The organism is Desulfonatronovibrio magnus (assembly GCF_000934755.1).
In the GTDB taxonomy this organism is placed as follows: domain Bacteria; phylum Desulfobacterota; class Desulfovibrionia; order Desulfovibrionales; family Desulfonatronovibrionaceae; genus Desulfonatronovibrio; species Desulfonatronovibrio magnus.
This window is the reverse complement of the sequence record NZ_KN882187.1, coordinates 12525-53956: the sequence shown is the minus strand read 5'-3', so window position 1 is coordinate 53956 and position 41432 is coordinate 12525. Positions and strand designations below refer to the sequence as shown.

Genomic DNA, 41432 nt, shown 5'->3' with positions numbered 1-41432 from the left:
TCGAAATGCAAAATACTTGACCCCGGATCAAAGCCTGTCCCGGACCTTGATTCGGGATCCGGGTTGACGTTAAAAGCAGATGCATACTCTTTACCGTCATTCCGGCGAAAGCCGGAATCCAGAAAAAACAGGCAGGAGCATTACGCGTTTGTGACAACTAAAAAAATTGATGTGTTTGTCACATCTTTTTTGGGGTTAAAAGCGGTTTATCATGGCTTGGCACGGGGTCTGTCCGGAGGATTACAGCCCGGTTCAAAAGTCTTTAGACTTTACCGGCCAGCTTGAAGCGTATAAGCACTGTTTGAAAGAGGTTAGTCCTTTGCCGGCTGTCAGCTACCTGCACTATCCTGTGAGTGGATTTGTTGTGGGGGTTGAGGGCAATAAAAGTAAATTCTGAATCAGTATATATTGACAGGGAGGAACAACCATGATTGCCAATGAAATACTTATAAAAATCGAAAATGCCCCAATTTCAGAACGAATTCATATCATAGAATATATTTTGCAGTCATTAAAGCACGACATGCAGCCCACAACGATGCCAAAAGTACGTCAACGCAAGCCGTTTCAAGTTCGTAGTTTCAATTTAGGACAAGACGTTCATTGTGACCGGGACGAAATCTATGCGGAACGAGGATAACCATCATGTTTGCGATTGACACCAATCTGTTAATTTACGCATAACAAAGACGCTGAATTTCACAAACGGGCGAAACATTTTATTGAACATGTCTTCAATAATGACAATGCCGAAGGGAAATTGTCGATCTGCCTGTCAACGCAAGTACTCACTGAGTTTATGAGTGTAATGACAAGACATACATTGCAAAACCCTCTTTCCATAGGAGATGCGAGCCGTATCGTCCAAGATTACCTTGATACCGGCGTTCGGGTACTCGCCCATAAAGAGACACAAATCCAGACTTTTTTTACGCTTTTACAAACCGTGACAACCCGAAAAAAGATGTTTGATGTGGCATTGGCAGCAACGTTAAAAGATCATGGAATAAATGGCTTATATACTGTGAATACGGCTGATTTTGAAGGCTTTGACTGGTTAATTGTCATTAATCCATTAACGGATAAATCAATGATTTATCGTGAGGAATATCAGTGACCGCCGAAAAAAAAATATAAGCGGAGTAAAGATGATGAGACAGGATAATTTTTTACATGATTATTCCACCTTACCTCCCGAAGCCAAGCATCAAGTTGCAGATTTCATAGCTTTCTTAAAAACACGCTATGGGGCACGCAACGGCAGTAAAAAAAACCTGAACTTGCTGATGAGCCGTTCGTAGGGATCTGGCGTAACCGTGAGGATATGAGTGACAGCAGCAAATGGGTCAGCAATATTCGTAAAAATGAATGGGCGGTAAAAAGGCTGACCCGGTAATAGGCGGATTGCAACTTTTACCCTATCCGAGTCCATTTGAATGATAACAAAGGAAAACACCATGCCTATCTCCGAAAAAAGTATGCAGTTTTTAGAAGAACACATTCCTGAATTGGCTCAATCTGCTGGAACACAAGCCTACTGGCAGACTTTGGCTTCGGGCCACAGCGTGCTCCAGAGTGAAAACGGCATCGTTTATGAGGTGTTCCCCGACGGTACACGCACTATAGTCAAAAAGATCGCCCCGCCCACCCCCGTAAGAGTGGGGGAAAAACGGGTGCTGAAATGAGTCATATCCCTCGTCTGCGCATGTTTGCCGGCCCCAACGGCTCCGGCAAGAGCACGCTCAAATCTGTGATTCGCCCTGAATTGCTTGGCGTCTATATCAACCCTGATGAGATCGAGCTGGCAATCAGGAGTCATGATTTTCTGGATCTGAAAATGTTTGGCGTAGCGACCACCGAATCGGAAATCTTAGCCTTTTTCAATGATTCCGTTCTCCTTGATAAGGCAAACTTGCTGGATGAGGCGGCCTATTTGCGGTTTAGCGATGACAAGCTGAGCTTTTTTGATGTGGTGGTCAACTCCTATTTTGCCTCGGTGGCGGCTGACTTTCTTCGGCGCAAACTGTTGGAACGCGGAACTTCTTTTACTTTCGAGACCGTCATGTCCTCCGCTGACAAGGTCGATTTTTTGAAAAAAGCCCAGCAGCGAGGCTTTCGCACCTATTTGTATTACATAGCGACCGATGACCCTATTATCAACATTTCCCGTATACGAAACCGAGTTCGTCTTGGGGGGCATTCAGTACCTGATGACAAAGTGACATCCCGCTATTACCGATCACTGGATTTATTACCGGAAGCTATTCGTTATACAAATCGAGCCTACATTTTTGACAACTCCGGGCCGACGCAAATCTGGCTTGCAGAAGTCACCGATGCCAGCCTCTTAACCATGAAAACAGACCGCATTCCGGCATGGTTTAAGTCGGGCGTGTGGAACAAATTTGCCGAATTGCAGGATTAAACCAATGGCACAGAAAAGGACTCCCCCCCGAGCAGAAGTCTTTAGACTTTACCGGCCAGCTTGAAGCGTATAAGAACTGTTTGCAAGAGGTTAGTCCTTTGCCGGTGGTCAGCTAGCTGCACTATCCTGGGGGTGGATTTGTTGTGGGGGTTGATTTGTGACTACATCGCGTAATAAATTTGATTGGGCACAACTGCAGTGTAATGAATAATTTCAGATTGTTAAACATTTCTAAATGGAAACTAATTATGGGGGTTATAAATGAGTAGCAACCTTAGGATTTTGAAGAAATACGGTATTCTCATCGAGGATGATGAAGGCTGGGTAGAAGAACTTGAACGAATTCCTAATCGTAAAAAAGCTGAAACTTTTAAACAATGGAAGACTAGAACTTTCGGTGAAAACGTCAAATCTTTAAAGGTTTATGCCCCTTATGAGCCCGCGTCTAATACTCAGATGAGTACTTTAGCTAAAGCTGGTGGTTCTGATTACTTGATTTGGGCTTTCAGAAATTACCGTAAAATGGCTGAAGAAGATGCTGCTGTTGTCATAGAAGAAGCCAAGGAAGAAATCGTAAATCGGCTCACAACAACTCCTAGAACTCTGCTGCGAGAAATAATCGATGATCATGAACAAGAGTTAGAGCAACCAGCAAAGGATTTTCTGAAGCGATATATTAATGAAAAACAATGTAATCTTAGCACAAGGGATCTTCTTACAGACCTGATAAAAACATACAGCAAAGTTGTTAAACGGATTCGTGATCTAGAAAGGCAAATGAAAAAAATATAGCGATGCCATTTAAAATGTTATCTAAATCTCGGTAACATTGTTAGGCGAAGAAGGAATATTCGATGAATTATAAAAATGAGCAAACACATGATTGGTTGTTAGTATGGCTTGTTGAAGACCTGGATGGTATAGGGAAACTCGATGTGGTAGAAAGTGCTTTCGGCACTCCGCCTCTTGGTAACCTTGAACATGCGCAGCGCCGTAAACCATTCGACATTGAGCTTACTTTCGAGAATCTTTCAGTTGTAGTAGAAACTAAGGTAGATTCAGATGAAAGTGGAAGATGGAATCAGGATTGGCAAACAAACCGAATAGTTACCACTTCGGAATCTCTGCATTATTTGAAAGAGCAAAAAGAGTTTCTATTTATTACTTACGGCACATCGGAATTTTATACAAAGCCATACAAAGCAGGAGCAGGATCTGGGCGATTTAGGCATATCGGCCTAAATGTAATGATAGATTTGGTTGAGAATTCGTTAAAATACAATTTGCCAAGGAAAAAAGAATATCAAGAGTGGATTCATTTTATGCGCATCGAGCGTGATAAGCGAATAAATGCATTTTCGCTATTGCGGCAATTTTCAGTTTTTCGAGAAAAATATCTTGCATTTCATGGTGAAAACGACTTTCCAAATAATCGATTTGTATTCTGTGCTCCAGAACTAGCGTTCCCTGTATTTTCGTCTTTAGCATCGGAATGGAACGAGTCTGAAAGAACAAAGAAATTTGGAAAGGTTTCATTATACCCTGTTCCTCGTATGTCTCCACCTGTGCATGATTCCGTTCTCAATTTTCTGGAAATGTGGGATTCAAGCAAACCTCATCTTGGGAAAAGCATATTTAATATCAACAGCAACTCTTTTTACTTGGAAATTAATGAGGATTTTAATTTAAATTTAAAATTGGATGATGATCAACTCGATCAGGCAGTACGCGATGCAGTTTGGCGATGCCTCAATAAAGTGGTATGGCCTTCGTTCGTCAACGTGTTTCCTCGTCATTACAAACAGAGCACTTATGTTCTATTTGAATTTGATTTTGGCTTTTTAAAAGAAGTAAGCGATATCAAGAAGGTCGCTGACCAACTCGAAAGTACAATAGGGTGCATTGTACAGGCCATAGCCTAATCAAGAAGGATAAAGTCGACCATCAGCCATGATTGTTGGCGCTTTGCCCGAATGGACATGGTCGATCTCTATCCTTAAACATGCGCCCTTAGCGGACTGGCCAAAGGCGCACTCCGCTAAGGCTTGGCGTTAGTGAGAAAGAAGGAGATAATATATGGTCGTTAAAGATATTGATGAATGTTTAAAGACATACAATAATTTATTTGGTTCAAAAATAAAATTAAAAGCTACATATAGCGATCCTTGGAATCCTCTTCGAGGAGAAGATATTTTTTATGAGTTAAATTACCAATGCGGAATATATATCTATTCCGAGTGTAAAGAAACAGACTGGAACATTCCACTAACAGAAAACATGAATGAAATTTGGTATATAGGTAAAACTATAGGATCAATACGAGGAAGGATTTGGAAAAATATTGCAAATGATAGTAAAGAATTGAAAAAAGGGGATCCAAAATTCAAGAACCATCGATGGACAAATGATCCTAATGTCATAGGAACTCCTATTGATACTGTCATATCTATGGGCGATTTTAATGTTTACGCAATACCAATAAAATCAGAAAACGAACATTTCCCACCTGAGATAATAGAGACATACCTTCTTTGTTGCTACTATAAGTCACAAGGTAGACTCCCTATATTAAATAGTATAATAAGTCAGTACAAACCAAAACGCTAACCCCAGTTTCCGCATGTTTAAGCGAAATTCTCTGTTATTTCAAAATGCTATCTTATTTCTGGCTTGTTTTGTCGGCACTACTCTTGTTAGGTCATTGTTTTCCTCGACTTTATTGGAATGCTGCTTATCCCAAGGGCAGAATAAACTTTTGGCTGTTCAAAGGTCGGGCCAGTAAAGTTTCTGACTGAGATAACACCCCCTTCTCCTTTAGGAAGATAAGTGGTTTGAATCCGATGAGTCTCAAGCCAGGAGCATATACTCACCCAACGGTGAGAAAGGCCTGCTTGAGTCAATTATGTACTTATGATGTACTTATGGGCACTCTTTACATCCATGCCACACTTTGCCGACGACTGCTCCAATGTCTTCCCCTGTTCTAAAAACTTCATAAGTTTCCTCACTTGATTGTCTGTGATCATCCTTTGCCTCCTGTATGGAGTTCAAGGATAATCATTCGTTACTCAACAGGGAAAAATAATTGTCGTCAGGGGGGAATTATAATAATAATTTGCTCATCACCAGATATTGTAATAACGCTCAACATAGTACAGCCAGTTTTGGTTTTCAAAAAATGCGTAATACTATTTTCTTTTATATTTACATAAACATCAGAAGAAAAGCAAAACAACTGGAGGTCATGCCATGGAACTCGAACATAGGCCTGGTTTCTCTTATCCGATCAAGGAAGAAGAAATCGACCTGACGCAACTCCCGGTCCCTGGCTCGGTCACGCTGAAGCTTAGCAGTATAGATTATTCGCCTGTCCAATGATCAGGTCTGGATAGGTTCGTTTTTCTAAGTGCAGCCATACCCCAATTTAGAGATAGTGAGGGGTTCGTTTGGGAGGTGGAATTCTTGTTTGAATCCAAGAATACGATTCATCTCAAGGCTATCACAGAAATTCTTTTCCAAAAGAAGCATACTCCTTGCAAGATTTTCACAATCTTCTGCATGTAAAGCTTGAATATGAACACCATGCACATCTGCCCAAAGAAAATTTAATGTTGAAAGCAAAGTGAAGCCGGAACATCATTTCGCGGGCGTTTGGACTTAGAAAATGAAATGTTCGCTGTCGCTGGCGAATAATTTCATTTTATAATTTCTTAATTTATTTGTTTGGGCATCTCATGAATGAAAATAACCTTCTTGATTTCATAAGAAAAATGCAGGACAGCACTGACTATCTTGGGATTGATGAGCTGGAAGACCAATACGTCTACAAGATATACGCAAGAAATGCTTATGCGGGTGTCTGGCTGAAAGGTAAAAATGGCTTTCTCATTTCCAGGTATAAAATCGGACCACGCCCCTATCTGTTCATCGAATATCACTGGGACACAGGTGAGCCATTAGGAACGGTTAAACCCCTTGGGCTTATAGAGAAATGCCCCTTTGCAATCAAAGAAAGTTACAATGATATCGAAAAACAAAAAATACTGGAATACTTGGATAAGTTAGAAGAAAACAATCCTGTCGTAAATGGGGTCAATTCACTCCAGAACAGAAAAATGGCTGCCATAGCTTTTGAGCAAAGACTGGCAGCACAGAGCAGGAAGCCACGGCGAAGGCGGATTTATCAGCAAGAGTTTTAAATAAGTATTTAATCAATATTAGCGACCTTCCTACCTTTTTTAAGCCACATATATTATCATGGCTGGCCGCGCATCGGTCTCCGGGACAATCGGACCCGGTAATCCATTTTTATCTGAAGATCCAAAGACATGGATTACCCAGTCAAGCTGGGGAATGACCAAATTTGGAAGCTGCATGATCGTGGTAACCAAAAATTTTTTTCAATATTCTTTGTAAAAAACTACCATAATTTTGGTTAACCTCAGCCTCACCTGATAAAGAATTATTTGCCACAGACAGTAAGTCAGACTGAAAAGGCAGACACAGGATATCTTTCTGCGGGCGACCTGCCCGCCGAAAAGCTGTCAGCACCTGCGGTGCAACTCTCTGCTTCGCCGCTATGCAATGGCATCCTTACCTTCTGGCAAGTCGCCAGGAGGAAATTATTCAGTCTACCTTTCCGTCAGCCCTGCCTGGTAAAGAATTATTAGCCACAGACAGTAAGCCAGACTGAAAAGACAGACACATGATATCTTTCTGCGTCAGTCTGTCTTACAGTCTGCCTTTACGTCGAGCGCAGCGGGTGGCTGAAAAATTCTTTTATAAACCCTATCTGTTCAACGACAATTATTTTTCCCTGTCAACGACAATTATAATTCCCATCAGCCACTCCCAAATAATCCCCTTTCAATCACCCTCCATGTCCAAAGATTAGTTGTCTATTTGGACGAGCTCAGAGGGAGGCCCAGAGGAGGCCCCCCGGGGGGCCTCCTCTGGGCGCAAAAAATCATCATTTTGCCCCACTGATCGACAACAATGATTATTCCCGACACCTACTACCCAATTTGTTCATCCCCTTCGTACCAACCCGTTCTTTTGTGGGTTAATCCATGTCTGGCCAAAATTCGGGATATTGTCCTTTCGGACGGAATCTTAACTTCACCATATTTTTCCATTTTCTTTCTGATGGAGGCTGGGCCACATGGCAAATCCTTGTTGTACAACTCAAGCCGTACGAAAACAACCACCTCCTCGATCTCTTTCCTGGTCCGGGTTATTTGCTCCATATCTTCACCCTTTTTCCCGTTTCTCTCGGGACTTTTCCAAACGGTAGCTTGGCAAATTAAGTTCCAGGATAATGCAGTGATGAACCAGCCGGTCAATGGCTGCGGCCGTAGTCATAGGGTCCTTGAAAATCTGTTCCCATCTCGAAAAAGGCAGATTGCTCGTGAGCATGACCGTACCACGCTCGTAGCGATCAGCAAGCAGGGTAAACAGAACCTCCATTTCCTCCCGGTCTTGTTGAACATATCCTATGTCATCAATGATCAATGCATGATACCTGGAAAGCTTCTTCAGTTGTTTGGCCAGGCTAAGTTCCCGCTTGGCAACCAGCAGGTCCTGAACCAGAAGGCTGCAGGGTGCATACAATACTCGGCGTCCTTGCTGGATCAGCTCATGCCCGATAGCGCAAAGCAGATGGGTCTTGCCACTTCCCGGGTTGCCAAAAGCCAGGACATTTTCAAAGCGGCCAACAAAAGACCCTTCCAATAAATTTTGCACCAGACTGTTTACCTTGACAGGCAAACGTTCCCGGTCGAACATTTCCCAAGTCTTCTCATTTGGCAACTTGGACTCCCGAAGATATCTCTGGGTTCGCTTGAGTGCCCGTCCTTCAGACTCTTTTCTGGCTAGCTCAAGCAGATATTCCTCATGATCCAGAGATTCCTGACGGGCCAAATCTGCTTCTCCACGATAATTCTGGCGGAAAGACGGCAGATACAGATCTTTTAGATAGCCGGAAAGGGTGCTGTGTTTTTGCTCTATCATTGTGTCACCTCCTGGGCATCCAGAAGAAGATCGTAAGAACCTAAAATAATTTCTGAAATTTCAACATCAGTTATCGGTTGAGGCTTTTGGCCGGAAGATACAATGCTCTTGACAGTATCTGCGGACACTGGTTGACCTTGCTCGTATAGATAACGAAGAGCATCGTCCACCGCCAATTCGTTTTCTTTAGCCGCAAGTTTTAAAATCTGTAAGTATTCCTTGGCAGCCTTGGAAAGAGCATGGACTTTCTTCAGGTCATCATAGGCCATCCTAAAACGGCTCGTTGGGAACAGATCGCTATGGTAGCGGTAGTTTGCAAAAGCTCCAGGTTTGCGGACCAGCCAGTCAATTATGTGTCTGTATTGAATGCGGGACTTGCTTGCGCCACGCAGTCGAGGAATCTGCTCAATAAACCTCTGTCCATACCAGACCTCAAGGTATTCTGCGTAAAGACGGACTACCACTTGCTCACCGATAAGACGACTATGAACTGAATACACGTTCTTCTTAATCCTTATGGTGCTGCTCGGACCGACAACAACTGTAAATTTGCTGCACGATGGTAATGCTTTGCCCGGCAGAGGACGTAAAAGTCTTTGCTCCTCCTGGAATCTTTGCTGCCGATTGCGGTTTAACTGCATAAACAAATTTTCTAGAAAAATATCGTATTCTTTACGCGAAGAAAAATCCCGGTTGCCACGCAGCATCAGGGCCTGATCCACAGCCCTTTTAAAGCGATGATGCCTTTGCTCTATATCTCCATTTTCATTGGGGCTTGCTGCCTGAATTTTACGACCTGTAAGGCCATAGTGCGATAAAAGCCCCTGGTAACGACTTGTGAATTCTTCCATGTTCCCTGGTTTGTTCACTGCCGTAGACAATCTGTCTGTCTGGTGAGCTTCCGGGACTCCACCAAGTTTTTGTAAAGCCTGCTGTAACCCTTCACTTAAGCTCTCAAAGCTTTCAGAAAAGCAGACCATGCCTGCTTCCCAATTGGAATAAGTCAAAACAAAATGGTATATCAAATGGTCAAAGGGCAGGCCAGCAATGGTCACTTCAAGCTCGCCCATATGAGTGAAGTCAGACTGGCTCAGTTGACCTGGCTTGTGAACCTGAGGAAAATACACCTCCTTGGCTGGACCTTCTGTTGCCCGCCATCCCTTGATCTTTCTCTGAAAGGTCCGAAGCTGGCCATCTGAAAAACGACCAGGATACTGCCTTTGTAAGTGCTCAAACAAAGTCTTTGCTTCAAGACCAGGATTGATCTCTAAAAACGCTGTGACTATTGGCCACTCCTTGATAAATGGATCACTGCGGGTACGCCAGTCCCGTTTCCTTTCAGCCTGCAATTCACTTGGCTGTTTGTCCAGATCCCTATACTTACGGGCACTCTTTACATCCATGCCACACTTTGCCGATGCCTGCTCCATTGTCTTCCCCTGTCCTAAAAGCTTCATAAGTTTCCTCACTTGATTGTCTGTGATCATCCTTTGCCTCCTGTATGGAGTTCGAGGATAAACACTTGTTCATCAACAGGGAAAAATAATTGTCGTCAGGGGGGAATTATAATTGTCGCTCATCACCTATCCCCAGGCAGGTTGCCTGTTTATGGTAAATAATTTTTTTTAATATGACCACTTTCGTCATACCTGCCTGATATTATCACCCTCAAGCCAGACAAAACTGGCCTTTTCCATGAAATTGGCACTGATCAAGGTGCATAACTCAGAACATAAAATCCGTTAGTTATTCACACTCTCGGCGTAATAAGGCAATCACCGCAAATTTTCGCTGTACATAACTTCATAGACCAGCACTGAACAGGATTTTTACTCAACAATGCTCCTGACCATCACCACCACCCACGTTCCTGCCACTGACCTGGGCTATCTGCTGGGAAAGCATCCGGATCGGTTTCAAACCTTTCCGCTGCCTTTTGGGCAGGCTCACGTTTTTTTTCCGGAAGCACGCGAAGATTCGTGTACTGCTGCATTACTCTTAGATATTGACCAGATGGGGCTGGTGCGTGGTCGTCCGGATCGTATTGCTAAGGGTGGTCCTGCCAGTAGCAAAGGGGGACTGTTTGGGCAATATGTAACGGACCGGGCCTATGCAGCGTCTTCGTTGATGAGCGTGGCCCTGGCCAGGGTTTTCAGTTCTGCGCTCAAGGGCACATGTCGAGACCGGCCTGAGCTGGCCGAATCTGCACTGCCGCTCTCGGCTGAAGTTGCCGTGTTGCCGTGCAGGGATGGTGAGGGACTGTTGCAAAGGTTGTTCGAGCCGTTGGGCTACAATGTCACCCTGCGTCCCTTGCCTTTGGACGAGCGGTTTCCCGAGTGGGGCGAGGGGCGGCATTATCAGGTTTCTCTGTCCGGGACGCTTCGGCTGTGCGAACTGCTCAGTCATTTATACGTTCTGATCCCGGTCATAGACGACGAAAAACATTACTGGGTCGGTCAGGACGAACTGGGGAAGTTGATTGAACATGCCCGGGGCTGGCTGGAGAAACATCCGGAACAGGAGCTGATTACCCTTCGGTATCTCAAACACCAGCGCCTGTTGTCCCGCCAGGCCCTGGCCAGTCTGACGCCCGAAAAGGAAAGCGAGATCCATTTTGGGGATGATCCGGAGCGGAATATGGACCGCCCAATCTCCGGTAAGGCTGAAGATGCATTGGAGCAGCGCATCAGCCTGAACGAGCATCGTATTGACGCGGTTGTCGGCGTGCTCAAGAAGCTGGGAGCGCGGCGGATCGTGGATCTGGGCTGCGGGGAGGGGCGGTTGTTGCGGGCTTTGCTCATGGAAAGAGAATTTGAGCGCATCACAGGCATGGATGTTTCCCTGTCAGCCCTGGATAGAGCCCGAAGACGACTGCGCTTAGATGAAGGCTCGGCCGGGCAAAGCGAGCGCATCAATCTTTTTCAAGGATCGCTGATCTACCGGGACAAGCGCCTTGAGGGCTTCGATGCAGCCTGTATTCTGGAGGTGATTGAGCACCTGGACCCTGACCGGCTGGCAGCGTTTGAGCGTTCAATATTCGGCCTGGCCAGACCCAAAGCGGTGATCGTAACAACGCCTAACGCGGACCACAACGCCCTCTTTCCCTCTCTGTCTCCTGGACAGTTTCGCCATCATGATCATCGCTTCGAGTGGTCCCGTGCCGAATTTGCGAACTGGACGCAAGAGGTGGCCCGGCGCTACGGCTATACAGTGGGCCTGGCCGGTATCGGACATGAGGATGTCCATCTTGGCCCTCCGACCCAGATGGGGGTGTTCACATTATGCGCCTGAAACACCCGAATTTGACTATTCCGGAACAGTCCCTGGTTGTCCTGGCGGGAGCGTCCGGCAGCGGCAAGTCCACCTTTGCACGCACCCATTTTCAACCATCAGAGATTATTTCGTCCGACTTTTGTCGTGCCTTGGTGGCCAACGATGAAACCGACCAGTCTGCCACAAAGGATGCCTTTGACATCCTGCATGCCATTGTTCGCAAACGTCTGTCCAGGCGTCTGCTGACCGTGGTGGACGCAACCAATGTCCGTCCGGAAGACCGAAAAGCACTGGTCACCCTGGCCAGAGAATTCCATTCCTTTGCCGTGGCCATTGTTTTCGACCTGGATCCGGGCATCTGCTTGGAGCGCAACGCCCGGCGTCCGGACAGGACCATGAACCCCAGGGTGGTGCGCAGGCAAAGCGACCGTCTGCGGCGCTCCCTGCGCGGTCTGAAGCGCGAGGGATTCCGGTATTTTTCGATACTTTCCACGCCGGAAGAAGTCCAAACAGCGAAGATTCAGCGACAAAGATTGTGGACTGACCTCCGCCAAGATCACGGCCCCTTCGACGTCATCGGTGATGTGCACGGCTGTTTTGAAGAGCTGACTCAACTGCTGAGCGCCCTGGGCTACAATGTTCAGGCCGATGCCCAAAACCCCACGGCCCGCCATCCTGAAGGACGCAAGGCTGTATTTCTGGGCGATCTGGTGGACCGGGGTCCGGACTCTCCTTCAGTACTGCGTTTGGTCATGGCCATGGTCAATGCCGGAGCCGCGCTGTGCCTGCCCGGGAATCACGAAATGAAGCTGCTGCGCAAACTGCGCGGCAAAACCGTCCAGATCACCCACGGACTGGACAAGACTCTGGAGCAGCTGGAGCGTGAGCCGCCGGAATTTCTGAAGCGTATCAGAGAATTTCTGGATGGGCTGATCAGCCATTATCTGTTGGATGGGGGCAGGCTTGTGGTAGCCCATGCCGGTCTGCGCGAAGATTTGCAGGGCCGGGCTTCCTCCAGGGTGCGCGATGTTGCCGTGTATGGGGAAACGCCCGACGTGCCCATGACAGCAACAGACACCTTCGGGCTGCCGGTACGTGTTGACTGGGCCGCTGCATACCGCGGTCAGGCCAGGGTTGTTTACGGACATACACCGGTTGTGCACGCCAAATGGGTCAACAACACCATCTGTATAGATACGGGCTGCGTTTTCGGCGGCAAGCTGACTGCACTGCGCTATCCCGAACTGGAAATTGTTCAGGTTCCGACCCACCGTATTCACTGTGAACAAATCCGCCCAATGCATGATGACACATCCCTGGTAAACAAAAAAGACCGCCCCTGGGAAGACTTGTTGGACATTACAGACGTGCTGGGCAAAAGGGTCATCACCTCCCGGATCATGAACAGAGTGACCATCCTGGAGGCAAGTGCCGCTGCTGCACTGGAAACAATCAGCCGGTTCGCCGTACACCCTCGCTGGCTGATTTATTTGCCACCCACCATGTCGCCGCCGGAAACCGCTCCCGAAGGCGACTGTCTGGAACATCCCAGTCAGTGTTTCAATTACTTTCGCAAACAAAGTGTCGCCACAGTCATTTGCCAGGAAAAGCACATGGGCTCCCGTGCCGTAATAATTCTATGCAGGAACCATGAGGCCTGCCAGCGACATTTTGGCCTGCCCGAACCGCAAACCGGAGCTGAAGCCCATTTTGGACTGGGTATGGCATACACCCGCACGGGAAGACCTTTTTTTTCCCAGCCAGCACAACAGGCAGCAGTCCTGGACCGGCTGCGCCAGGCCATGGATCAATCAAAGCTCTGGCAGCGCCTGGAAACGGACTGGATCTGCCTGGATGCGGAAATTATGCCCTGGTCAGCCAAAGCCCTTGAGCTTTTACTCACCCAGTACGCTCCCACCGGCGCAGCGGGCATGGCCGGACTGAATGCGGCCATGCACTCCGTCCTGGCCATGCAGAGCAGAACCTCCACCTCCAGCCTGGAATGTGACGTATTGCTGGACAGACTGCGACAGCGACGGGCGTGCGTTGCCAGTTACGTGGAATCATACGGCAACTATTGCTGGCCCGTGGTGGAGCTCTGTGACCTGAAAATCGCACCGTTTCACCTACTGGCCACCGAGGGACGTGTTTACGACGATAAGGACCACCTTTGGCACATGAATATCCTGGCCGATTTGTGCAAAGCAGACGAAGAACTGTTGCAAGTCACACCTCACCAAACCGTGGAGCTTGGGGATCCGAAACAGGAACAGGGCGCTACAGAATGGTGGGTGGAACTTACCTCCAAAAGCGCTGAAGGGATGGTAGTCAAACCGCTGGACTGGGTTGTCCGGGGCAAACGCGGCCTGGTTCAACCAGCACTGAAATGCAGGGGTCGGGAATACCTGCGGATCATCTACGGCCCGGAATACACCATGCCCGACCAATTGGAACGTCTGCGGCCTCGCGCACTGGCCATGAAACGATCCCTGGCCCTGCGTGAATACGCCCTGAGCCTGGAAGCCCTGCACCGCTTTGTCAGCGGCGAACCCTCCCATCGCATTCACGAATGCGTTTTCGGCATCCTGGCCTTAGAAAGTACACCAGTGGACTCCAGGCTCTAAGCAACCCTTGAGTTCATACTGGTCAGCATGTCTCTCGGGCCAGGCAAGGTATGGTTAAATTCATTGACTTTATTTATGACAAGCAACTTCAAAAAAACTGGACCCCGGATCAAGTCCGGGGTGACGGTTAAAGCAAACTATTACTTTTTGCCATCATTCCGGCGAAGGACGGAATCCAGTTTTTTTCTTGTTCCCACGCTCCAGCCTGGGGACACCACTTTTTTGTGGCTCCAGCCACATTTTGAAGAAGCGGCTGGAGCCGCAAGAAAAAAACGTCCCCAGGCTGGAGCCTGGGAACGAGTGGTGTAAGTTACTCACAGGTTCAGTCCCGGGCCGCCCGGGTGAGGAGCTTAAAGCCAGGAACAAAGAGCCAGGAAATTTGAAATCTCAAGTTTAATAAGGAGAAGATAACCAATGCTATACAAACTACGATCAACCCACGGCAAGTTCGACAGAATAGACCCGGTAGCATTCAAGGATTTTTCAAGCTTTGGTAGTTTAGAAAAAGACCTGGAAGAGCTCATTGCCGAGAGCATTCTGGATGTTCTTTTTGAAGATGGCGGCTTAATGCCGATTTTCCAGGAACGACAATATCAAGCTGCTATTTACGCATTAAACAAAAAAGGTGAGCTCATTATTTTTGAATTAAAGACGGGTACGGCAGGCGAAGGAGCAGTTAATCAATCTTTGCGATATGCGCAAGATGCAGGACAATGGACGCTTTCTACACTTCAGCAAAAATTCAACCAGTACTCCAACAGTAGCAGCGACTTGCCCCTGGCGCATAAGGAGGCATTCAAGCTTGAGCAGCCCTTAGATGCAAAGGAACTGAACAAAAAACAACATCTGATCATAATTGGCAGTGCCGCTGACGATAACCTGATCAATGCTGTTGATTACTGGAAACATCAAGGCATTTCAATCAAGTTTCTTCCGTATAGAATTTATGAAATAAATGATGAGAAATATTTCGAGTTTTTCACCTTACCTTATGATCGCCATATTAATCCTGGTCATGTAAAGGGAGTATTGTTCGATACCAACAGGAGCTGGGACGAGGATGCAATTTGGTACATGATGGAAAATAATCGGGTGGCTGCCTTTGGGGGTGCGAAACGGTTTGTTGAATACGTTTACCCCGGTGATATCGTTTTCTTTTCACACAGATGGACAGGTCTTGTCGCTGCCGGCCGAGTTAAGAATGGAAGCATAAAGTCACCGGACGACGCAACTTCGTATCGGGATGTTGAATTCATCACATCAGTTCCAAGGAAAGGACAAACTATAAAGGCTATGCCGTTTGGGAAGGTCTCTGAAATTACAGGAAAGAGTTTTTTCTGGGCTCGGACAATTAAGGTTCCATATCTCACAAAAGATGAGGCTGAATATTTAGCAAAAGAGTTGAATATATACCTTGAAATAAGGTGATAGTTTAGCCCTTTTCTAAGGAAAGCAGGGGACAGGCACCCCAGCCCTTGTTTTGTTGTTGATGTAAAACACAGACTTAATAAATCAAGGGCTGGGAGAGCCAGTCCCCGTTCAAAATTGGCAGTTTTGGACTTCTGTCAGAACATGCACGTAGTCTTCAATGAACTTAAATCATGTATATCATGTCGGCTGGAATGATATATAGAAACTTTGTAACAACTGGTTCGGCGAAAATGAAAAGGAGAAACAAATGAAGAGACTCATGATTCTTTTTGAAGATGATTTTCAGAAGCAAACAACTGGTGAAATGTTTACCCTCGGGAATCTAGAGCCAAAAATTAGGTCAGAAGAGGTCAACTTTGACATTGTTGCTTTATACCAACCGGGACAACTGACTTTCTTCAAGAATAGATTTGGTTCAATTGGTGTGACAAATATCAGTCCGGAGCTCGATGAGGTTTTGCGCCAAAGTTGAGGATTGAAATGGAATTCTATAATTTGAACAGAGAAGAAAGGCACTTCGGATTTCTTTTTCAGACGCTAATTTTGGGAGATTTGAATTTCCGCTCAAAGACCTTTTCTAGGATCAAAGATGTTACGGGCATAAGCTTGGACCCTCAGGATTTCAATCTATATGCTGAAGTCGCGCTATTTCGCGACTATTGGTTCTCTTTTTGGTGACCAAGCAGTTTATTCAGATGAAACCCATAACAGCCGAATTTCGTTCTTGAGAGAACTTTTTTCCTGCATGAATCTGAATCCCGATCTTATTGACCAGTATGGAATGTTTTGGACAGGAACAATCAAGAAATCCAAATTGTGGTTCCCCGGCAAATGGGCCAAGAATGGAATCCAGGAAATTGAAACTACAGAGAACATTCTTGAAAAAAAACTATTTCGATGCCGGTGGCTTTGCAATGCGAAACCCGATGTAATGATAACATCAGGCAAGCAAGCGATTTTCATAGAAATAAAGCTAGAAAGCGGATTTGGATCTAGTGAGGATGGATATGAACAAGCAAAAACTCAGACAGACATTGTGAAGTTGGCTGGAATCATTCTCCCGTTCTTGAAGGATAATAGAATCGCTCAAACCGATTTGTCAACAACTCCTAAAGATCGAGGGCTATCGTGGAATGCTGTTGTTGATGACAGCAAAGAAGTAGAATCTTCAAAAAACGCAGGAATTGAAATGATCAAAAGGCATCTTCAAAGCCTTCCGAAATCAGAAAATCGCCGAACAAGCAGATCGAGCGGAAATTGAGGGCCGTTCACGGGTCTTGCTTGCGCAAGCCCCGCGCCCGTCCCTCAATTCCGCTCATCTGCGGCGTTATGGGAATGTAACCCGAAGCACGCAGCTAAAAAGAACCTGAGATATGACGAAAAAAATGGACAAAGATCCCTCGAGTACTCCATGCGCTACCGGATGTGCAGTGGGATGCGTCGTCTTGATACTATTAGTCAATTCAATTGGCATGGGTAGTTCCAGCGAGTTAACACTCGTTTTCATAATCTTTGTCTCCATAGCAACAGGCTTAATAGCGTTTCATATTACAGAGAAGGTAAAAAGAGAAGAAAGCGATAGAGAGAATCAAGAAGTCGCACAACTGGTAAAATCAGCGGCGGTAGGCTTTAAAGAAAGCCTTAAATCGGTAGACCAGTCGATAGAGCTGATGTGCAGAGCAACATATTACGGCGGTCACAAGAAATATGAAGATATCGTGGATGTAAGTTTTGTTGTTACCAAAGACAGAATCCTCATTAAGGAATTACCTGGGCATGCTGTGTAGATTGAGGGCCACTCCGTCCAGGTAGCCATCATCAGCGGTTTCTTCAGCCTTTTTCATTAAAAGGGAAACCCTCTGCACCACTCGGCCCACATCCTGTATCCTCATTTCCAATCGTCCCGGCAGGGCTTGGTAAGGGCCGATCTCTAACTTCATATCTCCACTCCCGCTTCTATCTGACTGCTGATGGCAACATTGCTCTGAAGTCCTGGCTCCATCTTGATCAGGTCCAGACTGATTTCTTTGTCCAGGGCGGTTACTGCGGCCACCGCCCGGAGGTACTCTTCAACTGTCACTCCCCAGACCGCCGTATCCACGTCAACGTTCATCAAACACCTCCGGACGTAACAGGGAACCGAACACTACAACACGAGAAGCTGCAAAGTGCTCTTTTAGCAGGGATGCAGCCCTGCGAGCCACATCCCAGGCGTGTTCATGCCGGATGCGCCTGCTTTCCCGGACAGCCTGCAGCCTTTTTCTGGCGGATTGCCGGTAAATCTCCATGTCGGAGGAACTGATAATATCCATCAAAACCCCAGTCTAAAAAGTTTTGTAACTGTTCAGCAAGATCAATAAGAAGACCTGGACCCCGGATCAAGTCCGGGGTGACGGTTAGAGCAAATAGTTGCCCTTTTTCGTCATTCCGGCGAAAGCCGGAATCCAGGGTATTTTAATAGTTTTATAGCAAATGTGGTGAATAGATACAAAGTTTTGAGCAATAATTCTCCAAAAAAAATTATTAATATGACCACTTTTGTCATACCTGCCTGTTATACTCAGCCCCAAGCAAGGTAGCAGTGGATTTTTTCTCAGTGAATAAATGCTGGCTGGGAGTAACAATACCCAAGCTATCTAAAACGTCGCTGCAGGTCCTATTCTTGCTTTCCTCCGGAAAATTGTCAGGGGATGGTCTTTTGGCTGAGGATCAAATCAGATAGCCAAAATTTCTCTTGGTTTTGAAAAAAGCATATTTTCGGAAGTAAAGAATGGTCTTGAACATGAAATTGAAAATTTATACAAATCTATATATACCGTTTTGGATAAATTGTGAACGTTACCATGATGAAAACCTGCTTCGCCTGTGACGCTACCTCGATTCGCTGGTAAAACTCCAGATAATCACTAATGAGGGATACTCCCGTAACCCAAGTGTGAAGATGTACTTTTCCTAAAACCGGGACAGTCCCATTGCCCAGCGCTCAGTCTGGATCTTGGCAGGGAGGCTTTCTCTTCTTTTTTGTATAAAGAGTGGGAAAGCCTCACAGCATTCAATGAATACAAATAGTGTGTTATTTTATTTTTAGATATTGGTCTCTGATAATCTCACCCATCTGCTGGATAAGATAGTTGCTGTTTAATCCGTATTGACCTGAGAAAAATGGAATTACATACAGTGTGCTTCCATTATCCATGTGTGCCCAATAGTACCTGCGTTGGTATTGATTAGATGGCTTGGAGCTGTCAGATGGTATTTTAGCTGTGTGTATATGAGTTTTAATGCCATTTTTTCCAGCAAAACAACTAAAGAAATCCGTAAGGTAAGATACCCCTGTGCCAATAATAATTTTGGGTTTTTTTTGCTCAGCAACAATCTTTGCAATGGCAGGAAATCTGTTCAGAAAGCACCATGTTCTGAATAACTCCTTCTCCTCAAATCCTGTAATTTTATCAAGACGATAGTGCTTCCACAAAGATTCATCAGTATTACGAAATGCTATAGGATATTAATTCAGCCTGAATAACTCATTACCTTTGGCGTTATTGGCATATTCCTGGTATTCTTCAACATTTTTGCCTTTGATAACAGAAACAAGTTTGGCGACATTTCGTCCATAAGTATATGTCAGGCTGTCCTTCCAGTCATACCTTCCTGCTGGTATATGCTCTCCCTCATTTATATGGTCGGGAAGTTCTGAATAATATTTTTCATCGCCTCCTCCCCATTCAATGCCTGACACCCATATGTCTGCCTCTGGATTCCCACCATCACAACCGGATAATGAACAGGCCCAATCAACAAATTCCTTTTTAAGAGACATGTACTCCCTCTTTTTACTTGGATAAGATTTATTAATCATTCAATTCCCATTGCTTTGCCGTATGCAGGAAAGTTGCCCGGTCTGGTTGATTGTCTTTCCTGATGATTCCTGCCAGAAAGACATTTTCAATTGTGCCAGAATTTTCAATAGCTTCTGCCCATTCAGAAATAACATCTATGGGCTCCTTGTCGGCAGTTCTATTTTCATCAAAAGAAAAAATAGCAATCAAAGAGGTTCTTCCTTCTTTAATAACTTTTTCCTTCTTTTCTCCATTTTGATATTCTGACAATTGGAATGTATTGCAGGCAGCATGTTCTGACTTCATAACTGCCATAAAATCTGCCAAATCAAAACCAATTATTCCCTGAAAAATAATAGCCATGATTATGTCTTCCAAAGCAGGGCACAGATTTTTCTTATCCTCAATATCTACGGAAAAACCCCCTATTTCAGGTAGGGTGACGTCAATATGGCATGAGCCACTTGCTTTAATCTTGGCAATACATTTCATTCCCCAGAAATTATCATTGGGATTTGTTTTTTCCATTTCCTCCTGAGTGCCAAAAAGTCTTAGATCAGGAGTCTTTAGCTTCACTTCGTTTATAGGATAGTTACTGTTAACTGCCTGGTAATGATCAAGTACTCTTGAAAACATTTTGTTAGTGTCTTTAAGGGGTGCTACAGATTTATGATCTTCAGGGGCTATCCAAAACATGAAGTTTTCACCTTCGATAAGCATTGGTCCTCCTTATTTATAAATTGATATTAAAAGCAGTTTAACTGGTTGTTGAAAATCTCCCAATTGCTGCGTCGCTGCAAAAAGTTCAAACTCTTACGTATCATAAATACGCCCCAGTGAAACAAAAGAAGGTTTCACGGGGTAAACTTTGACCTTGAACTTTTTTTGTTCCTTACACTTGGAATTTTTGAACAGCCAGTAGAATAAGGACTTTTTCAACAAGCTGTTAGCCCGTAAGCTCGTGCTGACGTTCTTTAGACCCAGGGATAAACAACAGCTGACTCCAGAAACGCTGCTTTGTGCCGCCGACCATGGCCAAGAATTTGCCAGGTAATGCGTCAAAACATCTTATTGCTAAATACTGGTTTGGGTTACGTTGCAAGTTAATGATTCTGGAGTTTAGCTTGGCTTCTTTTTGCCACTTGTTCTCAGGATCATCAACATAAGCCAAAGCTGAACCAGATTTTACACTTCCACCATAGAATTCATATTTAATTATCCATCCATCCCCCAACCTGGACCTGCTCAGTTTTTCAAATGGAGAGAGGACGCCGTGATTAACTCGTGCCAGTTGTTCCCATTTGAGCCTTTTGGGGTCGGTAAGATCTTCAGGATGTTCATTGGATAAGGTATTTGCCGTCATAATCGTTTCCTCCTTGTTGCTTCAATTAGAAAAACTTGTTTTTAATCGTATACTTGATCATAATGGCATATATATGACACTTATGGTCATATATGTGATTTCTTTTTATGGAGGGGCTGGATGAGAGGAAGAAATATTGTTCAGATGTTGAAGGCTGTAGATATGTTAAGCCAACCCGGAGGGACTACGATAAACCGCATGTCTGAATCATTGGGTATAGACCGCAGAAATGTGTACAGACTTTTAGATATTATCCAGGACTTGGGGTTCCCGCTGTATGATGACAAGCAAGGTTCAAATAAGGAAAAACTCTGGAAGCTTGATGCTGAATATTTATTAAAACTGCCCAATATCACAGTTCCGGACATTCGGCTTAATTTTTCGGAGATTATTGCTTTGTATCTGTTAAGGGCTGAATCCAGTCTGTACTCAGGAACGGAGATAGAGAGCAGGATCAATTTTACTTTTTCCAAACTTTCTCAATTTGTCCCAAAAGACTTTCAAGTGGGGATCAACAAGCTCAAGTCGCTATTTGTACCATCTGGCAAATGGGTCAAGGATTATTCGGGCAAAGAAGAAATTATCGATTTACTGACTACAGCCATGCTAAACAACAAAACCTGCCTGGTGAGCTATTTCTCATTTGTGGATGACAAAGTTAAGAAGTTTAGAATTGATCCTTTATATTTCTTTGAAAGTAATGGCGGGTTATACATATTCATCAGGGCTACCAGATTTAATAATATTCGTATCTTGGCTGTTGAGAGAATTGAGGCCCTGGAAAAGCTGGATGAAACATTCGAGTATCCAGAAGATTTTGACCCGGCAGAGAAACTGTCCATGGCTTTTGATTTTGTCTATGACGATCCTGTCGAGCTTGAGGTGATCTTTTGTCCTGCCCAGGCTAAGTATATCAAAGAGAGAAAATTTTCCCCAGACCAGAAAATAATTGATAGCACTGACGGCAGCGTGACATTGAAGATGACCACCTCAGGGTGGTACGATATCAAGAAATGGCTTCTGAGTTTTGGACCTGAGGTTCTGGTGGTCAAGCCGGAAAAGTTGAAAGAAGAGATGCTAAATGATTTACAGATTGCCATTGATAACTATAAAAATGTCAGTGACTGAGTTTAAAATACATCCATGGGATTTAATATTTACCGTTGATTTCTTGGAATTTTTCCGTGACGAGTTAAACGTCTTGCTTATTTTAACTCATCCTTCATACCATCTATAATTTTTTGATGATTCTTTTCAAAAATATTTTTTATGTGACCAGAAACGTCATACTCACCTGATAATCTCTCCCAGAAACTAAAAACATACCTTTTCAAATTTGGAATCAATTACCAATATCTTCCTGTGTGCGATAAAAGGCTCCCGGTTGTAAAGCAAATCCAAGGAGGAGCATATGCCCATCAGAAGAGATTACAGGCGGCAGAGAAGCCCATCTCTATTGCTGCTGAAACAGGACCCACAAATTTAAAAATATTTTTTACCATTTGGGGGTGCGTCTCATAAGTGCCAGTCATTCAAAACTGATGTTGAGTAAATAATGATCAAATTTGTCACTTTTTTAAGGAGGCTTTCCTGGAGGTGCAGTCATGCAATCAGGTGATACATGGTCAATTGAAGAAATAATTACCCTGCCGAGACAGTCAAAAAGTGAAATCAAAAAAGAAACTGAAATGTTTAAGGAGAACTTCTCCTTAATCCTTGATAATTCTCGTTTGATAATGAACACCCCTCGGTATTACTACTCATACCTGGAATCCTTTATTGTCGGTCTTGTTTATCTTGGTGGACACAAGGCTTCCATAGGATCTCTACTGCAATTGTGGGAAAAAGGTATTTTCATGGACGAATGTAGGCATTGTGGAGGAAGCCTGTATTTATTCAGTGGAAAAGGCTCACCATTGTCTGGATCGAACAGCTGTGCAGGCATTTGCAATGAATGCAGGGAGATTAGCCACAAAAACCTTCCAGATGTTAAACAGATAATGAATGCTTATAAGCATGTAAAAGATAGTATCAATGCCCGCCTGATTTTGCGGACAAAAGGGCAAACCTTCAGTTTTAAATCAGGACTTGTGGGCAGTCCTGTGCCGGACCGAATTATCAGGCAGGGTATTTCCCCTGCAACCATGACCGAGTTGATCAACGAGATAAGAATGCTTGAACGGTGATTCTCAGTAAATTTCAAAAATAATTTTGTCTGGTTGGCCTTATGAGTACCGGCACTGAACAGCAGTATTTTTCAGCCAAGCTGAGCCTCATGCTTATATAAGTGAGTTTTTTAATTTCGGTTAAATTATCCGGGCTCTTTTTATATATATAGAGAACTGGACAGCCAAAAGTTCTCTTAAATACTTGTATTTACTTACCATGATTCTATCTGTTCGTCATTCCGGCGAAAGCCGGAATCCAGTGTCTTTTCAATAGGATAAAAGACTGGATGTCGGATCAAGTCCGGCATGACGGGGGAGAACTTTCAACTCTCATAATAGGGAAGGCAAAAATTTATTCGACATAGTAAAGGGGGAAAACAAAGCTATGCTTACTGACAACCAGGTCAAGGAAATGAATCATCTTTTTGAGGAAGATTTGCAGGATGACAGGACTGAATATCCTGAAGAACAAAAAAATCGTGAATGCAGGAATAAGGGTATTAAGGAACCCTCCCATCAAAATTTAAAACAAATTGCTGAAATGGGGCTAGGGATGATGAGCTATGCCCAAAATATGCATTCAAACCCGTATTTTTATAAGTATGGCTGGTGGGTATTTTCCAGGTTCAGCACTGAGGAAGGCAGGCAGTTTTTATCTGAGAAAAATCTGCTCTGTACCCATGATGCCATGAACCTCATAAAAGAACTGCAGGAACTGTGCGAGCCGTTTATATTATACAATAAAAAGTTTCACCGACGAGGAGACAAAACTCCTTTTGATGAATCTCGGGATTTTGAGTGGGCTGTTGACTATGACGATGATCCGGATCCTGCCTGGAAAGGGCACAAGTAGACCAATGCGGGCCTGGCCCGCAACCCAAAATCATATTCTCACGCAAAGGCGCAAAGGTCGCAAAGGAAGACAGGCAGCATTGTCTTTTAAACTCCATGTCCTTCGCGTCTTCGTGGTTCAAAATTTCTTGTTTTTTTCTTACAAGCTTTCAGCAGTAAGTAACTGGGCTTTTTCCGCGACCTTGCGCGGAAAATTAGGCCCCTTCCGGGCAACGGACTGCTATGCCACTTACAATTGCCGTAACGACCAACATGTTTGTTTGAAATTTGTGCTAAACGCCTAAAGGCATTTTGTTAACTGTATCAGTTACAATATTCTTGATTTTTTGTCATTATTTAAATATCCAGGAGTTTATATGAATATTTGCATTCACAGGGGCAGCAACCAGATAGGTGGAAGCTGCGTTGAAATTGAACAGGATGGTCAGCGCATTATTCTGGACATTGGCCTTCCCCTTGACTCAGAATCCAATGACAAGTCCCTGCTTCCAGTGGTGAAAGGGCTTGACGGCAGCGCCCCAGACCTTTTGGGCGTCTTTCTGTCCCATACCCACCTTGACCATACTGGTTTGCTCAAACACATATCCCCTGAAATTAAGGTTGGACTGGGTCCTGCTGCACGGAGAATAATGGAAGCAGCCTTGCCTTTCCTCCCTGACAAATTTCCGCCAATTCCCCAAGGCTGGGAGTATGATTCTTGGAAATCATTCTATGCAGGTCCATTCAAGATTACACCTTATCTGGTGGATCATTCTGCTTATGATGCTTATGCCCTGCTTATTGAGGCAGGTGGCAGAAAGATTTTTTATAGTGGAGATTTCCGGGGACACGGCCGTAAGGCCAAGCTTTTTAATAACATTGTAGCAAAGCCTCCAAGAAATATAGACACCTTACTTATGGAAGGATCAACCCTTGGCAGGATTGATCAGGGACTCAGCTTTCCATCAGAGACTGATATTGAAAGTGAACTGGTTGAAGCGTTTTCAAACACCAAGGGACTGGCCATGGTCCATGCATCAGGGCAGAATGTCGACCGGGTTGTCTCCATTATGCGGGCATCCAAAAGAAGTAATCGTATTTTGCTCATTGATCTTTATACTGCCGTAATCCTTGAAGCCACTCAAAATCAAAACATTCCACAGTCACATTGGCCGGAAATGTCCCTGCTTGTTCCCCATGCCCAGCGCGTGCAAATCCTTAAAAATTCCTGGTTTGACAAACTCAAGCGCCATTCTTCAAATCGGGTTTTCATGGAAAAAGTAAAACAAAGCCCGGACAAATACACTTTGCTCTTCAGGCCCCTGTTTATAAAGGATCTGAACAGGGGAGAATGCCTGGAGGGTGCTTCATATATCTATTCTCAATGGGAAGGCTACTGGGAGCGGGGTGATTATGACTATGTAAAGGACTGGCTGAATACCCATGGCATCAGTAAACAGAGCATCCATACCTCCGGTCACGCTGCTCCTTCAGACCTTAAAGCGTTTGTCCAGGCCCTTAATCCGGGCAGAGTTGTGCCAATTCACAGCTTTATGCCTGAAAAGTATCATGATCTATTTGGGAATGTGGAAATGCATGGTGATGGTGAATGGTGGGAGGTGTGAGGATATTTTTCTTGATGAATAACTGTCTAATAAAATATGGCACAGAGGGCATGTCAATTAAAAATTACTTAAGTGATATGTGAGCATTTTTTTGAAATTATCGAAATATCATGGAGGATAAAAACATGAAGAGACGATTAGGAGCGCTTATTAAAAACAATTTGGCAGGAAGCAGTTTATGGTTGAACAAAATTAAACAGGATTGTGTAAATGGTGAGGTTTTTCTTGCTATACGAGACAATCGCATTGATATGTATCACAAAGGTGGAAAGCTTTTCGGCTACGACAGAAAGGGCTTTAAAACTCACTTGAAATATGCTTCGGTCATTTCCCATAATGGGAGCGATTATTTGACTGAAAAAGAATTATCAGACTACAAACTGGCATCAGATTTCGAAGAGAATTATCAGAGAATTAAAGAGAATTGTTCAAATTATTCAGGTTACGAATCTGAAGGTGTTTCAAGATTATATCATAAACATTCTTATTTATCCAATAGTAAGGTCGTAGTTTTGGATATTGAAATTTCTTTCTCATCAACAGAAGATGATAATACACATGATAGGATAGATCTGCTATTGTTTAATATTGATACCAAATCACTTCAGTTTGTTGAGGCAAAACATTTTTCTAATAAAGAAATATGGTCAAAATCTACTCCTAAGGTGGTAAGACAGATTAATAGATATGAATCACAGTTAGCTAAAAGTAAAATATCAATACTTTCAGAATATGCTAATTATGTTGATGAAATCAATAATATCTTTAATTTATCTCTGCCTAAGCCCGAAACTATTGATGATAAGGTAACTTTATTAATTTTTGGGTTTGATAGGGACCAAAAAAATGGGAGATTAAAAAAACTGGTAATAGATAATTCTGCATACTCAGGAATTAAAATGTATTCTATAGGAAATATAAAGGAAGTTGTGCCAGAAAATATTTGGAAATGCGCACAAGTTCTGTAATTTGTAGATGTTTCCTTTTTCAAGATTTGGGGGACCCAATTATGAGCTTAATCAATTCAGTCAAAAATCAAAACCTAAACCACAAAAGACCATGTTACACTCAGGATAAGTTCTGGGATATTTTTTGTCATACAACCTCATATGAGAGGTCATATTTTAAAAAAGTCCATGGAGGTTGGCTGTTAAGGCATTTGTTTGTGAAAGGGAGGCAATTTACAAGATCTTCCATCATTTTTTTTCCTGATGCTCACAATGTCTGGCATGATTTAGAGTTTGATGTTTGTTGGGAAAATGTAAATACCACAAGTAATCCTAATTACAAGTTGATTCTACAAAGACTGAAGGTTCCTGAGGGTTGGATCGTGAAGGAGTTCCTGACTACAAAGCCTTCATATTCTCCACTTGAAGGGGGTACTGGGCTTGATCTGACCTATATTCCTGATCCCAGCCATGAATGGGAAATCTGAAATCAAAACCCGAATTATCCAAACTGATGCTGTAGTGCAATTCTACCTTCTACAATACTTAAGTAAAGGATCGCTGTAATTATGACCATTGAAAAAGACATGACAAAAATTCTTCACAAAGAAATTGATCAAATCGCAATAAGAGATGACGTTGATTATGATGGCCCTTACTCAGATGCTGTCCACCACAGAATGATCGATACTATTCTTGGCCATGGCAACTTGGAAAAGTTACTGGAGGACTTTCTTGATCAGCCGGTAGATATAGTTTCTGAATATCCCATAGAGCATCGAATTCTACTCGGATCATATACGCCAATGCATAGCCCGGGCATCGTGGCTTTGTATGAGAATAATATACGTAATTTTTTCTGGCGTGCTGTAAATGAAGTCCTTTTGGCTAACAGGAATATATTTGTATCCAAAAATGATCTTAAGCATTCTGCCGAGTTAGTTGTTCTAAAAGTCTGGTGGCATGAGCTGTTTCATTTCAGCTGTGATGTATTCCGGCAGCTCTTCGGCAGCAAGTTTGACTCAATGACTGAAGAGGCCTTGGCTGTTGCTTATTCCCGGCTTAAGATGCTTGAGTTGAGGTCGTCAGGCAAAAGCAAAATTTCAAGAATTCAGCCTCTGTTTTTTTCAGAAATGCTGCAAAGAATATACTCATATACTTCCCCTGGTTACCGGGACTGGCCAAGGTATGGCGATGCAGCCCGGTTTGATGATGGGGTGTCTGACTATGTTCTGCCTCATGGAAATAAATTGAAACTGAGCGGTGTTGACATTTTCAAAATGCTTAAAGATATGCTCACAAGTCTCACTTCTGTTCCAGAAAACGGATATGTGGAAAAACTGGTTTAAGGTCAGCTTTATCCGGCCAATGAGATCTATCATGCGTAGTAGATAACTTTGCTTTGAACAGACTCATTTTTAATCACCAGAGCCATTATTATTCCTCGTTAAAATATTTTTCATATACCAATTTTAATGTGACCAGAAACGTCATACCAACCTGATATTCTGCTTTTTCATTTGCAGTTCAACACCAATCTTATGTAATGAAATCAGTTTAAGGCAAGGGGATTCCTACAATGTGCGGATATTGTATAGAAAAAGTCATGTTCGACCTTTTGGGGCAAGAGGTTATCTCCGGATCCCCAGCCCAGATGGACCAGGATGATGCAATGATTCTTGAGCCTTATGCGCAGGAAACCAATTTCCTGATGCACAGCCTTAAATATGCCCGTAACCTGGAGATGGAGCAGGAGGTTCTATACATTCTGCATTGCCGGGCCTTAGAAGAGATTGCTGTAAGGCCGGATTCAGCAATGAAGAGCAGCTTGCCTCAAATGACCCTGGTCAAGCATTACCATGCCTATCAGAAATTTATCAGTTCAAGATTTAACCCCACAGTAATCAAGAACCGCCTTCCTTGTTCTTCCTTGACCTTTTTGTACAGCCCTGAGTTTGTTTTTGCCCACGACAAGTGGTCAGGTTTTTTATCCCAGGAGAATTTGCTGCAGCAGTGTAGTGAGCTTCTGCATTTTTACCACTCCTGGTGGCTGGTTGGGCAGGATCAGAAGAAAAATGATCTGAACAAAAAAATGGAAGAAACAGGCGTATGTGATCCCATTGAAGACATAAGCGATGAAGAGTGGGACAGGTTTTATGACCTATTCCCAGCTGTATATTTTGCTCTGGTCTATGCAGGCCGGTATGGGCAAGATCTGTCGCTTATAGAAAAAATTGCGCTGACTCATCCTAATGGAGTGCCTCATTTCCCGGGCTTTGATCTCTGGCTTGCAAGAAAAGCATACATGATTGTTCTGCAGAAGAAGGGGGTATCGTTTGTTTTTGAAAATATGAATTTTGAATTCAGACCATCTTTAGCTTATTACGGTTTTTTGAAGTTGGAATGGATGAGAAAAAATAAAGAGGAAATTATAAGCAGAATGACTTTCTGGGCAGAATCTCAGGAAATGCTCACTGAGCATGTTCTGTATGCCCGAGAATTTGCGGAAGAAATGCAGACATTTCCCAAGCTTGTTTCAAAATATCAGTAAGTACGGACAGTACGTTGGCTTTGGGAAATTGAGAGGGGAAACCAAAAAATAAAAACGCGAACAAATTAGAATAATAATTTATGCACTAAAGAAATTTATATTTTCCTTGTGTCATCTATTAAACTTTTTTGGCCAAATGTCTAAGATGTCTGAATAAACAACTTCTAATTAAATATTGGAATCACATTATAACGAGAGAAACATGATTTTTGAAAATGTAAGAAGTGGGGCAAATAATGTTATATAAACTTGAATTAAGTAAGGGGAAGTTTGAAACGGTTTGTAGAATACGTTTACCCCGGTGATATCGTTTTCTTTTCACACAGATGGACAGGTCTTGTCGCTGCCGGCCGAGTTAAGAATGGAAGCATAAAGTCACCGGACGACGCAACTTCGTATCGGGATGTTGAATTCATCATATCAGTTCCAAAGAAAGGACAAGCTATAAGGGCTATGCCGTTTGGGAAGGTCTGTGAAATTACAGGAAAGAGTTTTTTCTGGGCTCGGACAATCAAGGTTCCATATCTCACAAAAGATGAGGCTGAAAATTTAGCAAAAGAGTTGAAAACATACCTTGAAATAAGCACATAACCACATCAACTGGGGAATGACATACGCTAAGCTTCATTGCCAGTCGCTCATGCGGAGCGTCATCGGCCACTGGGGACAGGCACTTTTGCCGACCTCAAACCACAAAACAGCCGGACTACACGGCAGCAAAAGAGTCAGTCCCCTTTCAGTTTCAATAAAGGGTCGCTGTAGTGATACTTGCAAGCTGCTAATCAGATTGTTGAGATAAAGCTCGTAGAAAGTTTAAAAAGCTCTCTATATCCTGCTTGCAGTCTTCAAAACATGTCCCTGCATCTGAAGCAAGATATTTCAGCCTTTCCGGCTTGAGGTTGAAAGTGTAGACGTTTCTGACCAGATGGCGAAAAGCCCGGTACTCGTCTAAGCAATCTCTGGTGCTGCGCCTGATAACCGCAGGACGCAACTCCCTCAAGTCGGCGGACATCTGCTGAAGCAATTCCTGATGCCAATTGGATCCGGAAGGTAAAGCCCCATCAATTGTGCGGGCAATCTCCTCAAAGCATGATTCCATCCCGGTATAAAAGCTGTGTAGATTGAGGGCCACTCCGTCCAGGTAGCCATCATCAGCGGTTTCTTCAGCCTTTTTCATTAAAAGGGAAACCCTCTGCACCACTCGGCCCACATCCTGTATCCTCATTTCCAATCGTCCCGCCAGGGCCTGGTAAGGGCCGATCTCTAACTTCATATCTCCACTCCCGCTTCTATCTGACTGCTGATGGCAACATTGCTCTGAAGTCCTGGCTCCATCTTGATCAGGTCCAGACTGATTTCTTTGTCCAGGGCGGTTACTGCGGCCACCGCCCGGAGGTACTTTTCATCTGCCACTCCCCAGACCGCCATATCCACGTCAGAACGTTCATCAAATACCTCCGGACGTAACAGGGAACCGAACACTACAACACGAGAAGCTGCAAAGTGCTCTCTTAACAGAGATGCAGCCCTGCGAGCCACATCCCAGGCGTGTTCATGCCGGATGCGCCTGCTTTCCTGGACAGCCAGCAGTCTTTTTCTGGCGGATTGCCGGTAAATCTCCATGTCGGAGGAACTGATAATATCCATCAAAACCCCAGTCTAAAAGTTTTGAACAATAATTCTCCAAAAAAAATTAATATGACCACTTTTGTCATACCTGCCTGTTATACTCAGCCCCAAGCAAGGAAGCAATGGATTTTTTCTCAGTGAATAAATGCTGGCTGGGTACTCAGTACCAAAAGTCCTGAGCACTTATGCTTTTTTGCAAATCATATATAACAGCCAGGATCAAAATTATGGATCATCCGTCTAAAGCGTACGCTGCCGGAAAAAGGCTTCAATTCATGCTGAATGTATGTTTGAGCCAAGGCATAAGAAATTATTGTCTCTCGCCCGCTCGAAGATTCGCTTGAGTCGCCGAGGGCGCTGAGAAGAGAAGTCATTTTTTCATTTCTGCGAAGCGCAGTAATGAAAAAGGTCCTCCGCCCCGGGGGGGGAGCCTGCAATCCATATACACCGGCTCGGTGGATATGAACGTTGAAACTCTTACTCCTGCCTTGCTCTGCCTGCCCAGTGAAATAGACGCAGTCTCAGCGTAGCGGATTTCACCGGGGCGGCTCAAGGCCTTCTTAGGCCGGGCGTGAGATATTCTTTTTTTTTCAAGCAAGTACGCACAAACTGGAAGGATCAAAATTATTGTCTAAACGCAAAAGGGAGGTAGAACCATGTCAGGATTTGCACATCTGCATTGTCATACGGAATACAGTCTGTTTGAAGGATGCATAAGGATTGAGGAGCTTTGCTCCAAAGCTGCTGAATATAAAATGCCTGCTGTAAGCATTACTGACAGCGGCAACCTTTTTGGGGCCATGAAATTGTACTCAGCGGCCCGGGAATACGGCATAAAGCCCATCATAGGCTGTGAGATCAACCTGGTTCCCGGCAAAATTACTGACCAGGACGGATTTAATTATCATCTGGTGCTGCTGGCCATGGATCTGCGTGGATACCATAATCTGGTCAAACTGGTCAGTGCCGGCTGGTTGCAGGGCTTTTGCTACAAGCCCAGGGTAGATAAGGATATGCTTCAGAAATATTCAGAGGGCATAATTGCTCTTTCAGCCTGCCTGAAAGGAGAGGTCCAGTATCTGCTTCGCGCAAAAGGTTTTGATCAAGGCCTTGAAGCAGCAATGCAATATGCCCGGATTTATCCGGACAGATTCTATCTTGAGCTTGAGGCAAGCGGACTTGAAGAACAGGCAGAGGTTAATGAGAGACTTATGGAAATGTCCGAAAAGACCGGCTTGCCCCTGGTGGCTGCCAATGACTGCAGGTATCTCACTCCTCAGGATGCTGAAGCCCATGCAGTATTAAAATGCTTCAAAAGTGCTAAATGTCTTGATGAACAAGACCTGGATAACCTGGATACAAAAGAGCTGTATTTCAAGTCGCCAGAAGAAATGGAAAAGGAGTTCTCCCATTGTCCCGCCGCCCTGGAAAATGTCCAGACAATCGTTGAGCAATGCAATCTTGATCTGGGTTTCTCGAAAAGACACCTGCCACATTATACGCCATCTGCTGAAGATACCCTTGATAAGGAAATTATTGCTCTGGCCCGCAACGGCCTTGAAGAAAAGCTGGCCAGTCTGCCTTACGCGGTTGACAGAGAAAAGTATTTCACCCGGCTTGATAAAGAATTGAAAATTATCTGCGAACAAGGCAAGTCTTGGTATTTTCTTGTGGTTTATGACTATGTTGCATGGGCAAAGAGCAGGGGTATCGCTGTTGGGCCTGGCCGGGGTTCAGCTCCGGGCTCCATGACAGCTTATGCCCTTGGGATTACCGGCATTGACCCTATTCTGCATAAACTTCATTTTGAAAGATTTTGTAATACTAAACGAGCAGGTGTTGTGGATATTGATGTGGATTTATGTCAGGAGCGCCGGGAAGAAGTTTTTGATTATGTGTTTGAAAAATACGGTCAGAACAGTGTGGTATACATTTCTGTTTTTATATGCATGAGAGCCAGAGCAGTTTTCAGAGATGTGAGCCTGGTTATAGGAATAAGTCCCGAACAGGCAGAACGGATTATCCAGCTTATTCCCCAGGAACCGCGCATGACCATCAGTAAAGCTATGGAAATGGAACCAGCTTTGCGCAGCATAATGAATGACAATGAAAAGATGCAGAGGTGTTTTGATATCTGCACAAGGCTTGAAGGGTTGATACGTCATATTACCAGCCATGCGGCAAGAATAGTGATATCCAATGAAAATTTACAGGATTATCTGCCTTTATACAGGGGCAGAAACCATGAACTTATTGCTCAATATGACTATAACGACCTGGAAAGGCTGGGCTTCCCAGGGTTTGATTTGCTGGGCCTGAAATATCTGAGCCTGATTAGCCGCACCCTGGATCTGATCAAAGCCAGCCAAAAACAAGCTCCAGACCTGGATAAATTGCCATTAGATGACGCAAAGACCTTTGTCCTTATAGAGCAGGGTCACACAGACGGGGCATTCCAAATGGAAGGCGATGGTGTCCGGCAATGCTTGATTGAGTTAAAGCCTGAACGTATGCAAGACTTGGCAGCTATGTTTGCCCTTTACAGGCCGGGACCTTTGGAGAGCGGAATGATGAGTGACTTTATTAAGCTCAGGCATGGCCGGAGTCCGGCTGAACATTTTCATGCAGAAGTAGATAATATTCTTAAGGAAACCCATGGCATGATAATATATCATGAGCAGGTGATGGAAATTGCTCATAAAATTGCTGGATATTCCCTTGAAGACGCGGAAATTTTTCGAAGAGACCTGAGCATACGAAAGCCGGATGTGCTGATGCAGCAGAAAGAAAAGTTTATCAAAGGGGCTACACAAATAAATCTTTCTCTTGAAACAGCAGAACAGATATTTGGGGCTCTTGAAATGGCAGCTTCATACACCTTTCTCAAAGCTCACAGCATTGCTTACGCCACGATTGCTTACCAGACAGCGTTCCTCAAGGCTCATTTCCCGGAAGAATTCCAGCAGGCTGGGGAGATTGCACTGGGGCAGCAGTGATTATCGCGGACTCCGCCCGCAACCGAGTAAAGACAAGAAGGTTTTGCCCACGGAAGACACTGAACATCACGGAAAGTACACTTTCTGGCTACGTTTTAAAAAATTTCAGTGTCTTTCTGACTATTATGTGGCAGTATGATTTTATCATAAGATGAAAAAACATGCTGGTTCGAAATATCCAGGAAAATCCTGAATAAAATGTACCCCAAAAAATATAGCCATTGCAAAGAGGAGGGTCACCATGATCAACTACATTCGAGGATTGTACAGACTCAGGAAAATCAAGTTTAATATTCGGCAATGCAGGGACATGTATTACCTGCAAGGAGTTTTGACTTCATTTCTCAAGGCCGAAGGTAAAGAATTACGCAGCCTGGATACCGGAAAGGTAGTGTCTCCCCTGCCCCTGGTCAAAAGACGGATTGTCTCAAGGCTGCCTCAGTTCAGCGAAGCTATACACCAGCAGATAATGGCAATCAGAGCAGAGCATGACGCAAAGCTGTCCAAGGAAAGGGTCACAAGGAAAAAGAACCATAAAGAGCCTGCAAGAATAGAATTTGACGAATCAGTTCTTGCAGGAAAATGCGCATCATTAAAATACAACCACGCCCTTATCCTGACCTGTCCTGGTAAAATTCCAGGTATGGATGTGGATGAATAAGGTGGTTGATTGGTTTAAAAATGCGGAAAAGTCTTTGTTCAAGAGGCCCAAGTAAAATGGAAAGAAACTTTACGAGGTGAATATTTGACCAGGTTCAGCATTTGCTGGGGTTCAAGGATGAGCGTAAATTTACTCTGGTTGGCGGGATGGAGGAGGTTATTCCAAGAAGAGACTGAGCTAAAAATACAATGTCCAAAGGTAGTTGTCGGTTTGGCTTTGCTCATAAATCTATTGATTATCTCAAGCTTATGAGTATATAATTATTATTGCCAGAATTATTACACCCACTGGAGGAGTCAATGCGTCTTTTTGTGTGCAAGAGCTGTGATCAGCTTGTATTTTTTGAAAATTTTTCATGTGTTCGTTGTGGAGCGGTTCTGGGTTTTGTTCCTGAAAATATGTACCTTGAGACCCTGGAAGAAGACATTGACGGAACCTGGAGAATGGCAGGAGCAGGGTTAGACAGTTTGTCTTACAGGCACTGCGCCAACCGCTTTGAACAACAGGTCTGCAACTGGATGGTTCCGGCAATGGACCCAAACGAGTTATGCTTAGCATGCCAGCTCAACAGAACCATTCCGGACCTGAGCATTCCCGGCAATATTGAGCTCTGGAGCAGGCTTGAGACTGAGAAACGCAGGCTGGTTTACAGTCTGCTCAGGCTGAGGCTGCCTGTAGTCCCGCAAATGAGTGATCCTGCGGGACTGGCATTTGATTTTCTTGCTGACAGCGAGCCGAGATTCAATGAATCAGGCCGGGTTCTCACTGGTCACTCCGAAGGCTTAATTACTATCAACATTGCTGAGGCCGATCCTGTAACACGTGAAAAGATGAAGGATGACATGTCTGAACCGTACAGAACCATTTTAGGCCATTTTCGGCATGAATCCGGGCACTACTATTGGGACAGGATAGTAAGGGACAACAAGTGGCTTGAGCCTTTCAGGTCACTGATGGGAGACGAGACCCTTGATTATGCTCATGCATTGCAGCGCCATTATGAAAACGGTCCGCCAGCCGACTGGCCCCTGTATTTTGTCAGCGCGTATGCCAGCACCCATCCATGGGAGGACTGGGCAGAGTCATGGGCTCACTTTCTGCACATTGTTGACACCATGGAGACGGCTTATGAGTACGGCCTGAGGGTCAGTCCCAGGGCTGGAAGCGATGATCACCTGAGAGCTGAGGCCGGTTTTGATCCCTACGTACAGACAGATTTTCAATCCCTCATTGAGCACTGGTTTCCATTGACCTATGCCCTGAACTGTCTGAACAGAAGCATGGGCCATGATCATGTCTATCCCTTTGTTCTTTCCAGTCTTGCTATTGAAAAGCTGAGGATGGTGCATATGGTTATCGCATCACAACAGGACTGCTGCAACGCAAAGGCAAGTTGACCTGCCATGCTGTTGACCATTATCGTCCAGCATGAGAGGTTGAAATGCATACATAGTGCTCAGTCCAAATCTCGCGAGCCAGATTCACGACATCAACTATCTGTTCCTGGTTTCGAACTCTCGAAATGTCATTCATAGTCTTTTAGGGGCGAACAATTTGTTACATGCTACAGCACAGATTCCATCGTAGTTTTCGCCCAGGATGAACTCAACGGTATCTCCAATCATTAGTTTTTCAAACTCTATGTTTTTCAATTCCTCTTTATGAAAGAAAAGGTTTATGCTGAACAGCTTGCACTCAATAAAGCCATAGGTATCCTGAAGATTAGAGATTTTTGGCATCAACTGCCCGGATTAGTCTTTAGTGTAACCTTCTGCAAAGAAGTCATGGCTGCCGTTACCATGCTGGCCAAATCTGCAATATTGCCAGGGATAACCAGGGTGTTTGACTCTTTTGCCAGCCTTCCAAATTCACCAACATACTGTTCTGCTACCCGCAGACTTGCTGCATCCTGACCTCCGGGTGCTTTCAGCTGCTCGGCTATAAGGGCGAGACTTTCTGCAGTAGCCCGGGCAACAGCCAGAATTGCTTCAGCCTCTCCCTGTGCTTCATTAATTACTTTTTGTTTCTCACCTTCAGAGCGCAGAATAGCATCCTGACGATCTCCCTCAGCCCGGTTGATTGTAGACTGCCTGTCACCCTCAGAGCGTGCAATTTCCGCCCTCTTCTCACGTTCTGCAGTCATTTGGGCCTCCATAGCCTTTTTAACTGACTCCGGAGGTACAATATCTTTAACCTCATACCTCAGCACTTTTACACCCCAGGCCTGGGCAGCCTGATCAATGGATTCCACAACCTGCATATTGATGGTTTCGCGTTCCTCAAAAGTCTTGTCCAGATCAATACGGCCCACACAGGAACGAAGTGTGGTCTGAGCCAGTTGCGAGGCAGCTACAAGGTAATCGTTGATGCCGTATGCGGATAATTTGCTGTCAACAACCTGGAGATAAATCAATCCGTCAACTTCAACTGTTACATTGTCTTTGGTAATACATGTCTGACTGGGGATATCAAAGACCTCTTCCTTGGTGGAATATCTGTAAGCTACCTTATCCAGAAAGGGAATCAGAATATGAAAACCAGCTCCAAGAGTTCTGCTGTATTTTCCGAGACGCTCGACAATATACTCACTCTTCTGAGGAATGACTACAGCTGACTTTACTATGACCACTACAGCAAAAACAGCTAAAACTAAAATAGCGATAAGAGAAGCTTCCATGATCTTTACTCCTTATATATGATTAACTTTTCGAACAACAAATGATTGTTTGGAATTGCCTGAAAAACTGACTATTTCTGCAGTTTCCCCCTGCTCAATGCTTTCATCTGCAACCGCATCCCAGGCAGTTCCCCGGTATTGAATTCGTCCTGCTTTCCGGGGTGAGATTTTCTGCAACACCTGAACCTGAACCCCGTAAGGGAAATCATCAAAATCATCGTCATTGTTAGAAGAAGATGTTCCTCTAAAGGTCCGAATCATCCATTTCCTCAAGAATAACAGGGAGGTGATTGAGGTTATCAAAAATATCAGTATCTGCTGAGTCAGACCTATATCCAGAACAAGCAGGGCTGCAGCTGTTGACAGGCAGCCTATTGCAAAAAAAAGCAATATAAAACCAGGTAAATATAGTTCTAAAAATGCAATTACAACACTTAGAATAAACCAGATCAGCCAAGCAGGAAATATCATAACAATTAATCCCTTGAGAGTTAAAAGTTATCAGTTAATCGTTATTAGTTGAACAAAAAAAACATTATGATTTCAAATAGTTAGGCTTTGAAAACGTCTGGATATCTAATGCGGGCTGTGCCCAAAACCCAATCTAACCAGAATAGTTAAGTTTGGGCGATAACCTTACTTTTCAGGCTGAAGACTGAAGGCTGAAGAATAAGGATCCTGGGCATCATTGCTCTTTCAAGGTTAAATTAATTTCTTGTTTTTTCTACAGGGTTGAAACGGTAAGTTACTAAAGCTTGTAAAATGACAATAAATTCAAGGGGTTGCACAAGAACTTTTGACTGTCCAGTTACACCTTGAAAAAATACAACGACTCATCACTCTTACCCTCAAAGCATGCTGACTTGTGTTTCACAGTTAATGCGTTCCAACTTTCCTGTGTATTGAATTATTTCAGAAAAATCTGTCCATAAATTTCAAAGTGATATCTTTTAAACGAGCATCCAGATAGTCATAAACCCTGGACTCAATTCCCTCTGGCACGCCATTATAGAATGCCTGCGCAATGCCTCCGGTAATGCACGCAAGAGTATCACTGTCGCCCCCAAGAGACACAGCAGTGCGCAATGCATCCTCACAATCTGCCGAGTCAATAAATGCACGGATAGCTTGAGGGACAGTACCCTGAGATGACACATCAAATGTATAGGATGGACGGATTTCATCTACATGTTTTTTTAGATCATAGCCAAAATGAGCTTCAATATATTCTCTGATATCTTCTTTGCCCTTGCCAAGTCTGGATAGCAATATTGCTGAAGCTGTAGCCTGAGCACCCTTTACTCCTTCTGGATGATTATGAGTGAATTCTGAAAATTCCCGGGCTTTTTCCAGAACAGTGTCCATGTCATCATAAGCAAATCCCACAGGGCTGATGCGCATAGCTGCGCCATTGCCCCAGCTGTTGTATGGACCAGACTCAGGATTACCTGCCCATTTCCTGAAGCTGCCTCCATATCCGGAATTTGGATACCAGGCATAAAACTGTCTCATGTTTTCATCATACGGCTTGCCTGTCAGAATGGAGTCGGCCAGGGCTACCGTTAAAACAGTATCATCTGTAAACTTGTTGTAAGGGGTGAACAGGATAAAATCTTTTGTCTTAATGTTGTCCCATTCGTAAACTGACCCGACTATATCTCCAGCTATGGCTCCGATCATTGATCCTCCAGTGTAAAGAGTTGGTTTGTCATAGCACTACAGCGACACTTTTATTGAAGATGGAAGAGGACTGGCTGTTTTGCTGCCGGATAGTCCGGCTGTTTTGATGTCTGAAGTCTGCAAAAATGCCTGTCCCGGGTGGCCGAGGCTATAATATACACAAAGTGTCGTTGTGCCACTCTTGGTGTGCCTGGAAAGGATAACTGATGGCTTTCTGGTCGCCTCTACCCTTAATGGATCAGGCTGTTTTCTGTAGTTATTTTTAATCGTATTCAGTAAATATAATTATAGCATAATGTACATAATGATTCTCTAAGAATGACCGCAAACTGCCTAAGTAACAAAAGTCATGGTAATGTGTTTATATGGATTACTCAAGATCTTTTATGCAGAGCAAAGTCTCACGCTTCAGTGTCGCAGTAATTGAGTGTTTTTTGTCTTGATAAAATTTAGTTGAGGTTGTGAAAGAGGTTAAGGCCGGATAAACATCTACTCCACACAATATGATACCGCAAAAATTTCATATAGAAGCGTCTCACCCAGGTGAGCCGGGACTGAACGTGAGAGCGACTGTCTTGATAAGTGGAGCCTGCATCCTGCAGGCTATTTAATTCCAGGCGGCTGGAAGCCGACTCCACATTGAAGAGCAGTCCCATATTTGGAAATTGGGACAGTCCCTCTCCGGGCTGTAAGCCTCCGGGCAGGAAGCTGTGCCAGGCACAAAGTTCTGATTTTGGATGGAAGATTTTTCTTGTATAGATGTAGCGCTGCAACCATGTTCTGCAGGAAAGTTATGGGATTTGGTATCTATTCAACATACTGCAGAGACTGCCATGATTGAATAATGACATTCCCAGTTCAACGCTGGAAGGCTAATAAAAAAAGAGTATTCTTGGTTCTGAGTCAAGGCTTAACTTCCTCGTCATTGCCGGGCCCGCGGCCGAATTATCTGAGCCTGATCCAAAATCCGCATAAGGATTTATGACGGAACAACAAGAAATTTACTAGACAATCCATCTTTGAAGGTTACTGATCAATTTCAAAAGTACGCTCTAACCGGATGAATCCAGGAAGGGTTCAAACAATGAATCATAAATAAGGTCCGCTTCAGCAAAGTAAGTGCAGGGAGCTTCAAAGAGCAAGTTGTATATGCTGTTTGACAAGCCTTCCGACTGGCAGAGGATTACGGACGGCAAGAATCTACCGGTTATTCAGACGTCAACTTATCAATGGATTTCCTGAAACTATCTATGTCGCTGCTTTGAATGGCGGAGCGTAGCAGTTGTTTCAGCATCATCCTGCTGGTCATTTTTTTGATTCTTTCCTCAATGTCTGAGGGAATATTTGAACTGAACTTTGTGTCTAATGCGTCAAGGACCATTTCACGTGCTTGGGATAACATGCCTTCACCCTTGCCTATTTCAACGCCTTCAATCTTGCCAATTTCAATACCTTCACCCCTGCCTATTTCAATACCTTCACCCCTGCCTATTTCAATACCTTCAATCCTGCCTTTTTTAATCCCATGTCTTTCAGCACTTGTTACGTATGTCACTTCTTTATCCTCCTCATATTCCACAAGGTTGTCAGTAAATCTCTGGGACAAATCTTCTGGTAAGATCATTAACCAGTCAATCAATCTATATAGCTGCAAAATATCAGCAGCTGAAAATCCTCTTTCATAAAGGGCCATAACAATGGACCATTTCCACGAATAGCGCTCCTCCGGATTGTTTTTGGTGGTTTTTGTCTTCAGGTGAGCAGCAGTTATAATGGCAAATGGGTTGGACTGCTTCAGCAATTCATCGATTCTGTCGTTGTAATCAAGAAGCTTGACCATGGGAAACTGAAAATGAAGTTCGCAGCCCCACTGCTTGAAACTATATGGTCCCGGGCGCCAGGATGGATGGTCATCACCAAGAATAGCCAGAATGGTCACTGGAAGGTAGCTTTTGTCAAAGATCCGATAATTGTAAATGTACATTCGTCTGGAAAAATCAAGGTCTTTGTCACTTTGAACTTCAATGTGAATCAGAACATAAAGAACTTGGGCATCAAATGACCATACTTTGACCAGTTTGTCAGCATGACGCCTGCCGATATCAGCATCCCGGACAAAACTCTGTAACTCTTTGTCCAAAAACTCATAACCTTGCTTCCAGTCAATTTTGGCAGCAATTTCAGGAAAATAAAATTCCATCAGCTCCTTGAAATAGATATCCATACCCTCTTTCCATGGGCCGTCATAATCATCGATGGTTATATAATATGTAGTCATTTGAATATTTTAATCAAAGGTTGAACATAATGCAAGGTTTCACTGTGAGTTGCTTGCGAGCGCTGCTTCCGGGCGGGCCGGGACCGAACCTGCATGTAACTGTCTTTAAAGTGGAGCCTGCATCCTGCAGGCTATTTAATGCCAGGCGGCTGGAAGCCGCCTCCACATTTTGTGATGGAAAAAACAACGAAACAGACTCAGCCTTGGATTTTGCAAAGGATTGTCAATATATCAGTAAGAACCACATGCTCAAGATTCACTTTTATCACAAAAAGTTGGCCGCATGCTTGGCAGTATGATCAATAACCCACAACCATTTCTCCATCCCTGATTATTATATTTCTGCTTCCTGACCACTGATTCCTGACTCTTGTCCCCTGCCCCTGATTCCTGTCTCCTGATCCCTGATCCCTGTCTCCTGA

Annotated in this window: 44 protein-coding genes; 28 read left to right on the top strand and 16 right to left on the bottom strand. The window is 44.1% G+C overall.

Annotation, left to right across the window (positions count from 1 at the left end; all coding sequences use genetic code 11):
• Window positions 1–211: 211 nt before the first annotated feature.
• The 10 genes from LZ23_RS21020 (at window position 212) to LZ23_RS23070 (ending at window position 6624) form a co-directional block, all read left to right on the top strand.
• Window positions 212–397: a hypothetical protein gene (locus LZ23_RS21020; protein ID WP_045217399.1), complete on the top strand. Its 186-nt coding sequence runs from the start codon at window positions 212–214 to the stop codon at window positions 395–397.
• Between the two features lie 30 nt (window positions 398–427).
• Window positions 428–640 (top strand): hypothetical protein, encoded by a 213-nt coding sequence (locus LZ23_RS21015; RefSeq protein ID WP_045217398.1) that lies wholly within the window; start codon window positions 428–430, stop codon window positions 638–640.
• A 168-nt stretch (window positions 641–808) separates the two neighbouring features.
• On the top strand, window positions 809–1117 hold the full coding sequence (locus tag LZ23_RS21010; protein WP_198146068.1) for a hypothetical protein: 309 nt from the start codon (window positions 809–811) through the stop codon (window positions 1115–1117).
• Window positions 1118–1148: 31 nt separating this feature from the next.
• Window positions 1149–1301, top strand: coding sequence for a hypothetical protein (locus LZ23_RS24860; protein WP_198146067.1), 153 nt, complete (start codon window positions 1149–1151; stop codon window positions 1299–1301).
• A gap of 156 nt (window positions 1302–1457) precedes the next feature.
• Complete coding sequence (locus tag LZ23_RS21000; RefSeq protein WP_045217393.1) at window positions 1458–1685, top strand: hypothetical protein; 228 nt, start codon at window positions 1458–1460, stop codon at window positions 1683–1685.
• A complete protein-coding gene (locus LZ23_RS20995) occupies window positions 1682–2425 on the top strand; it encodes an ATPase (RefSeq protein WP_045217392.1) in 744 nt (247 codons plus the stop codon). The genes LZ23_RS21000 and LZ23_RS20995 overlap by 4 nt, the downstream gene beginning before the upstream one ends.
• Before the next feature lie 261 nt (window positions 2426–2686).
• On the top strand, window positions 2687–3217 hold the full coding sequence (locus LZ23_RS20990; RefSeq protein ID WP_045217389.1) for a hypothetical protein: 531 nt from the start codon (window positions 2687–2689) through the stop codon (window positions 3215–3217).
• A gap of 62 nt (window positions 3218–3279) precedes the next feature.
• Complete coding sequence (locus LZ23_RS20985) at window positions 3280–4347, top strand: hypothetical protein (protein ID WP_045217388.1); 1068 nt, start codon at window positions 3280–3282, stop codon at window positions 4345–4347.
• 154 nt (window positions 4348–4501) lie between these two features.
• Window positions 4502–5032 (top strand): hypothetical protein, encoded by a 531-nt coding sequence (locus LZ23_RS20980; protein ID WP_045217386.1) that lies wholly within the window; start codon window positions 4502–4504, stop codon window positions 5030–5032.
• 1127 nt (window positions 5033–6159) lie between these two features.
• On the top strand, window positions 6160–6624 hold the full coding sequence (locus LZ23_RS23070; RefSeq protein WP_157493403.1) for a hypothetical protein: 465 nt from the start codon (window positions 6160–6162) through the stop codon (window positions 6622–6624).
• A gap of 1051 nt (window positions 6625–7675) precedes the next feature.
• On the opposite strand, the gene istB is transcribed toward LZ23_RS23070, so the two are convergent.
• Complete coding sequence (gene istB / locus LZ23_RS20960; RefSeq protein WP_052507589.1) at window positions 7676–8434, bottom strand: IS21-like element helper ATPase IstB; 759 nt, start codon at window positions 8432–8434, stop codon at window positions 7676–7678.
• Entirely contained in the window at window positions 8431–9891 is a 1461-nt protein-coding gene (gene istA / locus LZ23_RS20955) for an IS21 family transposase (RefSeq protein ID WP_084591175.1), read from the bottom strand. Before istA ends, istB begins: the two co-directional genes overlap by 4 nt.
• Window positions 9892–10273: 382 nt before the next feature.
• Here istA and LZ23_RS20950 point away from each other — a divergent pair, with 382 nt between their 5' ends.
• The 6 genes from LZ23_RS20950 to LZ23_RS20920 all read left to right on the top strand — a co-directional run bounded on the left by LZ23_RS20950 (window position 10274) and on the right by LZ23_RS20920 (window position 17549).
• Window positions 10274–11725, top strand: a complete 1452-nt coding sequence (locus LZ23_RS20950; protein WP_045217380.1) for a 3' terminal RNA ribose 2'-O-methyltransferase Hen1 — start codon at window positions 10274–10276, stop codon at window positions 11723–11725.
• Window positions 11716–14331, top strand: coding sequence for a polynucleotide kinase-phosphatase (locus LZ23_RS20945; RefSeq protein ID WP_045217379.1), 2616 nt, complete (start codon window positions 11716–11718; stop codon window positions 14329–14331). The genes LZ23_RS20950 and LZ23_RS20945 overlap by 10 nt, the downstream gene beginning before the upstream one ends.
• Window positions 14332–14745: 414 nt before the next feature.
• Window positions 14746–15759, top strand: coding sequence for a PDDEXK family nuclease (locus LZ23_RS20935; protein WP_045217375.1), 1014 nt, complete (start codon window positions 14746–14748; stop codon window positions 15757–15759).
• Window positions 15760–16009: 250 nt separating this feature from the next.
• Window positions 16010–16234 carry a hypothetical protein gene (locus LZ23_RS20930; RefSeq protein ID WP_045217374.1) on the top strand — a complete coding sequence of 75 codons (225 nt, stop codon included), beginning with the start codon at window positions 16010–16012 and terminating at the stop codon, window positions 16232–16234.
• A 159-nt stretch (window positions 16235–16393) separates the two neighbouring features.
• Window positions 16394–17023 (top strand): hypothetical protein, encoded by a 630-nt coding sequence (locus LZ23_RS20925; protein WP_045217372.1) that lies wholly within the window; start codon window positions 16394–16396, stop codon window positions 17021–17023.
• Between the two features lie 124 nt (window positions 17024–17147).
• Entirely contained in the window at window positions 17148–17549 is a 402-nt protein-coding gene (locus tag LZ23_RS20920; protein WP_157493401.1) for a hypothetical protein, read from the top strand.
• Here LZ23_RS20920 and LZ23_RS24405 read toward each other — a convergent pair.
• The 7 genes from LZ23_RS24405 to LZ23_RS20895 all read right to left on the bottom strand — a co-directional run bounded on the left by LZ23_RS24405 (window position 17529) and on the right by LZ23_RS20895 (window position 20967).
• Window positions 17529–17702 (bottom strand): hypothetical protein, encoded by a 174-nt coding sequence (locus LZ23_RS24405; protein WP_157493399.1) that lies wholly within the window; start codon window positions 17700–17702, stop codon window positions 17529–17531. The genes LZ23_RS20920 and LZ23_RS24405 overlap by 21 nt on opposite strands.
• The gene (locus LZ23_RS24400) at window positions 17699–17875 is read right to left on the bottom strand and encodes a hypothetical protein (protein ID WP_157493397.1); all 177 of its coding nucleotides are present in this window, start codon (window positions 17873–17875) and stop codon (window positions 17699–17701) included. Before LZ23_RS24400 ends, LZ23_RS24405 begins: the two co-directional genes overlap by 4 nt.
• Window positions 17865–18074, bottom strand: coding sequence for a hypothetical protein (locus LZ23_RS24395; RefSeq protein ID WP_157493395.1), 210 nt, complete (start codon window positions 18072–18074; stop codon window positions 17865–17867). Before LZ23_RS24395 ends, LZ23_RS24400 begins: the two co-directional genes overlap by 11 nt.
• 761 nt (window positions 18075–18835) lie before the next feature.
• A complete protein-coding gene (locus LZ23_RS20910) occupies window positions 18836–19237 on the bottom strand; it encodes a hypothetical protein (protein WP_045217369.1) in 402 nt (133 codons plus the stop codon).
• A gap of 33 nt (window positions 19238–19270) precedes the next feature.
• Window positions 19271–19585 (bottom strand): hypothetical protein, encoded by a 315-nt coding sequence (locus tag LZ23_RS20905; protein ID WP_157493393.1) that lies wholly within the window; start codon window positions 19583–19585, stop codon window positions 19271–19273.
• A gap of 31 nt (window positions 19586–19616) precedes the next feature.
• On the bottom strand, window positions 19617–20132 hold the full coding sequence (locus LZ23_RS20900) for a hypothetical protein (RefSeq protein ID WP_157493391.1): 516 nt from the start codon (window positions 20130–20132) through the stop codon (window positions 19617–19619).
• 418 nt (window positions 20133–20550) lie between these two features.
• The gene (locus LZ23_RS20895; RefSeq protein WP_045217364.1) at window positions 20551–20967 is read right to left on the bottom strand and encodes a hypothetical protein; all 417 of its coding nucleotides are present in this window, start codon (window positions 20965–20967) and stop codon (window positions 20551–20553) included.
• 120 nt (window positions 20968–21087) lie between these two features.
• Between LZ23_RS20895 and LZ23_RS20890 the strand changes: the two genes are divergently transcribed.
• The 9 genes from LZ23_RS20890 to LZ23_RS20850 all read left to right on the top strand — a co-directional run bounded on the left by LZ23_RS20890 (window position 21088) and on the right by LZ23_RS20850 (window position 29680).
• Window positions 21088–22095 (top strand): helix-turn-helix transcriptional regulator, encoded by a 1008-nt coding sequence (locus LZ23_RS20890; RefSeq protein ID WP_045217361.1) that lies wholly within the window; start codon window positions 21088–21090, stop codon window positions 22093–22095.
• Window positions 22096–22571: 476 nt separating this feature from the next.
• Window positions 22572–23153 (top strand): hypothetical protein, encoded by a 582-nt coding sequence (locus tag LZ23_RS20885; protein WP_045217360.1) that lies wholly within the window; start codon window positions 22572–22574, stop codon window positions 23151–23153.
• 367 nt (window positions 23154–23520) lie between these two features.
• Window positions 23521–23988 carry a hypothetical protein gene (locus LZ23_RS20880; RefSeq protein WP_045217359.1) on the top strand — a complete coding sequence of 156 codons (468 nt, stop codon included), beginning with the start codon at window positions 23521–23523 and terminating at the stop codon, window positions 23986–23988.
• A 355-nt stretch (window positions 23989–24343) separates the two neighbouring features.
• Window positions 24344–25591 (top strand): MBL fold metallo-hydrolase, encoded by a 1248-nt coding sequence (locus LZ23_RS20875; protein WP_045217358.1) that lies wholly within the window; start codon window positions 24344–24346, stop codon window positions 25589–25591.
• Window positions 25592–25716: 125 nt separating this feature from the next.
• Window positions 25717–26559 (top strand): hypothetical protein, encoded by an 843-nt coding sequence (locus LZ23_RS20870; protein ID WP_045217357.1) that lies wholly within the window; start codon window positions 25717–25719, stop codon window positions 26557–26559.
• Window positions 26560–26756: 197 nt separating this feature from the next.
• On the top strand, window positions 26757–27026 hold the full coding sequence (locus tag LZ23_RS24390; protein ID WP_157493390.1) for a hypothetical protein: 270 nt from the start codon (window positions 26757–26759) through the stop codon (window positions 27024–27026).
• 81 nt (window positions 27027–27107) lie between these two features.
• Window positions 27108–27887, top strand: coding sequence for a hypothetical protein (locus LZ23_RS20860; RefSeq protein WP_045217353.1), 780 nt, complete (start codon window positions 27108–27110; stop codon window positions 27885–27887).
• A 230-nt stretch (window positions 27888–28117) separates the two neighbouring features.
• Window positions 28118–29089, top strand: coding sequence for a hypothetical protein (locus LZ23_RS20855; RefSeq protein ID WP_045217351.1), 972 nt, complete (start codon window positions 28118–28120; stop codon window positions 29087–29089).
• A 270-nt stretch (window positions 29090–29359) separates the two neighbouring features.
• On the top strand, window positions 29360–29680 hold the full coding sequence (locus LZ23_RS20850; RefSeq protein WP_045217350.1) for a hypothetical protein: 321 nt from the start codon (window positions 29360–29362) through the stop codon (window positions 29678–29680).
• A gap of 187 nt (window positions 29681–29867) precedes the next feature.
• Here LZ23_RS20850 and LZ23_RS20845 read toward each other — a convergent pair whose 3' ends face one another.
• Together LZ23_RS20845 and LZ23_RS20840 are read right to left on the bottom strand one after the other, a co-directional pair.
• Window positions 29868–30362: a ribonuclease toxin HepT-like protein gene (locus LZ23_RS20845; protein WP_045217349.1), complete on the bottom strand. Its 495-nt coding sequence runs from the start codon at window positions 30360–30362 to the stop codon at window positions 29868–29870.
• The gene (locus tag LZ23_RS20840) at window positions 30359–30736 is read right to left on the bottom strand and encodes a hypothetical protein (protein ID WP_052507588.1); all 378 of its coding nucleotides are present in this window, start codon (window positions 30734–30736) and stop codon (window positions 30359–30361) included. The genes LZ23_RS20845 and LZ23_RS20840 overlap by 4 nt, the downstream gene beginning before the upstream one ends.
• A 638-nt stretch (window positions 30737–31374) precedes the next feature.
• Between LZ23_RS20840 and LZ23_RS20835 the strand changes: the two genes are divergently transcribed.
• The 3 genes from LZ23_RS20835 to LZ23_RS20825 all read left to right on the top strand — a co-directional run bounded on the left by LZ23_RS20835 (window position 31375) and on the right by LZ23_RS20825 (window position 35772).
• Window positions 31375–33714, top strand: coding sequence for a DNA polymerase III subunit alpha (locus LZ23_RS20835; RefSeq protein ID WP_052507587.1), 2340 nt, complete (start codon window positions 31375–31377; stop codon window positions 33712–33714).
• 241 nt (window positions 33715–33955) lie between these two features.
• Complete coding sequence (locus LZ23_RS20830; RefSeq protein WP_045217348.1) at window positions 33956–34375, top strand: hypothetical protein; 420 nt, start codon at window positions 33956–33958, stop codon at window positions 34373–34375.
• A gap of 299 nt (window positions 34376–34674) precedes the next feature.
• Window positions 34675–35772 (top strand): zinc-binding metallopeptidase family protein, encoded by a 1098-nt coding sequence (locus LZ23_RS20825; RefSeq protein ID WP_045217347.1) that lies wholly within the window; start codon window positions 34675–34677, stop codon window positions 35770–35772.
• Between the two features lie 132 nt (window positions 35773–35904).
• Here LZ23_RS20825 and LZ23_RS20820 read toward each other — a convergent pair whose 3' ends face one another.
• The 5 genes from LZ23_RS20820 to LZ23_RS20795 form a co-directional block, all read right to left on the bottom strand.
• On the bottom strand, window positions 35905–36114 hold the full coding sequence (locus LZ23_RS20820) for a cold shock domain-containing protein (protein WP_045217346.1): 210 nt from the start codon (window positions 36112–36114) through the stop codon (window positions 35905–35907).
• Window positions 36114–37052 carry an SPFH domain-containing protein gene (locus tag LZ23_RS20815; protein ID WP_045217344.1) on the bottom strand — a complete coding sequence of 313 codons (939 nt, stop codon included), beginning with the start codon at window positions 37050–37052 and terminating at the stop codon, window positions 36114–36116. The genes LZ23_RS20820 and LZ23_RS20815 overlap by 1 nt, the downstream gene beginning before the upstream one ends.
• Before the next feature lie 12 nt (window positions 37053–37064).
• Window positions 37065–37523 (bottom strand): NfeD family protein, encoded by a 459-nt coding sequence (locus LZ23_RS20810; RefSeq protein WP_045217343.1) that lies wholly within the window; start codon window positions 37521–37523, stop codon window positions 37065–37067.
• A 441-nt stretch (window positions 37524–37964) separates the two neighbouring features.
• A complete protein-coding gene (locus tag LZ23_RS20805; RefSeq protein ID WP_045217342.1) occupies window positions 37965–38732 on the bottom strand; it encodes an ADP-ribosylglycohydrolase family protein in 768 nt (255 codons plus the stop codon).
• Window positions 38733–39939: 1207 nt separating this feature from the next.
• Entirely contained in the window at window positions 39940–41010 is a 1071-nt protein-coding gene (locus tag LZ23_RS20795; protein WP_045217340.1) for an RpnC/YadD family protein, read from the bottom strand.
• Between the last annotated feature and the right edge of the window lie 422 nt (window positions 41011–41432).

Excerpts from the sequence above, each read along its gene's own strand:
- LZ23_RS20950 (WP_045217380.1), top strand. The coding sequence starts at position 10,274 with ATGCTCCTGACCATCACCACCACCCACGTTCCTGCCACTGACCTGGGC.
- LZ23_RS20995 (WP_045217392.1), top strand. The coding sequence starts at position 1,682 with ATGAGTCATATCCCTCGTCTGCGCATGTTTGCCGGCCCCAACGGCTCC.
- LZ23_RS20815 (WP_045217344.1), bottom strand. The coding sequence starts at position 37,052 with ATGGAAGCTTCTCTTATCGCTATTTTAGTTTTAGCTGTTTTTGCTGTA.
- LZ23_RS20825 (WP_045217347.1), top strand. The coding sequence starts at position 34,675 with ATGCGTCTTTTTGTGTGCAAGAGCTGTGATCAGCTTGTATTTTTTGAA.
- LZ23_RS20925 (WP_045217372.1), top strand. The coding sequence starts at position 16,394 with ATGCTGAAGTCGCGCTATTTCGCGACTATTGGTTCTCTTTTTGGTGAC.
- istA (WP_084591175.1), bottom strand. The coding sequence starts at position 9,891 with ATGAAGCTTTTAGGACAGGGGAAGACAATGGAGCAGGCATCGGCAAAG.
- LZ23_RS20885 (WP_045217360.1), top strand. The coding sequence starts at position 22,572 with ATGCAATCAGGTGATACATGGTCAATTGAAGAAATAATTACCCTGCCG.
- LZ23_RS20820 (WP_045217346.1), bottom strand. The coding sequence starts at position 36,114 with ATGCCAAAAATCTCTAATCTTCAGGATACCTATGGCTTTATTGAGTGC.
- istB (WP_052507589.1), bottom strand. The coding sequence starts at position 8,434 with ATGATAGAGCAAAAACACAGCACCCTTTCCGGCTATCTAAAAGATCTG.
- LZ23_RS20895 (WP_045217364.1), bottom strand. The coding sequence starts at position 20,967 with ATGACGGCAAATACCTTATCCAATGAACATCCTGAAGATCTTACCGAC.
- LZ23_RS20835 (WP_052507587.1), top strand. The coding sequence starts at position 31,375 with ATGTCAGGATTTGCACATCTGCATTGTCATACGGAATACAGTCTGTTT.
- LZ23_RS20905 (WP_157493393.1), bottom strand. The coding sequence starts at position 19,585 with ATGTCTCTTAAAAAGGAATTTGTTGATTGGGCCTGTTCATTATCCGGT.
- LZ23_RS24395 (WP_157493395.1), bottom strand. The coding sequence starts at position 18,074 with ATGGATATTATCAGTTCCTCCGACATGGAGATTTACCGGCAATCCGCC.
- LZ23_RS20945 (WP_045217379.1), top strand. The coding sequence starts at position 11,716 with ATGCGCCTGAAACACCCGAATTTGACTATTCCGGAACAGTCCCTGGTT.
- LZ23_RS20920 (WP_157493401.1), top strand. The coding sequence starts at position 17,148 with ATGGACAAAGATCCCTCGAGTACTCCATGCGCTACCGGATGTGCAGTG.
- LZ23_RS20795 (WP_045217340.1), bottom strand. The coding sequence starts at position 41,010 with ATGACTACATATTATATAACCATCGATGATTATGACGGCCCATGGAAA.
- LZ23_RS20990 (WP_045217389.1), top strand. The coding sequence starts at position 2,687 with ATGAGTAGCAACCTTAGGATTTTGAAGAAATACGGTATTCTCATCGAG.
- LZ23_RS20985 (WP_045217388.1), top strand. The coding sequence starts at position 3,280 with ATGAATTATAAAAATGAGCAAACACATGATTGGTTGTTAGTATGGCTT.
- LZ23_RS20900 (WP_157493391.1), bottom strand. The coding sequence starts at position 20,132 with ATGGAAAAAACAAATCCCAATGATAATTTCTGGGGAATGAAATGTATT.
- LZ23_RS20840 (WP_052507588.1), bottom strand. The coding sequence starts at position 30,736 with ATGGATATTATCAGTTCCTCCGACATGGAGATTTACCGGCAATCCGCC.
- LZ23_RS20830 (WP_045217348.1), top strand. The coding sequence starts at position 33,956 with ATGATCAACTACATTCGAGGATTGTACAGACTCAGGAAAATCAAGTTT.
- LZ23_RS20870 (WP_045217357.1), top strand. The coding sequence starts at position 25,717 with ATGAAGAGACGATTAGGAGCGCTTATTAAAAACAATTTGGCAGGAAGC.
- LZ23_RS21015 (WP_045217398.1), top strand. The coding sequence starts at position 428 with ATGATTGCCAATGAAATACTTATAAAAATCGAAAATGCCCCAATTTCA.
- LZ23_RS20875 (WP_045217358.1), top strand. The coding sequence starts at position 24,344 with ATGAATATTTGCATTCACAGGGGCAGCAACCAGATAGGTGGAAGCTGC.
- LZ23_RS21020 (WP_045217399.1), top strand. The coding sequence starts at position 212 with ATGGCTTGGCACGGGGTCTGTCCGGAGGATTACAGCCCGGTTCAAAAG.
- LZ23_RS21010 (WP_198146068.1), top strand. The coding sequence starts at position 809 with ATGACAAGACATACATTGCAAAACCCTCTTTCCATAGGAGATGCGAGC.
- LZ23_RS24400 (WP_157493397.1), bottom strand. The coding sequence starts at position 17,875 with ATGAACGTTGACGTGGATACGGCGGTCTGGGGAGTGACAGTTGAAGAG.
- LZ23_RS20810 (WP_045217343.1), bottom strand. The coding sequence starts at position 37,523 with ATGATATTTCCTGCTTGGCTGATCTGGTTTATTCTAAGTGTTGTAATT.
- LZ23_RS23070 (WP_157493403.1), top strand. The coding sequence starts at position 6,160 with ATGAATGAAAATAACCTTCTTGATTTCATAAGAAAAATGCAGGACAGC.
- LZ23_RS20880 (WP_045217359.1), top strand. The coding sequence starts at position 23,521 with ATGCTTACTGACAACCAGGTCAAGGAAATGAATCATCTTTTTGAGGAA.
- LZ23_RS24860 (WP_198146067.1), top strand. The coding sequence starts at position 1,149 with ATGATGAGACAGGATAATTTTTTACATGATTATTCCACCTTACCTCCC.
- LZ23_RS20855 (WP_045217351.1), top strand. The coding sequence starts at position 28,118 with ATGTGCGGATATTGTATAGAAAAAGTCATGTTCGACCTTTTGGGGCAA.
- LZ23_RS20935 (WP_045217375.1), top strand. The coding sequence starts at position 14,746 with ATGCTATACAAACTACGATCAACCCACGGCAAGTTCGACAGAATAGAC.
- LZ23_RS20890 (WP_045217361.1), top strand. The coding sequence starts at position 21,088 with ATGAGAGGAAGAAATATTGTTCAGATGTTGAAGGCTGTAGATATGTTA.
- LZ23_RS21000 (WP_045217393.1), top strand. The coding sequence starts at position 1,458 with ATGCCTATCTCCGAAAAAAGTATGCAGTTTTTAGAAGAACACATTCCT.
- LZ23_RS20930 (WP_045217374.1), top strand. The coding sequence starts at position 16,010 with ATGAAGAGACTCATGATTCTTTTTGAAGATGATTTTCAGAAGCAAACA.
- LZ23_RS20805 (WP_045217342.1), bottom strand. The coding sequence starts at position 38,732 with ATGATCGGAGCCATAGCTGGAGATATAGTCGGGTCAGTTTACGAATGG.
- LZ23_RS20980 (WP_045217386.1), top strand. The coding sequence starts at position 4,502 with ATGGTCGTTAAAGATATTGATGAATGTTTAAAGACATACAATAATTTA.
- LZ23_RS20845 (WP_045217349.1), bottom strand. The coding sequence starts at position 30,362 with ATGAAGTTAGAGATCGGCCCTTACCAGGCCCTGGCGGGACGATTGGAA.
- LZ23_RS24405 (WP_157493399.1), bottom strand. The coding sequence starts at position 17,702 with ATGAAGTTAGAGATCGGCCCTTACCAAGCCCTGCCGGGACGATTGGAA.
- LZ23_RS20860 (WP_045217353.1), top strand. The coding sequence starts at position 27,108 with ATGACCATTGAAAAAGACATGACAAAAATTCTTCACAAAGAAATTGAT.